Genomic DNA, 56,519 nt, shown 5'->3' on the forward strand with positions numbered 1-56,519 from the left:
CCATTGCTGGTTGGTGCCGTTGCCGTCGGCCCACTGGACGATCGCGCCGCCGTTGGCGGTGGAGAAGTTGTAGACGTCCAGGACCTTGCCGGAGTGGCGGGACTTGACGCGGTAGTAGCCGCCGCCGGAGTCGACGAACTGCCACTGCTGCTGGTTGCCGTTGTTGCGGGTCCATTGGGTGATGCGGCCGCCGTCGGCGGTCGAGAGGTTGTAGACGTCCAGGGCTTTGCCGCTGGTGCGGTTGACCAGGACGTACCAGGCGTTGGTGTCGACGGTGGCCGCGTTGGCGGACTGAATTTGAATGGCGACGAACAGGCTCGCCAGTAAGGTGGCCACCGTCGCGAGGACGGCCAGGGATCTGAATTTCACGATGTGCTCCGATTCATCCGACTCGGACGAGCTGCCACTGCTGGTTGCTGCCGTTCCAGTCGGAGTACTGGACGATGTTGGCTCCGTCTGCGGTGGAGGCCCCCTGGACTTCGAGCGCCTTGTTGCTGTTGCGGTTGATCAGGCGGAGGTAGCCGCCGGAGTCGGCCACCTTCCACTGCTGGTTGGTGCCGTTGCCGTCGGCCCACTGGACGATGGAGCCCCCGTCGGCGGTGGAGAAGTTGTAGACGTCCAGCACCTTGCCGGACAGTCGCGACTTCAGCCGGTACCAGCCGCTTTCTGAGCTGACGAACTGCCATTGCTGCTGGTTGCCGTTGTTGCGGGTCCATTGGGTGATGCGGGCGCCGTCGGCGGTGGACAGGTTGTAGACGTCCAGGGCTTTGCCGCTGTTGCGGTTGACCAGGACGTACCAGGCGTTGGTGTCGATCGGCGTCGGGTTGGAGGAGCCGCCGTTGAGGGCGTCGAGGGTGGTGGTGTAGGCGGCCTTCTTGTTGCCCGAGGAGTCGAACAGCAGGGGGTTCTCCCCGACTCGCCAGGAGTCGCTGTCCCGGATGCCCCAGACCGTGATGCCGGTGCAGCGGGAGACCGCCAGACAGGCGCGGGTCACTGTGGCGTAGCTGTTGGCCTGGTTGGAGCCGGAGGCGATGTCGAGTTCGGTGATCTGGACGTCGACGCCGAGGTCGGCGAAGCGTTGCAGATTGGCCTGGTAGTCGCTGGAGACGGAGTTGCCCAGGTGGGACTGGAAGCCGACGCAGTCGATCGGCACCCCGCGCGACTTGAAGTCGCGGACCATGTTGTAGATGCCGGTGCTCTTGGCGTTGATTCCGTCGGTGTTGTAGTCGTTGTAGCAGAGCTTGGCGCCCGGGTCGGCGGTGCGGGCGGCCCGGAAGGCGGCCTCGATCCAGTCGTTGCCGGTGCGCTGGAGGATCGAGTCGCGCCGCCCGCCGCTGCCGCCGTCGGCGAAGGCCTCGTTGACGACGTCCCAGGAGTGGATCTTGCCTCGGAAGTAGGTGGCGACCTGCGTGACGTGGTTGATCATGGCGCTGCGCAGGGTCGAGCCGGACAGGCTCTGCGCCCAGCCGGGCATCTGCGAGTGCCACAGCAGGGCGTGACCGCGGATCTTCATGCCGCGCCCGATCGCGTGGTTCACGATCCGGTTGGCGTTGGTGTAGTTGAAGGAGTTCCGGGACGGCTCGGTGGCGTCCCACTTCATCTCGTTCTCGGCGGTGACCGAGTTGAACTCCCGGTTCAGGATGTTCACGTACGTCGAGTCACCCAGCTTGCCGGCGGCCACGGCGGCGCCGAAGTAGCGGCCACCTCGCTCGGCTGCCGAGGCGCCCAGTGTCGAGGCGGCGTCGGCCGGCCCGGTGAGCGCCACCGAGAGGCCGATGGCGACCAGCCCGGTGGTGAGTACGGACAGGAGTCGTTTCATGAACGGTTGGTGCCTTTCTGCGTCGACGTGTTGTGCCGGTCGCCCGGTCCGGTCGTCGGCCACAACCGGACCGGGCAGGTGGCGCCGGTCAGGGGGTGGTGAGGTCGAAGCGGCGTACGGTCACCGCGCCGCCGAGGGACTGGGTGGCGTAGTTGAAGATCCCGAAGCGGTAGCCCATGAAGAACTGCCAGGCGTTGTTCAAGGTGAAGGCCGGGCCGAGGCTCACGAAATTGCTGCCGTCGGTGCTGTAGGAGAAGCGGGCCTGCCTACCGGAACCGGGCCGGATGTCGGCGTTGACCCGCAACCAGAGCCGGCCGCCCGAGATGTTCGCGCTCGCCGCCTCGGTACCGGTGCCGGTGGTCTGCCACGAACTGTTCATGGTCAGCCCGTTGGTCATCACGACCCGGTTGACGCCGTTGTCGCGTTTGACGCCGATCCAGGCCGACTGGTCGCGCAGCATGGCCAGCCCGGTGCGGTCGCCGTTGGCCATCTGCGAGTAGTCGAGCTCGATCGTCGCCGTCGACGACGGGCCCTGGATGCGGTGGGTCAGCGTGTTCCGGGCGTTGTAGAGGTCGCCCGTGACGGTCGCGGTCTGCAGGCGCAGGCCGTTGCCGGTGGAGAAGCGGCTGGTGTCGGGGTTGTGGTTCCACTCCCACCGATGGCCGAGGCTGCCCGAGGTGAAGGTGTCGGGGCCGATCATGGACGCCACGGTCCGGCTGGTCTGGATGTCCGGCTTCGGGTAGTTGACGCCCCACCCGCCGTTCACGGTCTGTACGGCCGGCCAGTCGTTGGTCCAGGTGATCGGCGCGAGTGCCGGGACGCGGCCGCCGGGGTAGGCGTCGACGAACGACATGTAGTACCAGGCGCCGTTCTGGGTCTGGACGAGCCCGCCCTGGTGGGGGACGCCGCCGCCGGAGATGGGGCCGGGCATGTCGAGCAGGACCTGGCGCATCTCGTACGGGCCCCACGGCGAGGTGGAGCGGAGCACGTACTGGCCGTTCGCGGGGCGGGTCAGCCAGATGTAGTAGTACCCGTTCCGCTTGTAGAAGCGGGCGCCCTCCAGGGTGCCGACACTGCTCGGGGTCTGGAACACCTGCTGGGCGCGCACCTGGCTGAGCCCGTCGGCCGAGAGCTGCGCCACGCTGATGGTGCCGTTGCCGTAGGCGACGTACATGGTGTCGTTGGTGTCGATCAGCAGGCCGGCGTCGTAGTAGCAGTTGTTGATCTGCGAGCGCTTGGTCCACGTGCCGTCGACGGCGGAGGCGGTGTAGACGTAGGAACGGTTGAACTCGACGCAGCCGATCCAGTAGTAGGTGCTGTTGCTGGGCCGGTGGTTCAGCGTCGAGGCCCAGATGCCCTTCACGTACGCCCGGCCGCCGTTGAGGTCGTAGGCGCCCGAGTTGAAGTCGAGCCTCGGGACCGAATGTCCGGCGTACTCCCAGTCGACCAGGTTGTAGGAGCGGAGGATCGGCGCGCCCGGAGAGTAGTGCATCGTCGAGGCCGAGTAATAGTAGGCGTCGCCGACCCGGATGATGTCGCCGTCGGCGAAGTCCTGCCAGACGACCGGGTTGGTGTAGTTGCCGCCCGGATTCGGGTCGCTGCCGACCGGGACGAGTTGCCATTGCTGGTTGTTGCCGCCCCAGTCGTCGTACTGGACGATGTTGGCGTTGTCGGCGGTGGAGGCGTTCTGGACTTCCAGGGCCTTGTTGCTGTTGCGGTTGATCAGCCGTACGTGGCCGTCCGCCGAGTCGGCGAGCCGCCATTGCTGGTTGGTGCCGTTGCCGTCGGCCCACTGGACGATCGCGCCGCCGTTGGCGGTGGAGAAGTTGTAGACGTCCAGGACCTTGCCGGAGTGGCGGGACTTGACGCGGTAGTAGCCGCCGCCGGAGTCGACGAACTGCCACTGCTGCTGGTTGCCGTTGTTGCGGGTCCATTGGGTGATGCGGCCGCCGTCGGCGGTCGAGAGGTTGTAGACGTCCAGGGCTTTGCCGCTGGTGCGGTTGACCAGGACGTACCACGCGTTGGTGTCGACCGTCGCGGCCGACGCCTGGGGCGTGAGGAGCACACCGACGAGAAGCAGCGATGAGAGAACCGCGAGCACGCGCCTCACAGGAACCTCCAGAGGTTGTCGTTCGTGCCGTTGTCGTCGGCGAGCACGACCTGCGCGCCCTGGGACGTGCCGCCGAGGCCGAGGACCCGGCCGCCGTTGGCGCACTGGATGCGGAAGGCGGCCCCCGACCCGTAGCGGAGCCGCCAGCGGTGGTCGTTGGTGCCGTTGTCGGCCCACTGCACGACGCGCGACCCGGAGGCGGTGCCCGCGTTCTCCACGCCCAGCACCTTCTGGCTGCTGGAGTTGCGCAGTCGCAGGTAGCCGCCGGTGTCGACGATCGCCGTCCACAGGTGGTCGGCGGTGCCGTTGTCGCCCCACTGGATGACGAGCGCGCCGTCGGCCGTGGACATGTCGGTGACGCCGAGCACCATCCCGGTGCCCACGTTCTGGATACGCCGCGCGCCGTTCGGCACGAACCGCCACTGGTTGTCCGCGCTGCCGTTGTCGGAATCCTGGACCGCCTGGGCGCCGTTGGCGGTCGAGCCGTTCTGGATGCCGAGCAGCTTGGAGCTGTGGACATTGCGGATCTTGACGGAGCCGTCGCCGACGTCGGTGATCGTCCAGCGGTGGTCGGCCGTGCCGGTGTCACCCCACTGGAGAACCCGGGCATTGTCGGTGGTCGACATGTTCTCGACGCCGAGCACCTTGCCGCTGTGCACGTTGCGGAACCGCAGGGCATTGCCGTCGACGACCGGGACCCAGTCGTGGTCGGCGGTGCCGTTGTCTGTCCACTGCAGAGCCAGGCCGCCGTCGGCGGTGGACATGTTCTGGATGCCGAGGGCCAGCCCGCCGGCCGCGTTGAGCAGCCGGAAGCTCGCCGCGCCGGTACCGCCCTGACCACCGGTGTTCCAGTAGACGACGTAGTTGTGGTTGTGGGCGTCGTAGAACGGCCCCAGATACACCGATGCCCCGTTGGCCGTGGCCGTGAAGGCCAGGGACGAGGTGCTGCTCCGGGTGATCGATGAGGGGGTCAGGGCCGGGGCCGACGACAGGTTGGTGTTGCCGTAGTCGCCCGACAACACGACCGGGCCGTAGGTGACGGCTTGCACGTTGGGGTTGTCGTTGGCGGCCTTCATGACCACCCGCATGGGCAGCCGCACGGTCACGGTGTCGCCCGACGTCCACGATCGGGTGAGGTCGGCGTAGGTGCCCGGGGTGGTGGCGATGGTCTGCTGGACCCCGTTGAGGCTGATCGTCGCGCCCTGGGTCCAGGCCGGGATGCGGATGCGCATCGTCCACGATCCGCTCACGTTGCCGGTGACCTGCAGCGACGTGGTCTCGCTGACCGGGTAGGAGGTCGTCTGGGTGACCGTGATGCCGCGTTGGCTCCAGTTGAGCGTGGAGGACGCGAACAGGTTCACGAACAGCGTGGTGCCGTTGTGGAAGTAGATCGAGTCCATCAGCTTGGTGTTGGCCTCGATGCCGGTGCCCTGGCAGCACCAGAAGGAGTTGTAGTCCGTGCTCCAGGTACCGCCGCCCCAGGCCGGGCCGACGCCCCGGCGTCCGCCGGGGTTGAGCGGGGTGAAGTAGGTGACGTGCCCGCGTGCGTCAGCCGGGTTCTGCTGCCCGATCAGATGGTTGAGCAGGGCGTTCTCGTAGTAGTCGAAATAGTCGGCCCGGGTCGGCGACAGCAGCCACAGTTCCCGGGTCAGCTTGAGCATGTTGTAGGTGTTGCACGCTTCGCCGGTGTCTCTGGTCAGGTGGGCGGCGATCGCGTTGGGGGCGCGGAAGTGCTCGGCCTGGCTGTTGGAGCCGTTCGCATACGTGTGCGCGCCGATGGTGATGGACCAGGCGTTGGCGGCGATGTCGCGGTAGCGGGTCGTGCCCGTCGCCTTGTACTCGCGGGCCGCCCCGATCCATTTGGGCACCTGCGTGTTGGCGTGCAACCCGTTGAGCTGGTCCTGGCCTGCGGCCAGCGGGTTGAACACGGCCGCGTGGTCGAACCGCTGGGCAGTGGTCAGCCAGCGGGAGTCGCCGGTCATCTGGTACAGGTCCGTCAGCACGGCGTTCATGCCGCCGAACTCGGTGCCGAGCATGGCCTGCATCTGGCTTGAGCTGAGTCGCGAAGTGCGGGTGTCCACCCATCCGGCCAGGGCCAGCAGCACGGTCCGGGCTTGAGTGGTGCCGATCAGCCGCCACACGTCCAGCAGCCCGGCCAGGGTCTTGTGGATGCAGTAGTAGGGCACGTTGCCGTTGGTCAGGGTGCGGTTCTCCACGGCGGTGATGTCGGACTCGGGGAAGCCGGACAGGTAACCGCTGGTGAACCCGGCGGCGCCGTTGTTGGCCTGGCACTTGGCCAGTTCGGCGACCATGTGGTTGGCCTTGTCCCGGCAGGTGGTGTCGCCGAGGACGGCATAGGCCTGTGCCCACGCCGTCAGGAAATGGCCCTGCATGTGGGACCGGAACGGGAAGCTGGGCGCGTCCCAGCCTCCGTTGGCCGACGCGCCGTTGGTGGACAGGCGGTGGTTGGCCCGAAAGACGTACAGCAGCCGGTCGACATCGACGACGCGCAGGTAGTTCAGGGTGCGGTTCTGGTTGTCCAGCCAGCGGCCGGAGGTCAGCCGCACCTGGCCGAGGTCGAACTCATAGGCCGAGACGCCGATGTCGGGTCTGACCCAGGGGAGTGCGGCCAGAGCCTGGGACGCGCCGACCACCTGGCCGGCTGCCGAGAGCGCGACGGTCGCGCCCGCGGCCTGAAAGAGCTGGCGACGGCTCAAGGACATGGGGAACTCCTCGGAGATGGATGTCCGTCTGCTGGGCGCTTGCGGTGGACCGGCCGGCCTTTCCGCTGTCTGGAGGTCAGTGTCGGCAGCAGGTGCTTCCCCAGATGGTGCGGGCGGTGTCCTCGGCATGGATGGCCTGGAGGTTGACGTCCATCGAGCCGTTGGCCGGGATGGAACCGTTGCGGCCTCGGACCAGCGAGCGGGCGTACCGTCTGTCGTGTGCAGTCGCCGGGGATGAGGGGGGACATCCAAGGCTCCTTGACTAGATCGAGGATGGCGGCCACGAAAGTTGTTAACGCTAACATTCGATCACGGCGGAACCGCATGGCCTACTCGGGTGAGTACGTTGTCGCGGAGTACATCCGACGGTCCGATCCGGCGTCAACGAGGAGCACCCCTTGCCGCCCTGGGTGTCGCGGGCGGAATGTTGCCCAGCCTGGACATTTGTCTGGATGGAGATCGCGTAGCGCTGCCCGCGCAGTTGAAAGTTTCACGGAAATTACCAGTTGGCGGCAGGGGATGTTGAGTCACATCGAGTTAACTTGCTGCCGCCATACCATGGCCATGCCGGTGTTGTGGTTGCTAGGGCGGCGAACGTTTCTGTCCGATACTCCAGGACGTGTCGGGCTGACATTCGCCATCCGGGCTGGACAGGCTGGGGCTACGGCATGGCGGAACCGAAGAAACCGCTCCAGTCGAAGACCGAAATGCACCTGGATACACTCCCGATATGACCTCGACCGGAGAACCCCCCATGGGCGAATCGGCTCCTTCGGTACCACTGACCCTGACTCAGCTAGCCGAACTGGCAGGAGTGTCCACCGCCACGGTCTCCAAGGTCATCAACGGTCGTTCGGAGGTCGGCCCAACGACCCGCGCACTCGTCGAGAGGCTCATCGAGGAACACGGTTATCGTCGGCAGCGCCGCCGCATCAAACCGGCAAGCCTCATCGAAGTCGTATTCCATGAGCTTGCGGGAGACTACCCGATAGAGATCGTCAAGGGAGTCCAGCGGGTCGCATGGACCCATGGCGTGAGCGTGGTGATCTCCGAGCTCGGTGGCCGGCACACTCCCGGGCCCAAATGGATCGGGGACCTGCTCACCCGCCGTCCTGCCGGGGTGATCACCGTGTTCTCGGAGCCGGCGGAGGATCAGCGCGTGCGACTGGCAACCCAGGAGATTCCCCTGGTGGCGCTGGATCCTGCGGGTAATCCGGGGCTCGGCATACCATCTGTGGCCGCCACGAACTGGAGCGGTGGCCTGGAGGCTACCCGTCACCTGCTCGAACTGGGGCACCGGCGTATAGCGATGATCACCGGACCTGCATTCGCGCTCTCCAGCCGGGCCAGGCTGGACGGTTACCGCGCTGCCCTTGACGCCGCAGGTGTGCCGGTCGACCCCGCTCTCATCCGCCAGGGAAACTTTCAGATCGAGGACGGGGTGGCCCATACTCATCAACTGATGAAACTATCCGAGCCGCCCACCGCGATTTTCGCCGCCAACGACGGGCAGGCCATCGGTGTTTACCATGCGGCTCATGAACTGCGGCTACACATACCCGACGACCTAAGCGTGATCGGCTTCGATGACATGCCGGTCTGGCGCTGGGCGCAACCGCCGCTCACCACCATCCACCAACCCCTGCGCGAGATGGGCGCCATGGCCGCGACCATGCTGATCAGCTTGGCTGAGGGGGAGCCGCTCCTGCAGAAGAGGGTGGAGTTGGGGACCGAGCTCGTAGTCCGCCAGAGTACGGCTGCTCTTCGAGAGTGACCGAAATCGGTCTTGATCTTGATTAAGTTTCTTCCCTGTGAACGGTTGACGAGCCGCAGTAGGGGCTTTAACTTCCAGCAGGAGATGTTAACGCGAACAAGCAGCACGCAGAGATGGGTTCCCTCTCGTCTGCGATGCCCGGTTCCCAAGGAGGGTTGCCCGTGTTTTTGAGCCCGGCAAGCCATCGCAAGGCCTGACTCGACGGGCGCGCCCGGGCCGATCTTCACCATCATCAGGGGCGCCGTTTACAGGACGCGAGCCCTTGACCATGCGTTAAGAAGAGGTCTCGACATCGACTCTCCGGGTCGACGAGCCGGGTTACAGGCGGAACGTCCACCGTGGATACGGCAGGGCCCATCCACGAAGAAGATCAACGGTTTGGGTGGACACCTCATGACACGCACCCACGGTTGAACGACCGCCACTGGACGGGCGGCGGATCAGCTCGGCTTGTCGCCGACCAGCATGGTGGTGAGCCCGTTCAGTGCGACCGGTTCCCGTACGGTGAACCCGGCCTCCGCCAGCCACCGGGTTCCCTCGGCGACGGTGTATTCAGAGGAGCCGCTGACCAGGGCCATGTTGAGGCTCATCAGCAGGTTGAAGGTAGCGCTGCTGCGGTCATCGTCGATCATGCTGTCGTAGATGATGAAGCTGCCACCGGGCGGAAGGTGGTCGAAGGCGCTGCGGATCAGATCGCGGCGCCGCTCCACCACCCAGTCATGCAGGACGTGGCCGGCGATGTAGACCTGAGTATCGGGCAGCGGGTCGGCGAAGAAGTCACCGGCCTGGAAACTGACCCGATCGCGAAGGTCGCCGTCGCCGACCAGCTCCTCGAAGAGCGGCTTGAGCGGGGGCAGGTCGAAGGTCACGCCGCGCAGGTGCGGATGGGCGGCGGCGATCCTCGTGGTGAGCATGCCGCGGCAGCCGCCCAGATCGGTGAAGGAATCGACGCCGGCCCAGTCGAACTTCTCCGCGAGCGGGCCACCCAGCAGCACCGCGTAGCCGTCCATTCCCTCGGCGAACGAGCGGGTCCGCGCCGAGTCGGAGTACAGCGAGGGCATCGGCGAGGACCCACCGGAGAGCTTCTGCACCACGCTCTCCCCTGATTTGAGGAACTCGGCCAGGTTTCCCCAGGCGGGGTAGAGACGTCGCTGGTTCAGCGACAGGAACCCGCCGATGTAGTCCGGTTTCGCCGGGTCGAGGTGGGAGGAGGCGATCGGGGTGGCGACGTAGCGCGAGCCGTCACGGGACAGCAGGCCCATCGACACCAGCGCGTCCAGATAGTCGAAGGTGATCGAGGGGTGCAGGCCGAGTTCGTCGCGCAGTTCGGAGGCTTCGGCAGGGGTCTCGGCGACCCTGCCGAAGAGCCCCAGCTCGATCCCGGCGAACAGCGCCTGCGCTTCGAAGAAGCGGGTCGCGGTCCGGACGAGTGACGGCACACTCTGGATAGCGGACATGGAGAGCCCTTCGGAAGAGGGTTGACGGCGGTCAGGGTGGGGTTTCTGTAGGTCTGGGTTCAGGTGGTGGACAACACGGCGAAGGTCTCGTAGGGGTGGCTTCTGTCCTTGTCCAGATAGGGGCGCAGTGGGCTGGTCTTGCGGTGGCTGCTGCTGCGCACCCACGCCTGCAGGTCGTCCTGGCTGCGCCACCGGCTGGTCACCATGATCACTCCGGGCTCGTCCTGCGAGCCCAGCAGCTCACTGCTCACCATGCCGGGCGTGCCGGCCAGCTGCTCGCCGATCTCGCTGTAGGTCGTCGTGAGCTGCCGCACATCCTCGTCGGGAACGCGGTACCAAAGGATGACGCGGACCTCCTCGCCGCTCATTCGGCGGCCCCCGTCCGCGGCACGTCGTGCACGGTGTGCATGGTGATCATCGATGCTCCTGTTCGGTAGGGTTCGAGTAACGCCCGGTTGCGGACGTGCTCCTGGCTGGTCTCGAACGCATGGAAGCTGTCGCGGTCCACCCAGTCGGTGAAGACGTAGTAGGCGTCGGCGGACAGCATCAGCCACTGGCCGCGGTTCGCCGGATGAGCGGCGATCCCGCGCGCCACCGCCAGCCACGCGCGCTCGAACTCCGGCCCCGCGCCGTGCCGTACGGTCATCCGCAGCACGACCCTGAACACCGGCTCGCTCCGCGTCACCACAACAGCACCCCCACGGCCACGGTGTTGGCCACGAACGCGGTGTTCGCCAGCACGGAGCGGGCCAGGTTCCAGCGCTCCCATACGTTCCGCGGGTCGAGCCGCTCCCAGTCGGCGGGAAGGCGGGCGGGGTCCAGGCCGAGGATCGACCGCTTCAGCGGTGCGCTGCGGGTGAGCGAGACCGCCATCGTCGCCACCAGCGCGGCGAGACCCACCAGCAGGGGAACCCGCGCCGACGCGGTCGTTCCCGACAGCAGGAGCGCGATGTCCGCGAGTACCGCGCCGATGACGCAGATGGGGCCCAGCGGGTCGAAGCGCGGCGACCAGAACTGGTGGAGCCGGACGTACTCCGGCGCGCTCAGCCTGCGCATCCAGGGCACGCCGCCGATCACCGACCACAGCAGCATCCCGGCCACCACGCCGTTGAGCAGCAACGCGGCTGGGAGAAACACTGCCATTTCAGCCACTTCCGGCGGCCTGCTCGACGATGCCCTTGATCCGCTCCATCTGGACGACGCTGTTGGCGTTGAGCCGCCGTTGCATGCCCTGGTCGTCCACGGGGGAGCCGATCATGACCTCGAAGTCCTGCACCCAGCGCATGCGCACACCCTGTGGCGTCTCCTCGAACTCCCAGAACAGGTTCATGTACTTGAACCAGCCTCGCTCGACCCGATGGGCGCGCACGGTGTACGTCGAGACCTCCGGGCTCCGTTCGGACACCCAGCTCCACTCGTTCCCCTGCTCGTCCGGGTGCATGGTCAGCCGGAACCGGATCGTCGCGCCGTCGCGCCGGAGCACCTCGGCCTTGGCGTACTCACTGAAGAGCTCCGGCCATGACTCCACGTCGTTGGTCATCCGCCAGACGTCCTCGATCGGGGCCTGGATGAGAATGCTGTTGTCGGTGTGTCCGGCCATATCGTGACTCCCTGAGCTGGTCGGTGGAGGGGGCGGTGCCCGTTACGCCCGCCACTGGTAGAAGGGCGTGGCCATCGCGTCCTTGGGCTCCCGCCAGTTCGGGTCGTAGGGCGAGATGAACTCGCCGAGCTTGTCGTTGACCTCGCGGTAGAGCGGGTGGTTCCGGGCCGCGGAGATGTTGCCGCCGATGTCCCGCTCCGCCTCGACGAGGTGGAAGTACAGACCCTGGAAGTGGAAGAGGGTACGGCCGGTGCCCCCGAGCATGGCGGGCAGTTCGCCGGCGTCCGACTCCGCGAAGATGTCGGCGACGGCCTGGGCGTCGTGCTCCTTCATCCGGGCGACGATCAACGTGCGATGCATGGGTGTCCCTTCTCGTTGCGCCAGGTTCTACAGCCGGATGCGGACGGCGAACCGGGATAGCCACTGGTTGACCTGCAGAACCAGCTCCATGTCGGTGAGGTCGATCCACGAGCGGGCCGGCACGACCGGGCCGTCGATCAGGCGCCGTGCCGCCTCCTCGTCCAGCAGCGCCCGCACCGGCGCGACCGGGTCGGCGAGCACGCGGGCGAGTTCCGCCCGCAGGATCGTGCCGGACGCCGGGTCGCGCCCCACGGGGAACTGACTGGGGGGCCGGTGCAGCACCGACTCCGGAAGCAGCCCGCTCACCGCGGACCGCAGGATGCTCTTGGACTCGCCGTCGAAGTCCTTCATCGACCACGGGACGTTGAACATGTAGTCGATCAGCCGGTGGTCGCAGAAGGGAAGACGCAACTCCACGCCCTCCGCCGAACTCCCCCCGTCGTCGAGGACACAGCTGAACTCCTGCAGTCCCTGGAGGTTGAGGTGGTAGATCTCCCGCATGCGGCGCTCGTGGCCGTCCTCGCCCGCGAGCCTCGGCACCCTCGCCAGGTCGGCCTGATACATGTCGGCGCAGTAGGCGGGCAGGTCCAGCTTGCCCAGCAGATCGGGGGCGAGCAGGCCGGTGCCGAGGCCCGCCGGGGGCAGCCGGGACTGCACGGAGGCGATCCACGGGTAGGTCTCCGCGGCCAGCACGGTCTGGTCGGTCATGCCCATGACGGAGCCGAAGACGATGTTGGCCCGGTTGCCGCCGACCACGACCCGGGTGTGCCGGGCGACCTTACGGCACAGCATTCGCAGCGAGGTGGGGAACTGGGTGGCCGCCACCGGCATGTCCTGCTGCGCCGCCACCGCCGTACCCCGGAGGACCGGGTCCATCAGGGTGCCGGTCTCGAGGTGGAAGTGCGTGTGCTCGGAGCGGAGGTACTCGGCGACCGCCGCCGCGTACGGCTCGTCGTCGGAGCCCCGCAACGGCCCGGGCAACGGTGGCCCGATGTCGGGGTAGCCCAGGGAGTAGGTGTGCAGTGGGCCCTGCCCGCGGCGGTCGAGTATCCCCGCGGCGAGCGCGGCCAGCGCCGAGGAGTCCAGACCTCCCGACAGGAGCATCCCGAAGGACGCCGTCCCGTCGATCTGCCGCTCCACGGAACTCTCCAGCAGTTCTCGCGCCGTGCGGATCGTGGTGGCCAGATCGTCGGTGTGCGGTGCCGCCGCCACCTGCCAGTAGCGTCGCTGCCGCAGGCCGTCCCGGTCCAGGCGCAACTGCCCGGCGGGCAGCACCGGCCGCAGACCGGCCACCACGCCCGCCCCCGGCGTGGTGGTGTAGGCGAGCAGTTCCCGCAGCCCGGTCAGGTCGATCTCCGCGACAGCCAGCGGATGGGCGAGGATCGCCTTGGGCTCGGAGCCGAACAGCACGCCGTCGGCCGTCGGATAGTAGTAGAGCGGTTTGACCCCGAGCCGGTCGCGGACCAGCGTGAGACGGTCGGCGCGGCCGTCCCAGACGGCCACCGCGCACATCCCGTCGAGCCGCTCCGCGAACCCCTCGCCCCACCGCAGGTAAGCCTGCTTGATCAGCTCCGCGTCCGCGCCGGCCGCCAGGCCGGGCACGCCCAGCTCGGCCCGGAGCTCCGCCGCGTTGAGCACCCGCCCGTCCACGACGACCGTGACGGCGTCGGCGTCTCCCTTCGCCATGCCGTGCTCGTCCACGTGACGGTGAGATCGGTGCCCGAGCACCGCGTGCGGGCTCGCCCACAGGCTCTCGCCGTCGGGGCCGCGGGCGGCGAGGGTGCCCAACTGGGTCAGTACCGTGCCACGCTCCTCGGTCAGATCACGCCTGAAGTCGATCCATCCCGCGATGCCGCCCATCTTCAGTCCCTTCCTTGCCGGTCAACGCCGTGACGTCGTTGACGAGAGGATGCTGTCAACCGCTGCTCCATGACCGTTGGAGGATGTGTCCAGAGCCGCGGCGGTCCCGCGCGGCACCCAGACGTCCTCCGCCGAGACCGCGGCGGCCGAGTACTTCCCGAGCGCGCTGATGAGCAGCCGCAGCTCGAACGCCAGGCAGCCGACGAGACGGACCAGGCCGTCGCGGGGATCCTCGTCAGCGGCCAGCAGTGCCGCCCGGCCGAGGCCCACCGCGCGGGCGCCGAGCGCGAGGCTCTTCACCGCCCTGGCCCCCTCCCACATCCTGCCGGTGACCAGCAGGCAGCCCTGCGGACGCCCGACCCGCGTCAGGCACTCGCCGAGCGGCAGGCCGACTTCGTCGAGCAGCGCGGTGGGCGCCCATCCGGTGCCTCCCTCGCCTCCGTCGACCGTCACCGCCTCCGCACCGGCCTGCCAGGCGGTCCCGGCCGCGAGCGCCACGTCGCGGCCGGGCGGCAGCTTCACCCACACGTGACAGCGCGGATAGTTGTTGCGGATGAGAAGGATCTGCCGGCGCAGGATCTCTTCGGTGAACGTGCCCGCGCTGCCGCATCGGAGCACCCGGTCACCGTCGAGGCGGTCCACGCGGTACTGCTCGCCGACCCGCCTGGCGGTGTCCTCGTCGAGCAGGGTCATGCCGCCCACGCCCGGCTTGGCCCCCTGACCCACCTTCAACTCGAACGCCAGACGGCCCGAGGCGAGCAGCGGCTGCATGGTGGGATCGGTGTAGACCGCGTTCCACACCTCGGCGTCGGCGTCCTCCGTGCCCTGTTGCACCACGATGCCGCCGGTGTCGTCGGGCAGATGCTCGGTGTAGTGGCGCACCCGCTCCAGCAGCGACCCGTGCGTGCCGCCGATCCTGCCGAGGCCGTTGACGGGGAAGACGTTCTCACCGATCACCATCGGGATGCCCAGCCGTCCCGCCTGGCGGCCGGCGGCGTGCCCCACGTCCGTCCCGGCGGCCCTCGTCGAGCCGAACGCGGGCAGGAAGGCGGGCAGCGGTGAACGCAGGCCACCGACCACGGTCGTCAGCTCCACGTCCTCCGGCTGGGGTTCCCTGCCCAGCTCGATCAGTTTCGCCAGGCGTTCCGGGGTGAAGACCGGCGGGACCAGCCGCACGTCGTCCAGCGGATCCGCGGCCGTTCTCATCCCGAACAGCGTGTGCCCGTAGGTTTCCAGCGCCGGGAACGCGGCCCGTCTCCCCTCGGTGGCGCGCCGCCGTACCTGTTCCTCGGGGAAGCCCGGCGCGCTGAGGGAGGTCACGGTGAAACCACCCCGGCCAGCTTCGGATAGGCGGCGGCCTGCCAGACCGAGGAGAGCCCGGCGACGTACCTCACGAGGCGTTCCACGCCGAGCCCGAAACCGGCGCTGGCGGGCAGGCCCTTACGCGCGAGCGCGAGGTACCAGCCGTACTTCTCCGGGTTCTCACCGGTTTCCCGCATCCGGGTCACCAGCCGGGCGTAGTCGTGCTCGCGCTCGCTGCCGCTGGAGATCTCGCCGTAGCCGCCCGGCGCGATCAGGTCGAAGTTGCGCAGCACGCCGGGTTCCTCCCGGCTCTCCCGGTCGTAGAACCCCCGTGAGCCCTTCTGATAGTCGGTGACGAAGAACGGGCGGTCGAACTGGGCGGAGAGGAGCTCCTCCGCCTGCCACCCGATCTCCGCGTCGGCGCTCTGTGGATGGCCGAGCCGGTGCAGGGCCTCGACCGCCTCCCGGTGGCTCAGCCGGTCGAACGGCAGGCCGGTCTCCTTGCGCAGGGCGCCGGGATCGCGGCCGAGGGTGGCCAATTCGGCGCCGGCCTGATCCGCGGCCTGCCCGGCGACGTGCGCGAGGAGGTTCTCCGCCACCCGCATGGCCTCGTCGCGGGACGCCCCGGCGATCTCGACGTCGAGCTGGTGGAACTCCACCAGGTGGCGTCCGGTCCCGGCGGTCTCCAGCGGCTCCATGCGCACGTTCGGCGAGACGTAAAATATCTTGTCGAAGGCCAGCAGCGATGCCTGCTTGTAGAGGATCGCGCTGGTCATGAGCTTGTAGCGGTGGCCGTAGTAGTCGATGTCGATTTGCTTGGCGCCGCGCACGCCCGGATCGGTGACCGGCCCGATGATCGGCGGCAGCAGTTCCACGAACCCCTGGGCGCCGAGGTGGTCGCGGGCCGAGTGCAGGAGGCGGTTCTGCAGCCGTAGTGCCGCCCGGGTCGCCGCGGTGGTCAGATGCTCGCCGAGCGGCGGCACGAGTGCGCCCGTGCTCCGGGCGGGCGCTTGCGTATCGCTCATCGAATGGTTCTCCCTTTCGTCGAAACTCAGGCAGGCGCGGCCTCGTCGTACTTCCGCCGCAGGTAGGAAAGGCCGTCGAGCAGCCCGGCGGCCGTCAGGGGCCGGCTCGTGCCGCCGCCCTCCGGTCTGATCGGCATCCGGCCGGTCGCCGCCCACCGCAGCCGGCCCGCGCCGTCCAGGAAGCTCGCCGACCGTCGGGCGTTGTCGGGGTGGAGGCAGTACGGCACATCCAGGCGGCCGAGACGGAATGCCTTCACCAGGGCACGTCCGAGATCGTCGTCGAGCTCGCAGACCCCCTCTACGAGGAGCCGTGCCTCCTCGTAGAGCCCCGTCTCGGCGGGCGGAGGGCCTGGATCGGCGGTGGCCGCCGCTCGCGCCGCGGTTTCGAGCGCGCGGACGTTCTCCGCGATCGTCGGGATGCGGTACGCCTCGGCCGTGGTCTTCACCACCAGCCGCGCCGCGCCCCCCGCGACGGCGAGCCGTGCCGCCTCCGCCAGCAGCGCCTCCGCGCCGGACCTGGTGCGGGGGAAAAGACCCATGTAGGAGTAGACGACGACATGCCAGTCGACGCCCCCGAGCCGTTCTTCCGCGAGCCGCCGCAGCACGGACAGCGCCTCGCGGTCCTGCTCCGCGTTGGTCTGCTGGGCATAGCTGAGGGACACGCTGCGCAGCCCGTGCCGGACGAAGAACATGCCTTCCAGCACGGAGAGGGCGATCAGCAGGCCGGGCGGGCAGAGCTGCCCCATCATGCAGCCGCCGAAGGTTTCCAGGTGCGGTTCCGCCCCGGCGCCCCGGAGCTCCGCCAGCCGTTCGGCGCACGCCGCCCAGTTGCGCACCGCGCACGCCAGATCGGTCCGCCCGTACGGCAGGCAGTAGGAGACCGGGCCGCCCTCGGTCGCGGTGAGCCCGGCGGCGATCATGCCTTCCACGATGTCGCGCGGGCACGCCGAGCCGTGCCGTACCTGGACGGGGAAGTCCTCGCCGAGGAGGCCCGTCAGGACCAGGCGGGTGGTGGCGGGATCATGGGTCGCGATCGGGTAGCCGTTGAGCGACTGGCCGGAGTGCAGGGCACGGCGGGCGGCGGCGAGGTCGCCGGTCCTGGTGTAGCTGTCGACGGTGATGGTGCCGGCCGTGATCGCCCTCGCCGCCCGGGTGGCCGCCAGCCCGGTGCGCATCACCACCGGGTCGCCGAACCCCATCCGCGGCTGGACCACGAGCCCGCCCGCCCGGTGTGCCCGCACGACGGTGGCGCCGAAACCTGGAGCCGGTCCGCTCACCCGCGCCAGCTCCCCGTTGTCGCGAGCCGGGAGGCGAGTGCGTCGACGAAGAAGCGGAACTCCGACAGGTCGGCGCCCGCGTCGAAGACGCCGTCGAAACCCGCGTCGAGCAGACGCCGCGTGCGGGCGGGGTCGGCGATGCCGTCGGTGCCCAGCCGTCCCCCGATGACCACCGGGAAACGGGGCAGCCGAGGGTGGTCCCGAAGCGCTCGGATGAGGTGGAGCCCGTCGTGGGCGCCGTGCCCGTTCACGGTGCTGACGACGACGAGATCGGGCGGCCGCGCCAGACACTCCGCCACCAGCGTCGCGTCGGGGACGCAGGCCCCCAGGTTGACCACCTGGTGGCCCATCTCCTCGATGACCAGCTGCAGGTGGAGGAGGTTCCAGGTGTGGGCGTCGGAGGCGACGCTGGTCACCAGCGTTCGCAGCGCGCGTCCGGCCCGCGGGTTCAGACCCACTGTCGGTGCTCCTTCTCGTGGCCCGGCGGACCGCCGGCATCGGGAATCCGCTCGGTTTCGCCCGGCGCCGCGTACGGCGACACGTACATCTCTCCCAGCGCGGCGAGCGTGCTGATGACGCGGCGCACCAGCCTCCGCGTGGTCTCCGTCACAGAAACGCCTCTCGGGCGGCGGCGACCGGGCGCGCCGCCATGCCCAACGCCGTGCACACGGCCGCCGCGAGGCGCTCGACGTGGCCGCCGCCCTGGTCGGGCGGGTCTCCTGCCGAGCGCCACGAGACCACGCCGTCCGGCCGTACCAGGACGGCTTCGCCGGGCCGCGTCCGGTAGCGCGAGGCCCAGCTTCCGGTGGGGTCGGCCACTTCGGGTCCGCCCACCGCGTACGCATCCAGCTCCAACGAGAGCTGCGTGCCCACCTGCCGCGCGGCGCGCAGCCATGCCTCGCCCGAGGCGTCGGTGAGCAGGGTGAAGCCCGCGCCGAACAGGTCCAGCACGGACATCTCCCGGTCGCCGAGAGTGACCGGCAGGTGTGGGGCTCGCGTGCCGGGCTGCCCGGCGAGGTCCGGCGGGGCGAGCGCCTCCTCTCCGGGGAAGCCGGCACCGGTCAGGACGTCGGAGCGGTATCGGCTGCCGAAGGTCAGCGCCAGGTCGCCGATCAAGCCGGGAACCTTCCCCGGGGGGCCGAAGCCGGTGCGGGTCGTCACGCGCAGGCGGCACTGCCGTACGGTCAGGGCGCCTACCGGGGCGCGCTCGGCCTGGTAGCTGTCCAGCAGGCCGGGCCCGGCGATACCACGTATCGTGTACGCCAGCTTCCAGGCCAGGTTGTGGGCGTCCTGGAGCCCGGTGCTCGCGCCGAAGCCGCTCACCGGTGGCATCACGTGGGCGGCGTCCCCGGCGAGGAAGACCCGGCCGGCGGCGTACGCCTCGGCGGTGAGCGCGGACAGCTCCCACGCCTCGGCCCCCAGCACCCGGATCGGCAGGCCGGGCGACCCGATGGCGGCTTCGACCAGCTTCGCGCAATGGTGCGCGGTGTATTTCGCGATGTCCTCCGCCGAGGAGCCGCACTCGACGTAGAGGGTGCCGCGCCGGAGGGTGTCGTCGTGGACGAGCAGTCCCCGGACCGCCGGGTTGTCGATCTGGCAGATGGCGAACCGCCTGCCCCGCAACGCCTCGGCCAGGTCGGCCTCGAAGAGGATGCTGAGCTGGTGGTTCAAGCCGCGCGTCCCGTCGACGCCGATCCCGAGGGCCCGCCTCACCATACTGTTCGCGCCGTCGGCCGCCACCAGATAGTGGGCCCGGATCCGCCGCTCCCCGTCGGCGCCCCGCACCACTCCCGTCACCCCGTCCGCGTCCTGGGTCAGGGAACGCAGCTCCTGACCGAAGCGAACCTCCGCCCCGAGCTTCTCGGCGCGGGCCCGGATCAGTGGCTCCAGCCGGTCCTGGCTGCACAGCGCCCAGGAGGAGGGGCTCAGCTCGCCGAGCGCCGCCGTCGGCAGGTCCGAGCGGGCGAACTCCGCGCCGGCCAGGCTTTCCAGCCTGGCCCGCATGGTGTGGTCGGCGAACCCCGCCGCGGCGGCACGCACCTCCTGCTCCATGCCGATGGACCTCAGCAGCTCGACGGCCCGGGGATTGAATCCCCTGGCCCGAGGGTGCAGCGCCGCCGACTTCCTGCGCTCCACCACCAGGCAGTCGACGCCGTGCCAGGCCAGGAACGCGGCGGTGGACAGGCCGACCAGCCCGCCGCCGGCCACCAGGACCGTCCGTGACTCCAGACCGGAGACCATGTTCCGCACCTCTCCCGCCTCTCGCCCGATCACCTCGGCTTGAGCCCGATGACCAGGGTGTTGTTGGACCCCAGCGGCACCTGGCGCAGCCCGTCGAAGCCCGCCTCCTTGAGCAGCGAGCGGCACTCCGACCTGGTGTACTCGGACCCGTGCGGGGTGACCATCAGCATGTTGAGGCTGGTCAGCAAGGCGTTGGGGGTTCCGCTGCGATCATCGTCGATCATCGGGTCGCAGATCAGCACCCTGCCGCCGGGAGGCAGCGACTCGAAGGCGTTGCGGAGCAGGGTGCGGCGCTCCTCCTGCCCCCAGTCGTGCAGCACGTGGCTGAAGACGAGAACGTCGGCCGCGGGGAGGCGGTCGTTGAAGAAGTCACCGCCCACGAAGGTCATCCGGTCGGCGAGACCCAGCATGCCGGCGTGCTCCTCGAAGACCGGCCGCACCGCGGGCAGGTCGAAGACCACCGCCCGCAGCGCCGGGTTGCGGCGCAGGATGGGGACGACCAGGTTCCCCCGGCCGCCGCCCACATCCGCCACGCTCACCGTCGACGACCAGTCGTAGGCCTCCGCGAGCCGTGGGCCGATCATCCCGTTGAGGTAGTCCATCCCGGCGTTGAAGTTTCGCCAGGCGTCGGTGGTGCGGTACTGCTCGGTGAACATCTTCGGCCCGGATCCCCACCGGTTCTGGGGCTCACCCGTGCGCAGAGCCTCGGCGAGCTGATCCCAGCGCTTGTCCGCCGAGGCGAGAAAGGCGCCGGCGTAGGAGGAACGACTCTGGTTGAGGTAGTGGTCGGAGACCGCGGTGTTGCGGTAGAGGGTGCCGTCGCGGTCGAGCATGCCCAGTGAGACCAGCGCGTCGAGGAAGTCCCGCAGCCCTCGCCCGTGCAGGCCGAGCGCCTTCCGTATGCTCTCCTCGTCGGCGGGACTGTCGGCCAGAACGGTGAAGACGCCCAGCTCGGCGGCCGTGATGACGACTTTGCGCCCGAAGTAGGCGGTGCCGAGACGCCACAGGGCCTCAGCGCTTACCGCATCGGTGGAGGACGCTGTTTCCATGGATTCTCCTTCGAGAAACGGGACGGGGGTCAGGCGGCGTCGCGCACGGGTTCGGTGCGGAGCCGTGCCGCGATGCCCTCGCGGCGGGTGTGGATCGTGATGGCGAGTGCGAGAGAGACGAGGACCAGGGCGAGGAAGTAGCCGGGCCTGGTGTCGCCGGGGGCGATGCCGAAGCGGGCGAGCTGGCCGCCGATCGCGGCGCCCATGGCCCCGGCCAGCCACCACAGCCCCATCATCCGGCCGGCTTGACCGTGTGGGGCGATCTGCGCCGTGACGCCCAGGGCGACGGTGCCCACCGCGAGTTCGGCATTGGCCTGCAGGAAGTAGACGGCGGCCAGCCACAGGGGGGAGACCGGCCCGGCGGTGGCGGCCAGGGCGGCCACCGTCATGACGACGAAGCTCGCCGACGCCACGGCCAGCCCGCCGGCGATCTTGGCGGGTGCGCTCCAGCCGGCTCCGTGCCCGGACCACAGCCTCGCGAACATCGGCGCGGCCACCAGGATGAACAGCGCGTGCAGCGCCTGGAACCAGCTCGCCGGCACCGTGAAGCCGCCGATCAGGCGGTCGGTGTGGGTGAGCGCGAAGTGGTTGAGCACCGAGTGGGCCTGCCCGAGCAGCAGGAAGAGCATCGCGGTGGCCGCGAACACCCAGCGGTACGCCAGGATGCGGTCACCGGCCGTGGCGATGACCCGGCGAAAGCAGTAGAAGGGCAGCGCCAGGGTGATGATTCCGAGGACGATGACCACGTGTTCGACCACCGCGCCGCCGGCATACGCGTCCACGCCGACCAGCAGGGCGGCGGCACCGGTCACCAGCGACGCACGCACCGCGAACAGGCTCAGCGCGCCGCGCGGCAGCGGGAGGGGCGCGGTCTTGCCGGTCTCCCCGAAGGCGGACATGCCACGCAAGTAGCCGAGCACGCCCACGGCCATTCCGACCGCCGCCGCGCCGAAGCCCAGATGCCAGTTGATCCCCTCGCCGAGGGTCCCCGTCACGAACGGGGCGATCATCGCGCTGATCTGGATGCTCATGAAGAACAGGGAGAACCCGGCCTCCCTGTCGGCGGTCGCCTCACGTGGATAGAAGGACGCGAGTAGGGCGGACAGATTGGGTTTCAGCAGCCCGGTGCCCATCGCGATCAGCAGGATGCCGAGGTAGAAGGTGACCTCGCCGGTGCCGGGTACGGCCATGCAGCAGTGCCCGGCGGCGATGGTGACCGCGCCCCAGAGAATGGCGCGCTGCTGGCCGAGCACCCGGTCGCCCAGCCAGCCGCCGGGGATGGCGGCGACGAAGGTCAGCGAGATGTAGACGCCCACCATGGCGCCGGCCGTACCGGTGGGCATGGACAGGCCGCCGCGCTCGACGGACTCGGTCGCGAACAGGAAGAGGATGGCCATCATCCCGAAGAAGCTGAACCGCTCCCAGATGTCGGTCAGGAACAGGGTGCGAAACCAGCGAGGCTGGCGATACATGGAGACCAGCGATGGCATTCGCATCTCCCTCTCGTTTCTCCGGTGTCTCGCATGGTGGCGGCGGCGCTTCGAGAGACCGTCTCGTGGCGTTGGAAGACGCCTGCCTCGAACATCGCTCCAACGCGATGCGAACGGGTCGCGGCACACTGCCGGTCGCAGTCGTCTCCCGTTCGGAGGATCTTGATGTCCTTAGATGAGCGTCCGCTGGCCTCGGCAGACCGGCAGGCCGGCAACGGTCCGCCACGCTTTCCGTTCCGCGCGGAGCGGCCCGGAGAGGCCGCCCCGGAGTTCGCCCGGTTGCGGGAGGAGTGCCCCGTCTCCCGCGTGACGCTGCCCACCGGCGACCAGGCATGGCTGGTTACGCTCTACGGGGACAACCGGACCCTGCTCACTGACACCCGGTTCAGCCGGGCGGCCACGGCGGTCGCCGGTGCGCCCCGGCTCCAGCCCATCCCGCCGGACCCGACCTCGATGCTCCAGATGGACCCGCCCGAGCACAGCCGCCTGCGCTCACTGGTGGCTCGGGGGTTCACCGCGCGCCGCACCGAGACGTTGCGCCCGGCCATACGCGCGCAGGTCGAGCTGCTGCTCGACGACATGGCCGCCACCGGCCCGCCGTACGACCTGGTGCTCGGGTTCGCCAGAGTGCTGCCCCTCACCGTCGTCTCCGAGTTGCTCGGGCTACCGGTGCGGGACAGAACGCGGATCGGTTCGTGGGTGGACATCCTGCTCAGCCTGACCACCTTCGCCCCGCACGAGGTCGGCCGGGCCAGGAAGGAGTTCAAGGACTATCTCGCCGGCCAGGTGGCGGAGAAACGGGCCCGGCCCGCAGACGACCTGCTCAGCCGCCTGGTCGCGATCCGTGACGAAGGCGACTCGCTCAGCGAGGAGGAACTCGTCATGCTCGGGGCCACCATCATCACCGGCGGTTTCCTCACCACGGCGGCCCAGATCGCGCTGTCCTGTCTCTGCCTGCTGCGCCATCCGGACCAGCTCGCCCTGCTTCGCGGGCGGCCGGAGCTGCTGCCGTCCGCGGTCGACGAACTGCTCAGGTACAACTCGCTGACCACAGGGGGCGGCCTGCTGCGCATCGCCACCGAGGACATCGAGGTGGGTGGCGTCACGATCCACGCAGGGGAGGCCGTGCTGCCCGCCCTCTCCTCGGCCAACCGCGACGCGTCCGTCTTCGCCGACCCGGAGACCTTCGACATCACCCGCCGCCCCAACCCGCACATCGCCTTCGGCCTGGGGGCGCATTTCTGTCTCGGGGCGCAGCTAGCCAAGATCGAACTGGAGGAGGCGTTGGACGGATTGTTCGGTCGATTCCCCACGCTGCGTCTGGAGGCGAGGGACCAGGACCTTCGGGTGAACCACGGCCACCTGGTGCGAGGGCTTCCCGAGTTGCCGGTGGCCTGGTAGCCGTCAGCGGCCCTGCCAGCGGGAGCGCACCAGGCCCGTCTCGTAGGCGTAGACGACGAGTTGTACCCGGTTGTTCGCGCCCAGCTTGACCATCGCCCGGCTGACATGGGTCTTCGCGGTGGCGGGACTGCAGTGGAGCCGGCGGGCGATGTCGTCGTTGGACAATCCCTTGGCCACCAGGAGCAGCACCTCGCGCTCCCGATCGGTCAGGTGGTCCAGGTCGGGGAGTACGGCGGGCGGCTCCTCCTCCCGGTCCACGAACTTCTCGATCAGCCGCCTGGTCACGCCGGGCGAGAGCAGGGCCTCGCCGGCGGCCACCACCCGGACCGCCTGCAGCAGGCTGGTCGGCTCGATGTCCTTGACCAGGAATCCGACGGCTCCGGCGCGCAGCCCGTTGAAGATGTACTCGTCGTTCTCGAACGTGGTCAGCAGGATGACCCTGGCGCCGCGAAGTTCGGGGTTCCCGACGATACGCCGGGTCGCCTCGATGCCGTCCATGCCCGGCATGCGAATGTCCATGAGGATCACGTGTGGTTCCACCCGGGCAGCCATCACGACGGCCGCGTCGCCTCGGCTGGCCTCGCCGACGACGCTCATGCCGGGTTCGGGTTCGAGCAACGCGCGGAGTCCGGTGCGGACCAGGGGCTGGTCATCCACGATCAGAACGCGGATCATTTTTTGGCGCTCTCCACGGGGAGTCGTGCCTCGACGACCAAGCCGCCGTGGCTCACCGGCGTAACGGAAAGGTCACCGTTGACCGCCGCCACCCGTTCCAGCATTCCCGTCATCCCCGTTCCGTACGTCTGCGGTGTCCGAGCTCCATCGCCGTCGTCCTCTATGCGCACCATCACCGCACCTGGACAGAAGCGTACGATCACCTCGGCTCTACTCGCTCCAGAGTGCCGGATGACATTGGTCAGCGCCTCCTGAACGATGCGGTAGGCGGCGAGATCCGTGGCGGCGGGCAGCGCGACCTGTTGCCCCTGCATGCGCAGCGTCACCCGCACCCCGCTGGCCGTGGCGTTGCGCACGAGATGGTCCACCCGTTCCAGCGACGGCGGGCCGTCCTCGTCGCCGCGCCGTAGCACGTCGAGGGTGGTCCGCAGTTCGGTCATCACGTCCCGGCTGGCCTGTTTGATCAGCATCACGGCTTCGGCGGCCTGGCGCGGATCGCTGTCGAGGAGATGCGCGGCGACACCGGCTTGGATATTGATCACCGCGACGTTGTGGGACAGGATGTCATGAAGATCACGCGCGATCCGTAGGCGTTCCTCGGCGGTCCGCCGCTGGGACTCCTCCTCCCGGGTGCGCTCGGCCTGGGCGGCATGCTCCTCGGACAGCGCCGTGAACGCGTTGCGGGCGCGTGCCATCTCGCCGCCCGCGACCGCCACGGCAAGCCAGATGACCAGCCAGACGCCGCCCTCCCTGCTCGGCGGCGAATCCCTCAGCAGGCCGACCAGGAACACCAGCGCGAGGTAGGCGCCCGCGCCGAGGAACCCGGTCATCCGCCGCCCGCTGCCGATGACGAAGTAGATCGCCACCGCGGGTGCGACCGTGAAGGCCCCGCTGGAGAAGCCGAGCGTGTAGTAGAGAAGCGAGGCCACGATGGCGCCGGCCATCACGCAGATTGGCGCCCGGCGCCGGAACGCCAGGAGCGTGGCGCTCAGCAGGAGCAACGCGTAACCGACCCCATGCGGGAGATGCTCGGCGTGGTCGCCGACGAGGGCACTCACGACAACGGTGGTGATGGCGATCGTCAACGCCAGAGTGGTGTCGACGGTGAGGCCATGCCTGACGCGCATCGATGTTCCGCCCACTGGCCCGCCGTCTTGGCTCTGTACGGTCCCTGTCATGTCCTGACTACCACGTCCGCATACTCCACCGGTAGTAGATGCGCGGTCCCGGCTGGCCGAACGGCGTAGTGAATAGAGGCCTCCGGCGGGACGACACCTGAACGGGCGTAGGCCAGAATGAATTGGTATCTCCATCTGCCCATAATTCAGCAAGGATGCGATGGACGCGCTTCTTTTCGGCCGCCTGCAATTTGCCACGACAAGCTCCGTGCATTTCCTTTTCGTCTCCCTGTCGCTCGGCCTTGTCGCCTTCCTGATAGCCATGCAAACGGCTTACGTCATCACGGGAAACGCCGTTTTCGAGCGCATGGTCAAATTCTGGGGACGACTGTACGTCATCAACTACGGAGTCGGCATCATCAGCGGCATAGTCATGGAATTTCAGTTCGGTTTGAACTGGAGCGGACTGACAGCGATGTTCGGCGACGTGTTCGGCGGCGCGCTGGCGCTGGAGACGTTGGTCGCCTTCTTCGTCGAGGCGACCCTGCTCGGAGCCTGGATCTTCGGCTGGGGCGTGCTGGGCAGGAAGACGCATCTCGCGCTGCTGTGGCTGATCGGGATCACCGCCTACATCTCGGCGTTCTGGATCCTGACCGCCAACGCCTTTCTCCAGCATCCCGTCGGTCACGAGGTCAGCGGCGGGCGGGGACGACTCGTCGACTTCGGCGCGCTGCTGAACAACCCGAACCTGTGGGACGCCTTCTCGCACGTGGTCTTCGTCTCGCTGATCGTCGGCTCGATGTTCGTCGCGGGCGTGAGCGCCTGGCACTTCATCCGGCGCACCGAACACGTCCAGGTGTTCGGCAAGTCGCTGCGGATGGCACTCGCGGTGCTGCCCTTCGCGGTGTTCGGCACGATCCACTTCGGCATGCTGCAGGTGGTGGTCATCGGCGACACACAGCCGTTGAAGCGCGCCGTCATCGATGCGGACACGGCGGGGGCCGCCGACCTGCAGGCGCAGATGGTCGCCAGGTTCGGTCCCGGCGACTACATCCCGCCGGACTGGGTCGGCACGCTGTTCGAGGTGATGCTGAACGGCGGATTCGGGCTCATGCTCCTGTCCATGCTCCTGGCCGTGCTGCTGATCCGCAGCTGGGTGATCCGGCTCCGCGTGCCTCTTTATCTGCTGGTCGCGCTGATCCCGCTGCCCTTCGCGCTGGTCGTGGCGGGATGGCTGGTGCGTGAGGTCGGCCGTCAGCCGTGGACCGTCTACCAGCTGCTCACCACCGAACAGGCGATGTCCGACCTCCCGCCGGCAGCCGTCCTCGGGTCGTTCGTGGCCTTCACCACGGTGCTGCTCGTGCTCGCCGCGGTGAACTACACCCTGATCGCGCGCTTCGCGGGACGCGGTCCACAGGACGACGCCTTCGGCACATCGCTCGACGCGGTGGCACCCGCCGCCACGACCGTCTGAGACGTTCCACGATCCAGGAGTTGAATGGTGAACCACAGCTGGTATCTCCTTCTGGGGCTGCTCCTGGGCGGGTACCTCCTCCTCGACGGCTTCGTCATCGGCTCGTCGATCCTGCTCCGCCACGTGGGCCCGGGCGAACGGGGACGACGAGCGACGATCACCGCTTTCGGCCCGTTCTTCCTGGGCAACGAGGTATGGCTGGTGGTGACGGCGGCGACCCTGCTGGCGGTCTTCCCGCTGCTGGAGGGCCCGTTGTTCCACGCCCACTACCCGCTGCTGGTCGCCCTGCTGGTGGCCTGGTTGATCAGGGACGGCGCCGTGTGGTTGCGAAGCCGCCTCGGCGGAGCGGGCTGGCGTGGCGGCTGGGACCATGTCCTCACGGTCGCGAGCGTGGCGTTCGGCCTGCTGTGGGGGCTCCTCCTCGGCAACCTGGCCAGTGGCGGAGTCGGCCGGGACACGGTGTGGCTGCCCTTCGGGTGGTACCCCCTGCTCTGGGCCGTCACGGTGGCGTCCGTCTTCGCCGTCCACGGTGCGGTGTTCCTGGCCGTACGGCTGCCGCCGGACCTGTCCGGCGCCCCCTCCAGGTGGGTCGTCCGCCTGGCGGCCCCGATCGCGGCGCTCTACGCCGTCGTCATCGTCGTCGGCGTGGCGACACAGGCCCTCCCGCACGGTGACGGCCTGCCGGTCTGGGCGGGGGTCACCGGCCTGCTCGCCGTCCTCGGCCTGCTCGCCGCCGGTCGCCTGGTGACCGTACGGCCGAAGGCCGCGCTCGCGTGCACGGCCGTGGCGGTGAGCGCCCCCGTCATCCTCGTCGGGGCGAGGCTCTGGCCCGTCGCCGAGCACGCCCTGGCAGGAGCATCCTCGCTGAGCGTTCTCGGACGCTTCCTGGTCGTGGTCATCCCGGTCGTCCTTCTGATCCAGGGCTGGACATGGATGGTCTTCCTGCGCCGGATGGACGGCCGCACCACGGTCTTCTTCTGAGCCGGGCGGCGGAACCCGCCGCGACGTGGACAGGGCCGCGGCCCTGTCCACGTTTCAGCCGCGTTATGAGACGTACGTCAGCAAGGGGCTCGGCTCGGGGGCCTCCCCGGCGAGGATCTTGCGCTGCAGGTCGCGTACTTCCAGGGACAGGTCCACACCCAGCTCGTCCTGCAGGATCCGCCGGAGGTTCATGCACGCCGCGAGCGCCTCTCCACGACGGCCCACGGCGTAGAACGCCCGGATGAGGAGGCCGTGCAGGGACTCGTTGAGGGGATGGGCGATGACCAGCGCCCTGAGTTCGCCGATCACATCGTGATAGCGGTGCAGCGCCATGTCGGCATGGATCCGCAGCGCCAGGGCGCGTATTCGCTCCTCGGCCAGCAAGGTGAGATGCGCCTGGAGAAGCGGTCCCTGCGGCACCTCGGGGATGGGCGCGGATCCCCGCCACATGGATTCCGCCCGGCGAAACTGCTCCACGCCGGCCTCTATGTCGCCCCGTTCGATCAGCGCGCGCCCCTGTGCCGTCAGGCGGGTGAACGTGTGCAGGTCGAGCTGGCCCTCGCGCAGCTTCAGAAGATAGCCGAGGGGGCGGGTGACGAGTTCGACGCCCTCGTGACCTTGTCTGTCGTGCCCGTGCAGGATCTTGCGAAGCTGGTAGGCATAGGTCTGCGTGGTGGTGACCGCGCTCGCCGGCGGGCTGTCGCCCCACAGTTCTTCAATGAGCTGGCTAACGGGAACGACGTGGTTAGCCCTGAGCAGCAGAAGTGCGAGAGTCTGCTGCGGCTTTGACGCTGTGGGCGTGCAGATGTGTCCGGCCCGGACTACTTCAAGTGGACCGAGTATTCGAAAAATCAATGGGACCCCTCGTGCAGTATTGGTGACAGCCTGTCAGGCCAATGATCCGGCACGATACTGACGAGTCCGCGAACAGGGGTTCGCTACGTTATTCGCTCGTCCCGAACGGCCGTCATGCATTATCGCAGGATGATGTTTGATTACCCTGGGTGTCGACCGGCCCCCGTAGCCAGCCTCCTTGTTACTTAGCGAACCTATCAAAACTATAAGCATTAAACGGAACATATAGAAGGCTTCTCGTACTCCTTTTGTGATACTTTTCGGACGGATGGACATGATGGTTTCGCTCTGCCGTTATCCGGCGGACGTGGGCTTCTGCCCGCCGGAGGGGTGAGACCGGCCGAGCGGGCCGGTGAGCAAGATCGGCACGACGGCGGCGGGCGTCAGCAGATCGCTTACAAGGACTACGCTCCAGTGATGACGGCCGCAGCCACTCCGGTCCCTAGAGTGATCCTGTGAGGACCTTCCGGTTCGCGAAATGGGACATGCTGGTCGCCGTGCTGGCAGTGCCCCTGTATCTCCTGGGGACCCACTTCGCATCGCTGACCAGGGTCCCGCCCTATCGGGCGCTGGACGGGCTGGCCTACGCCATGCTGATCATCGCGGGCGCCGCCCTCGGGCTGCGCTCCACCCACCCCGGCCTCGTCTACGCCGTCACGCTCGCCTGCTGCGCGATCGTACTGGGCCGCCACCACGCCTACGGACCGATCTTCCTGTCGGTCTGCCTGGCCCTGTCCACCATCGTCACCAGGTACGGCCTGCGCCCGGGGCTCGCGGCGGTCGGCCTGACGGGCACCGTCCTGTTGGTGAGCGACATCGTCGGCGGCACCGGGCGGTCAGGGGACGACATGCTGATCTGGCTCGCCTGGTACACCCTGGCCCTGCTGCCCTTCGGGGTGGGTGCGGTGATCCGGGTGGAGCGTGACAGACGCGCGGCCGAGGCGAAGGCCGACGACGAGCGGCATCTCCTGCGCGCCCAGGAGGAACGCCTGGCCATCGCCAGGGAGATCCACGACGTTCTCGGGCACAGTCTCAGTGTGATCAGCATGCGCGCGGGAGTGGCCCTGCACGTCGCCGACCGCACGCCCGCCGAGGCCATCGACGCCCTGCAGGCGATCCGGCGGATCAGCAAGCAGTCCCTGGACGAGCTGCGGGGGGCCCTCGACATCATCCGGGAGCGCCGCCCGACACCGGGGGAGGAGGACATCCACCGGCTGGTGGCCTCACTCAGGGCGGCGGGCCAGGAGGTGACGCTGGTCACGACGGGAAACTCCAGCGGGATCTCGGCGACCACCGAACACGCCGTCTATCGGATCGTCCAGGAGTCCCTGACCAACGTCGTACGGCACGCCGGGCACGCGAGGGCGCAGGTGAGGGTCGGCTACTCCGCTGAGGAGGTCACCGTCTCGGTTGTCGACGACGGCGGCGGCGGCACGGTGCGAAAGGTCGGCTACGGAATTACAGGCATGCGCGAGCGGGCCAGAGCGGTGCACGGCACACTGGCCCTCGGCCCACGGGCTGGGGGAGGCTTCGAGGTCACCGCGAGACTGCCCGCACGCGCGGAGCGCAAGACGGCACGGGACGACGATCCGATCGACCTGGCCCGGCAAGATTCTGCGGAGATGGGCGGACATGATCCGGGTGCTGATCGCTGACGACCAATCCCTCATCCGTATCGGGCTACAGGTGCTGCTCGCGAGCGACGACACGCTGGAGGTGGTGGGTGAGGCGGCCGACGGCGAGCAGGCCGTCCGCATGGCAGCCGTTCTCCGTCCCGACGTGGTGCTCATGGACATCCGGATGCCCAGGAAGGACGGGCTGGCCGCGCTGCGCGACATCACCGCCAACCCGGCCCTGCGGGCCACCCGCGTCATCATGCTGACCACCTTCGAGATCGACGAGTACATCTTCGAGGCACTCCGCGACGGAGCGAGCGGTTTTCTGATCAAGGACAGCGAGCCCGCCGAGCTGTTGCGCGCGATCTCCGTGGTGGTGAGCGGCGGGTCGCTGCTGTCGCCCTCGGTGACCCGGCGATTGATCACCGAGTTCGCCTCCCGGCCCGGCGCGGCCAAGCCGCATCCCCGGCTGTCGGAGCTGACGGACCGTGAGCGGCAGATCGTGGCACTGGTCGGCGGCGGGCTGTCCAACGACGAGATCGCCGCCCGGCTGGTGGTCAGCCCCGCCACCGTCCGCACCCATGTGAGCCGGGCCATGAGCAAGCTGGACGCCCGTGACAGGGCCCAGGTCGCCGTCATCGCCCACCAGTCCGGGCTCGTCCGGTGACGCCCGCGCCTCGTACGCTGTGCGTTGCGTCGCCGTCCGTCGATTCACGTAGTGAAGAGACCTTCAGGCGCTGACGACACCGCGGGGTCGCCTTGGCGACCCTTATGGACATGCGCTTACTCACCGGCCGTCGAACCAAGTACCTCGTCCTGCTGTTATGGCTGGCGATCACGCTGCCGCTCGCCTCGCAGGCACGCAACATCAGCGACGCCATGGAGAACAACTTCAGCCAGTTCACTCCCGCGAACGCGGAGTCCTCCGAGGTTCGCGACCTGCTCGCGGCCGAATCCGGCAGCCAGGACCTGCCCGCCGTCGTGATCTACGCCCGAGAGGCCGGGCTCACCGAGGCGGACCGGGCCATCGCGCGGGAGGACATCCCCGGCAGGCAGCTGATCCCGTCCGACGACGGCTCCGCCCTGATGGTGGTGGTGCCGATCGACGCCACCGACGAGGACGCCGCCTACCAGACGGTCAAGGACCTCCGTGAGCGTGTCCACCGCGACCTGCCACCGGGGCTCGACGCGTCCGTCACCGGCCCCGCCGGCCACTATGTCGACAGCGCTGACGCCTTCGTCGAGGCCGATCTCACGCTGCTGCTGGTGACACTCGGTGTCGTCGCGGTGTTCCTGCTGCTCATCTACCGCAGCCCGGTGCTCTGGCTGCTGCCCCTGCTGGCCGTCGTGCTGGCGGCGGGCACGTCCCAGGGCGTCGTCTACCTCCTGGCGATGAACACGGACCTGGTGGTCACCGGCATGGGATCGGGCATCCTGACCGCCCTGGTCTTCGGTGCCGGGACCGACTACGCGCTGCTCCTGATCGCGCGCTACCGGGAGGAACTCCGCCGCCAGGCCGATCGGCACGCCGCGATGTCCACCGCGCTACGCGCCTCACTGCCGGCCATGGCCGCCTCCGCCGCCACGGTGATGTTCGGGGTGATGTGCCTCGTCGCGGCGGACATGCGGTCGAGTGCGAGCCTGGGACCGGTAGCCGCCATCGGCATCCTGTGCGCTTTCCTGGCGATGGCCGTGCTCCTGCCCATTCTGCTGCTCATCTTCGGCCGCTGGATCTTCTGGCCGCGCATTCCCCGGCCCGGCGACGTGGGGAAGGCCGGCGTGTGGGGAAAGGTCGGCGACCGGGTGGCGCGGCGTCCCCGGATGGTGTGGATCATCACCGTCCTGGCGTTCGCGGCCCTCGGCATGGGACTGACGACGGCGCAGGTGGGCATCCCGGGTTCGGAGGCGTACACCTCGCCACCCGAGTCGATCACCGGGCAGCGACTGCTCTCCGCCCACTTCCCCAGCGGCGCCTCCGCGCCCGCCGACGTGATCACGACTGTGGCGAACCGCGACGGGGTGGCCGCGATCATCTCCGCGACCGACGGCGTGTCCGGCATCCGGCCGGGCAACTCCCTGACGGACCGCGTCCACCTGCGCGTGACCCTCTCCGACCCTCCCGAGTCGGCCGAGGCCGAGCAGACGATCGAACGGCTGCGCGCCGCCCTGGGTGCCCGGCCGGGCACGCTGGTGGGAGGGCTCACCGCGACCCAGGTGGACACCACGTCCGCGCACGTGCACGACCTCTGGCTGGTGATCCCCCTCGTCCTCCTGGTGATCTTCATCGTGCTCGCCCTGCTTCTCCGCTCGCTGGTGGCGCCGCTGATGCTGATCGGCACGGTGGTGCTGTCGTTCTGCGCCGTACTCGGCCTGGGGTGGCTGATCTTCGACGGGCTGCTGGGCTTCGGCGCGCTGGGCTACGACGCGATCCTGCTGGGATTCGTCTTCCTGGTGGCGCTGGGGGTCGATTACAACATCTTCCTCGTCAGCCGGATCCGGGAGGAGACGAAGGCGACCGGCGAGCACCGGACCGGCGTGCTACGCGGCCTGGCGCTGACCGGCTCCGTCATCACCGGCGCGGGGCTCGTGCTGGCCGCGACCTTCTCCGCGCTGACAGTCCTGCCCCTGGTCTGGGCGGTGCAGTTCGGTGTGATCGTGGCCATGGGCGTGCTCCTGGACACCTTCGTCGTCCGCTCGGTCATGGTGCCGGCCCTGCTGCTCGACCTCGGCCCTCGCACCTGGTGGCCCGGTGTCCGGGCCATGAGGAAGACCGCTCCGGAAACGCCGAGCTTGCAGAAGAGCCTCAGCGGCTCGCACGATCGGCGATGATCACATGCAGCGGCAGCCCTGGCAGCGCGTGGAACACCGGATCGACGAATCCGCTCTTGCCGAGCATCTCGGTGTATTCCTGCTCGGAGTGCACCTCCCCATCGGAGGTCCACGAGAGCATCAGCACGGAGAAGAGATAGGGGGGCGGGTCCTGCGCGGGCGGCTGGTCGCCGATCACGAAACCCACGATGACCAGCTTGCCGTCCGGGGCGAGAGACTCGTGCACCCGGCCCAGCAGTTCAGCCGCCCGCTGCGCGGAGAAGTGGTGCAGCACATTGGTGACAAGCGCCAGGTCGTACGGCCCGCCGAGCGGCGTGGTGAACATGTCGCCCTCGATGAAGGAACACTGGTCGCGCACTCCCATCTTCTCCGCGTTGCGCTCGGCGATGGGCAGCACGTTGGCCCAGTCCAGGCTGTTCACCCGGATGCGTGGCTCCTTCTGGGCGATCGTGTAGCCGTAGAGGCCGTGCCCGCACGCCACGTCCAGCAGCTCCACCCCGTTGCGGGCGGACATCCAGGGAGCCAGCACGTCGGCGATGAGCGCCGCGGTCGGGCCGGTGGCCGGGGTCGCGTGGGTGGCGAAGTCCTCCCAGTAGGAGAAGTTCGGCGTTTCCGCGTGGACGTCCACAACGGCACCGCCCCGCCGTACGGCGTCGGCGAGCACCTTGAGCGCATCCCATTCCCAGTCGCTGGCGAAGATGCGCACCATCTGGCCGAGGTAGCCCGGCGAGTCCTGGACGAGGTGCCGACGGACGTCCGCCGGGAGGTCGAAGCGCCTGCCGTCCGCCTTCAGCAGGCCGATCGCCGCGAGGGCGTTCAACAGGATGCGGAGGGCACGCGGGTCGGTGTTCAGTCGCTCGGCGAGGTCGGCGGCGGTGTGTGCCCCGCTCGCGATGCCGTCGAAGACGCCGAGCTCGACTCCCGCCCGCAGCAAGCTCGTCTGCCGATACGCCTGCATCATCGCCACGATGTCTTGCCGGGTGGCCGGTGTCACTGTGGTCATTCTGTCCACGCCCCTTCGCCTGCTGAGACTGTCAACGTGCCGGTCGAGCCGACCTTCCGGAAGCGGGCCCGGCGGTCCTGGACCAGCCGGTCACCTGACCAGGTGGCCGGTTCGGGGAGCGCCGGCTCCACCGCGTCGCCGATCGAGGAGATCGGGTCGGCGGCGGACGGCCGGCCCGCGGGTTCTGCGATGACGACCGTCGTCCGGAGCGGTTCGGGCCGGGCCCGGGACGCGGTCGTCATGCCGCGCTCCCCGCCGTGTCTTCCGCGAGACGCCTGTTGATGTAGGCGAGGGTGGTGCGCGGGGTGACCATCTCCTGCACCGCTTCGTCGGGGATCGAGGTGCCGAACTCACGCTCGACGCGACTGACCGTCTCCAGCATCGCCAGCGAGTCGTAGCCGATCTCGGCGAAGAGCAGGTCCGCTATGTCTCCGTCGAGGTCGACCGACTCGTCCTGGCCGGCGCAATCACGCAGGATACGTCGAAGATCGTCCAGGGTTACTTCCGCCATGTCGCCTCTCCTTGGTCGTCGTGTGCGGTGAGCTGTCTGCCGATGACGAGGGCCGCGTTGAATCCGCCGTGTCCACGGGCCAGGACCATCGCGTGCCGGAGCCTGTCCTGGCGCGGATACGCGCCGACCAGGTCGATGCGGTTGCGCGGGGCCGGCGAGTAGACGCCCGTCGTCGGCGGGATGACCTGGTCACGCAACGCCAGCAGGGCCGTCGCGACATCGAGGGTGGCGCCGCCCGCGTACATGCGCCCGGTCATCGTCTTGGGGGCGGTCACCGGCACGCCGTACGGGCCGAATATCTTGGTGATCGCCGTCGCCTCGGCGTGATCGAGTGCCGGATCGCCCACGGCGTCGGCGAACACGACGTCGATCTCATCGGGCCGCAGCCCGGCGTCGGCGAGCGCGCCGGCGGCGGCGGATTCCAGGGTGGGTGGGCGGCCGGATCCCGGCCGGGGGTCGAAGGTGGCGTGGTAGCCGAGGATCGTCCCGTAGTGCTGATCGACCCCTCGCGCCCGCATCGACTCGGCGGTTTCCAGGATCAGCGTCGCTCCTCCCTCACCGGGCACGTATCCGCTGGCGTCGGCGTCGAAGGGGAGGTACGCCCGGGCGTTGTCGCCGCAGGTGGTCAGCCGGCCGTGGGCGATCTGCGCCACCAGCCCGTAGGGGCACAGGGAGGCGTCGGTGCCGCCGGCGACCACCAGTCGCGACCCGGAGCGGAGCAGCCTGCGAGCCTGCCCGAGAATGTCCAGCCCGCCCGACTGCTCGGTGCAGATGACCCCGCACGGCCCGCGCATGCCGTGCCGGATGGAGATCTGGCCGGTGGTCGCGGCATAGAACCAGGCGATCGACTGGTAGGCGCCGACATGCTGCGGTCCGTCGCGCCACAGCCGCTCGATTTCGCGCTGGCCGAACTCGGTGCCACCGGAGGAGCCGGCCGTGACGACGGCCATCTGGTACTCGGGCAGATCCGACGTCACGACCTTGGCGTCGTCGAGCGCGTCCTGCGCCGTAGCCAGTCCCAGGTGCGTCCAGTGGTCGGTCTGCGGGATCAGCCGTCCGGGGAGTCGGTCACGGGCCACGAAATCCGGCACCTCACCGGCGAGGCGCGTCGGGTAGCCCGAGGCGTCGAAGCGGGTGATCGGGCCGATCGCGCTCCGGCCCGCCAGGATGGCCGACCAGTGTGTTTCGACGCCGATCCCGGTCGGGGCCGCGACACCGAGCCCGGTCACCACGATCGCCGTCATCCGGCCCGCCCGCCGGCCGCCCGCGCCAGCACCATGGCGGTCTGGAACCCGCCGAAACCGCTTCCCACGGTGAGCACCCCGTCGAGCCGTCGTTCGCGCGCGTGTAACGGCGTGTAGTCGAGGTCGCACTCCGGATCGGGCACGTGCATGTTCGCGGTGGGCGGCACCACCTGGTGTTTGAGAGCCAGCGCGCAGGCCGCGACCTCGATCGACCCGATGGCGCCCAGGGAGTGCCCGACCATCGACTTGATGGAGCTCACCGGCACCTCGTAGGCGTGTGCGCCCAGGCTCTCCTTGAACGCGGCGGTTTCGTGCCGGTCGTTCTGCTTGGTTCCCGAGCCATGCGCGTTGACGTAGTCGATGTCCTCGGGGTTGAACCGCGCCTGGGCCATCGCGCACCGGATCGCCTCGGCCATCTCCCTGCCGTCCGGCCTGAGCCCTGTCATGTGGAAGGCGTTGCTGCGGCTGGCGAATCCGACGATCTCGCCGTAGATTTGCGCGCCGCGGCGGCGCGCGTGCTCCGCGTCCTCCAACACCAGCATCGCCGAGCCCTCCCCGAGCACGAACCCGTCGCGTCCGAGGTCGAAGGGACGTGAGGCGTGCGCCGGGTCACTGTTGTTGGGCGAGGTCGCCTTGATGGCGTCGAAGCAGGCGACGGTGATCGGTGAGATCGGTGCGTCCGTGGCGCCGACCACGGCCACGTCGGCGCCGCCCTCCTTGATCACCTCGACGCCGTGGCCGATGGCGTCCAACCCCGAGGTGCACCCCGTGGAGATCAGGGCGACCGGCCCTTCGGCTCCCACCTCCCAGGCCACCTCCGTGGCCAGGGTGCTCGGCACCATGTACCCGTACAGGTGCGGAACCGCATAAGAGTGGTCCACGAGCCATTTCCGCCCGGCGTCACTGAGTACGACGTACTCCTGCTCAAGCCCCATCGTGCAGCCCACCGCGCTGCCGACGCTGACCGTCAGGCGGGCGGGCGGCAGTTCCGCCATGTCCAGCCCGCTGTCCGCGACCGCCTCGCGCGCTGACACGACAGCGAACTGCGCGGCTCTGTCCATCCGCCTGATCTGCTGGGCGCTGAGGCCGTTCGCCTGCGGATCGAAGTCACACTCGGCGGCGATCCTGGACCGGAACCCGGTGGCGTCGAACAGCGAGATCGCCCGGGTCGCGGTGGTACCCGAGGCAAGGAGTTCCCAGAACGCCTTGGCCCCGATCCCGCCCGGCGCCACGACGCCGATGCCGGTCACCACCACCCTCCTTTCCGGCATCAGCGGTCACCGACTTGTAACTGCTGGGACCGGGGGTCGTCCACCGGTTCGGTGTCCACGTGGCCCAGTTCCGGGCTGGGCGCCAGCGGGCTGAGCTGGAACACGGCGTGCACGGGCTGGTCGCCGTTGTTCTCCGCACGATGGCGGACGCCCACGGGCACCATGATCGCCTCGTCGGCCGACACGGCGATCGGGACGCCCTCGACGACCATGGTCAGGTGGCCACGAGTGACGTAGAGAAACTCCTCCGAGTACGGGTGGTAGTGCTCGGTGATGAACTCTCCCGGAGCGAGGGTGAGTGCCCCCATGAACCCGGATGTGGCCGAGACCGTCTTGGGGCTCAGTAACACACGGATGTCGCCGCCGCGTCGTCGGTTGGCCGACACGTCGGCACAACTGATCGTGGATGGAAGATGCTTCGACACAGTCACACTCCTGGTAGTGCCGTCCGATCAAATCCCGGCTGAGATCACCTGGAGATTCACCCCTGAAGGTGCCAAGGCGACATGGAGGATCGTTCGAACCACGTTGGAACTGATGGCCGCCGGTACCGGCGAGGTGCCCCCACTCGCGATGCTCTCTCGGCGAATCGCTCAGCGCTGTGCGCTCGCGCCGCCGAGTGTCAGCGGGACGTAGCCGATACGGACGCACTCGGTCGTTGCGCCCGCGGTAGGGCGGTGAAACGTCGGGTCGAGGCGGCGACGAGGACCCCGAGTGCGGCGTAGGCCGCGCCGAGCAGGCTGGCGGCCGACCATCCCGCGGCGCTGTAGGCCCAGGTGGTGGTGATCGCACCGAGCGCGGAGCCGAGGGAGTAGCAGGCCATGTAGGCGCCGATGACGCTGCTGCTCTGGTCGGGGCGGGCGGTGGTGAGCAGGTGCTGGCTGCTGACGTGAACGGCTTGCACGGCGAAGTCCAGGACGATGACGCCGACGATCAACAGCCACAGCGATGACCCCGCTTGAGCGATCAGCAGCCACGAGGCTGTGAGCAGGGCCAGCGACCAGCCGGTGACCGAGGGCGCCAGGCCCCGGTCGGCCCATCGGCCGGCTCGGGCCGCGCCCAGCGCCCCGGTGAGACCGGCGAGTCCGAACAGTCCGATCTCGGTGCTGCCGAAGTGCCACGGCGCGTCGCCGAGCGGGAGCGCCAGTCCGCTCCACAGCGTGCCGAAGGAGGCGAACAGGAAGAACGCGACCAGTCCGCGACTGAGGAAGAGCCGGTCGCCGACGACCAGACGACCCAGCGATGACAGCAGCTGTCCGTACCGGGCTCGGGGGCGGCGGACGTCGGCCTCGAGGGTGAATCGGGCGGCGAGCGCGAGCATCACGCAAAGCCCGGCGATGACGAGGTAGACCATGCGCCAGTCGGTCAGCTCGCCCAGTGCGCCCGCGACCACCCGCACGCCGAGGATCCCGATGACCACGCCCGAGGTGACCGCTCCGATGTTGCGGCCGCGCTCGCCGGTCGGTGAGACGGCGGCGACGTAGGCCACCGTGATCTGGACGACCACGGCGAACAGTCCGGCCAGGGCCAGGCCCGCGATCGCGATGCCACCGCTGGGTGCGGCGGCGGCCACCCCCGCACCTACTGCTGTGAGCAGCAGGTGCACCGTGATGAGTCTGCGGCGGTCGAACAGGTCGCCGAGCGGGACCAGCAGCACCAGCCCCGCGAGATAGCCGATCTGGCCGGCGGCGACCAGCCACCCCAGTGCTCCTTCCCCCAGCCCGAGGTCCTCGCCCGCGGCCTCGAGGACCGGCTGGATGCCGTAGACGGTCGACACCGCCACCGCGCACACCAGCGCGAGCACGGCCCGCTGCCTCCCGGTCAATCCTGGCGACATCTCACCCTCCAATAAGTTGCAAAATGCAACCTATCTGAAGTTAGGGCATAATGGTTTCAGATTGCAACTCATCACGGAGGGGGCCCGTGGACGTCACACTCGCCGCAGGAGGCGCTTGGACCGACCCGGCCTGTCCGGTCGCACGGACCGTCGACCTGATAGGCGACCGGTGGAGCCTGCTGATCATCCGCGACGCGATGGACGGGGCGACGACCTTCACCGAGTTCCATCAGCGGCTGGGGATCGCCCGCAACATCCTCACCGACCGGCTCCGCAAACTCGTCGAGTACGGCATCCTTGACAAGAGCGCCGCCACCGACGGCAGACGACACACGTACCGGCTCACCGAAGCCGGGCAGGACCTCTTCACGGCCGTCGTCGCCCTCCGCCAATGGGGCGAGCGCCACGCCTTCGCCCCAGACGAGCCGCACTCCATCCTCGTCGACGACCAAGGGCGGGAGCTTCCCGAACTCCACCCGCTCGGCCAAGACGGCGCGCCGCTCTCCGCCGAGGCGTCGCACGTCCGGAAAACTGCCTGAGCCCGACCGCGCCGGAACCCGTCCCATCGGGCCCTGCGATCGATGCCCCTCTACACTGACTCGCGCTCGAGTAGGCGTCTCACCATGTTTGGCCGCCGGCACGAACCAGCATCTCTCGCCGAGCTGCCTTCGTGAGCTGATCCTGAGCTTGGCGAAGATCTTACGGAGGTGCCACTCGACCGTGCGCGGGCTCAGGAAGAGACGAGCGATCCTCTCGCCCGAACTGCGGCCGCCCGGCCCTGAATCGGCGATGACCCAGAGGTTCGGCCGGGAAGACAACCGGCGTTCCGCCGCTGGGTGGAGTGACCTCAGGGCAGTTGGTCAGGGGTCGCCGTCAGGCCGTAGTAGATGCGCGGCGCGCCGTCCAGCCGGATCTTGACCTTGCCGTCGCGGGCGGTGAGCCGCCGTTCCCTACCAAGGCAGTCGAGCTCCCTCACCGAGCTCCCGGCGGCGGCCACCTTCAGCTCCGTCTTGGTCGGCCAGCCGTCCACCCACGGTTCCGGCGCGGCGAACCACGTGGAGCCCGGCGCGTGGTCGGTGTTGAGCAGGTAACCGTCCTTCCTGCTCCACAGGATCGAGACGGGTCCTTCCTGCGTGCTGAACAGCAGTCCTTTCAGATTGGAGTCGGCCGGCTTCAACCAGCGCACGAACGTCGCCCGGTCCAGCACCTGCGCAGCCGTGGCGTAGGCGAGCATGGACGGCTTGGCGCTGGTGTCGCGGTTCATGAGCCCGTAGTGGTACTCGGGGTTGGCAGGGTCGGCCATCTGCGGCTTGCCAAGGACGCTGTCGTGCAACTGGTACCAGTTCACGCAGCGCACCCCCTCGGCCTTGGCCAGCGCCAGGGTGAGCAGGACGTTCTCTGCGGCCTGCCGGTAAGTGTCGTGCCACCAGCTGTTCGGCTTCGTGCAGGCGTAGGCCTCGGTCAGCCACAACTCCTTATGCCCGTACTCCGCGATCATCTCGCGGGCCTTGCGCAGACCGCCTAGGAAGTTCCAGTAGGAGCCGTTGGCGCCCTGCGTCCACTCTTCAGGAGACGGCGCGTAGTCCGGCGTGAAGTTGCCCCTGCCCGGGTGGAAGGCGAACCCATCGATGAGGTCCCAGCCGCCGGCGTCATGGAAGTTCCTGGTCCAGACGTGATCCATGCCGGCCAGGCCGGCGTTGAGCACCTTGGTGGGCGCTCCCGCGGCGGTCAGCCGGTCGCGTACCGGGCGTAATCCGTCCCGCACGTAGGCGGCGGCGGTCTCGCCGCTCATCCATGGCTTGTTCACCTCGTTGGCGACCTCGAAGTAGTCGGCACCCGACCCGATCGCCTTCTGCGTGTTCGTGTCGGCCCAGGCGGTGACCTCGGCGGCCGTTCCGCCCAGGGGGATCCCGGCGAGCTCGATGTTGTGACTGATCCCCGCCGCGTTGAGGGTGGCGGGCGGGAGGCCCGGTCCGCCGTCGTAGGAGATGCGGACGCACTGGATGCCCAGGCGTTTCATCAGTCCCACGACAGCGGCGGCGTCGGGCTTGAGCAGCCAGGGGTAGTTGGCGATGCCGAACATGCTGTCGGCGCCGGCTTGATAGGTGTGCGGTGGCAGGACGGCGAGGTTGGTGCGGGCGAACGCGCTGTCGGTGCCCGCGGTGGCGCTCACCTCGGTGAACACGATCCCGCGGGGTGGCGAGGTGATGGTGAAGGTCTGTCCCCATGAGGCTCCCGCCGCGACCGTGCCGGTCACGCTGCCGCTGCCCAGCGTCCTGCCGTCGAAGTCGCGGGCCCACCACGAAAGCTTCACACTGCGGGCGGTGCGTCCCCCGTTGGCGACCTCCGTGTGCAGGGCCATGGGCTGGCCGGCGGCGTCCCAGAGGGAGAAGGGCTGGTCGGTCCAGACCTCTACGCCGAGTGGAAGGCCCGCGCCCATGGTGCCGCCCGCAGCCGGTCGCATCGAGCCGAGCACCAGGTCGGCCTCCGTCACCGCCGCGCCGGCGGTTCCGGTGCCCGGCGCGTGGATCCAGGTGGCGTTGGTCCAGGCAGGGGTGGTGGTGGCCAGCCGGAAGTAGGCGCGGGTGTCGGCCCAGGTCTCCTGGTAGACGACCCCGGCATTGCTTTCGTACGGCACACCTCCTCCAGCGTCGCGGTTCCATGTCGTCAGCGCGGCAAAGGACTCGGGCACCGAGGGTGAGACAACGGTGCGGCCGAGCATGAAACCGGCCGGGACCAGCGTGGTCGAGCCGCCGACCTCCCAGCGGAGCGAGGCTCGGTGCGGCGCGACGCGGAAGACGCCGCGGACGGTGATTCCCCCGGCCGTGCTGGGGAGCGTGTAGTCGACCTGGATGGCCTGCGTGCCGTCCTGGAGCGTGACGAGCGACGGCGTTCCGCCGGTGGTGCGCTGGATGCCGGTGACGGAGTCCTTGGCCATGAACCCGGTGAGCCTGACCCGTTCGACGCCGCCGCCGTCGCGGACGGTGATGCCGCCGTCGGTGGCGGCGGTCAGCGTGATGCCGTCGGCGGAGATCGAAGGGGTGTCGGCCTGGGCCTGCGCCGCGGGAAGCAATGCCCCTGCGAGTCCGGCCGCCACGGCTCCACCGAGGAAGCGGCGTCGGGGGATGTCAGACATGAAGATCTCTTCCCTGTCGACCTAATGCGGATTAGGGAGATGTGTACTCCGGCCGGAACGGGAGTGTCAAGGGTGAGTTGTGCGCCTCACGTAATCTGCTGGTAACGCCTTGACACCTTCATCTAATGCGGATTAGATGCCGTCTAATCCGCATTAACCCAGAGGAGTGACCATGGATGCACCAGCCTCCAGAAGGTGGATGGCGGGGGCGCTCGTGCTCGCCGCCGCGACGGCGGGCTGCTCGTCCGGCTCGTCGGGTGAGGACTCGGGTAAGACCGTGATCACTGTGGCGGGCATGCCTCCCACGACCGCCGCGAAGACCCGCACGCAGTTCCTCGACGCGATCGCCGCGTTCGAGAAGGCCAACCCCACCATCAAGATCAAGCCGACCGACACCCAGTGGGACGCCAGGACGTTCGCGACCAGGCTGGCCGGCGGAAACGCGGAGACGGTGCTGACCGTGCCGCTCACCGAGCCGCCGGGGCTCATCGCCCGGCGCCAGGTCGCCGACCTCAGTAACGAGATCAAGAGCCTGCCGCACGCGGGAGACTTCGACCCGCGCGCGCTGGCTCCTGCTACCGGCGCGGACGGCAAGGTCTACGGCCTGCCCGTCACCGAGTACGCGCTGGGCCTGGTCTACAACCGCGCCCTGTTCACGAAGGCGGGCCTCGACCCGGATCAGCCGCCGGCCACGTGGGACGAGGTCAGAGCGGCGGCAAAGAAGATCGCCGGGACGGGTGTGGCCGGGTACACGCAGATGACGGTCAAGAACACCGGCGGCTGGATCCTGACCGCGATGACCTACTCCTTCGGCGGGCGGATGGAGAAGCAGGAGGGCGACAAGTACGTGTCCTCGCTCCTGGACGGCCCGGCGGAGCAGGCGCTGCGGCACCTGTCCGCGATGCGGTGGCAGGACGACTCCGTGGGCGCCAACCAACTGCGCACCCAGCAGGACACGGAGCGCGACTTCGCCGCCGGCAAGATCGGCATGCTGATCGGCGCCGTGAACAGCTACAACCGCTACACCACCCTGTACTCCGGCAAGCCGGACGACTTCGGCATCGCGGCGTTGCCGCAGCAGGGCAGCGGCAAGGCGACGCTGCTGGGCGGGCTGGTGGCGGCCGTCAACGCCAAGGCCACAGCCGCGCAGCGAACCGCCGCGGTGAAGTGGATCGACTTCTACTACCTCAAGCCCAACTACGACCCGGCGGCCGCCGAGCAACTGGCCGTGGCCAATGCCGCGGACAAGCTCGCCGTCGGCCTGCCCACGCTGCCGTTCTACGGCCCGTCGGTGTCAGGCCCGGTGAACGCCGCGATCGCCAAGCACACCAACATCCCGGTGTCGAACTTCGCGCCCTACGTGAAGGAAACCGACAAGCTGGAGTACGTCGTCGAGCCTCCTGTCGCCGCCCAAGACCTGTACGGCGCGCTCGACACCGCCGTACAGGCCGTACTGACCCGCAAGGACGCCGACCCCCGCGACGAGCTGGACAAGGCGGCGGCGCGATTCGCGCCGCTGCTCGAGAAAGCACAGTGACCCGGGGCAGAGGCGTCGCGGCCGCGCTGTTCCTCATCCCGACGGTGTTGGTCTTCGGCCTGTTCTCGTGGTGGCCGATCATCCGCAGCGTGGTGCTCGGCTTCCAGCAGACCAACCTGGTCGATGCGGCGACGTTCGCGGGCCTGGACAACTTCCGCACCTTGCTCGCCGACCCCCTGCTGGGCACGGCGGTGCGCAACACGCTGCTGTTCACCGGCCTGGCCCTGCTGATCGGCTTTCCTCTGCCGATCTTCCTGGCGGTGCTGATGTCGGAGCTGCGGCGCGGCTCCGGGCTGATGCGGGTGCTGGTCTACCTGCCGGTGGTGGTGCCGCCGGTGGTGGCCGTGCTGATGTGGAAGTGGTTCTACGACCCGGACTCCGGCCTGTTCAACCAACTGCTCGGGTTGGTCGGGCTGGGACCGTACCCCTGGTTGCAGTCCACGGGCATGGCGATGCCGAGCCTGGTCCTGGAGGCGACCTGGGCGGGCGCCGGCGGCGCCGTGCTCATCTACCTGGCCGCGCTGTCCAGCGTTCCCACCGAGCTGTACGAGGCGGCTGAGCTGGACGGGGCGTCGGTGTGGCGCAGGTTGTGGCACGTGACGCTGCCGCAACTGCGGTCCATCCTGCTGATCATGCTGCTGCTCCAGGTGATCAACACCTTCCAGGTGTTCACCGAGCCGTTCGTGCTGACCGACGGCGGGCCGGAGGACTCGACGGTCACGGTGCTGCTACTGATCTACAGGTACGCGTTCGTCAACGGCGACTACGGCACGGCAGCGGCGTTGAGCGTGAGCCTGGCCGTGGTGCTGGCGGTGCTGTCCGCCGTGTACCTGCGGCTCACCAGGACTTGGGGGACGAAGTGAGGGGAGTGATCTCCGACACCGAACGGCGTGGGCGCGGGATGCGCCTTGGACTGGGCACCACCCAGGTGCTGCTCATCGTGGCCCTGGTCCTGCAGGGTGCCGGGCCGATCTATTGGATCTTCAAGGGCGCGATCTCCTCCACCCAGGAGTCACTGCGCCATCCGCTGGCCCTGTGGCCGGCGGACGTGCAATGGTCGAATCTGGTGGAGGCGTGGACGACCCTCGAGGTCGGCCACTACCTGATGAACACCGGCGTACTCGTCGGCGGCTCCTGGTTCACGCAGCTGTTCGTCGCGACGACAGGCGCCTACGCGTTGTCGGTCCTGCGGCCCTCCTATGGCAAGTACGTCTACGGAGCGGTCCTGGCGACACTGTTCCTGCCCGGCACGGTCTCGATGGTCTCGCTGTACCTGACGGTCCTGGACCTGTCCATCGCCAACACCCCGCTGTCGGTGTGGTTGCCCGCTGGGGCGCACGCCTTCAACGTCCTTCTGGTCAAACAGTTCTTCGACGGCATTCCCAAGGAGCTGTTCGAGGCAGCGCGCCTCGACGGCGCCGGGCCGTGGCGGATCTTCACCCGGGTGGTGCTGCCCATGTCACGTCCGATCTTGGCCGTGGTATCACTGCTGGCTGTCATGAACGCGTGGAAGGACTTCCTCTGGCCCATGATCGCCATCACCGACACCGAGAGCCAGCCCCTGGCGGTGGCCCTGCCCCGGCTGGCGGACACCTCGGACCAGGCCCTGCTCATCGCCGGGATGCTGATCGCGATCATCCCTCCCGTCGTGGTGTTCCTGCTGTTCCAGCGGCAGATCATCCGGGGCATCGCCTTCACGGGGCTGAAGGGATGAGGGTCCTGGTCACCGGTGCGGCAGGCCGCCTCGGCTCCGCCGTACTGGCAGAACTCGCATCGCGGGACATCGCCGTGACCGCGCTCGTCGCGCAGGATCCCGGCCCGCTGACGGCGGAGCGGGTCATCGTGGGCGACGCCCGCGACCCGGCCGCCGTCCGCGCGGCCCTCGAAGGGGCCGACGCCGTCGTTCACACGGCGGCGCTGGCCTCGCCCGAGGTGGCGGCGCCCGAGGTGGTGTTCTCGGCCAACACGCAGGCGACGTTCGTGGTGCTGAACGAGGCGGGAGAGCAGGGGGTACGGCGGGCCGTGATCGCCAGCAGCCTGTCGGTCACCGGCCTGCCGTTCGCCAGGTCGCGCCCGAGCCCGCCATACCTGCCGCTGGACGAGCGGGTGCCGTTGCAGATCGAGGACCCGTACGCGCTGTCCAAGCAGACGGACGAGGCCACGGCCGCGATGATGCACCGGCGTCACGGCATGACCGTCGTCGCGCTGCGCTTCCCCTTCCTCGGCGACCAGGCCCGGCTCGCCGCGCACGCGGAGCGGCTTGCCGGGGATCCCGCGGCCGGGGCCGCGGAGGTGTGGAGCTACCTCGACCTTCGTGACGCCGCGCGCGCGTGCCTGATCGGGCTGACGGTCCCGTTGTACGGCGCGCCGGTCATCTTCGTCGCCGCGCCCGAGACGCTCGTGGCGACCCCCACCGAGGAGTTGCTCGCGACGCACCACCCCGGCGTGCCGCGCCGTACGGCATTGCCCGGCAGGACCGTGGCCATCGATCTCGAGCCGGCCAGGAGACTGCTTGGATTCACTGCTCGGCATCCGTTCCCAGAGGAGCGACAATCATGATCATGTCGGAGACGCAGGCGCCGTGGCAGGCCAGGGACGGGCTGCGCATCACCGGTGTGCGCACGATCGTCACCGCTCCGGGCGGGGTCCCGCTCGTCCTCGTGCGGATCGACACCTCGGAACCCGGGCTGTACGGCCTGGGCTGTGCCACCTTCACCCAGCGCTTCCACGCCGTGGTCGCCGCGATCGAGCGGCACATCGCTCCCATGGTCATCGGCCGGCATCCGGCCGATATCGAGGACATCGGCCGGATGCTGCACTACTCCTCGTACTGGCGAGGCGGGCCTGTGCACAACAATGCGCTGTCCGGCATCGACCAGGCGTTGTGGGACATCGCGGGCAAACGTTTCGGCGTGCCGGTGTACGAGCTGCTGGGCGGGCGGGTCAGGGCGGCTGCCGCCGTCTACACCGGGGCTCGCGGTGGCGGGGTCGAGGAGTCGATCGAGCGGGCCGCCGCGCTGGCCGAGCAGGGCTACCGCTACGTGCGGCTGCAGGCGGGCGGGCCTGGGCTCGGCACGTACGGCGGCGTCGGCACGCCCGGCGGGTATCCGGGCAGCCCCCATCCCGACGGCTGGGACGTCGGCCACTACCTGCGCAGCACGCCGAAGTTGTTCGAGCGCGCCCGCGAGGTCCTCGGTGAGGAACTCGGCCTGCTGCACGATGCGCACAACCGGCTCACGCCGAAGGAGGCTGTGGTGCTTGCGCGGTCGCTGGAGCCGTACCGGCTGTTCTTCCTGGAGGACCCGCTTGCACCCGAGCACTTCGACAGGCTGCCCGAGGTGCGGGCGGCGGCGCCGATGCCGATCGCCTCCGGCGAGCTGGTCTCCTCGGTGACCGACGCGGCGCGTCTCATCACCTCCGGCGGCGTCGACTACCTGCGCCTGCACGTCTCAGCCGTCGGCGGGCTCACACCCGTGCGCAAGCTTGCCGCGCTGTGCGAGCTGACCGGGGTGCGGACGGCCTGGCACGGGCCGCCGGACGTGTCGCCGGTGGGCGCGGCGGCCAACGTCACGCTCGACGTCACCAGCCCTGCGTTCGGGATTCAGGAGGCGCATGTCTACCCGGAGACCGTGCACGAGGTGTTCCCCGGAACGTTGAGGACGGTGAACGGCTACATCACCCCCTCTGACCGGCCCGGCTGGGGCATCGACCTCGATGAGAACGCCGCCAAGCGATACCAGCCGGAAACGCACCTGCACGAGCGGTGGGCCGCGCGGGTGCGCAGGCCCGACGGCGGGATCGAGGCTCCGTGATCTACTACTTCTTTGGGGGTATGCCATGAGACCGAGCGGTCGCCCTCGTCAGGCGGACATCGCCCGACTGGCCGGCGTCTCACAGCCGACCGTGTCCTTGATCCTCGGCGGCACCGCCGCTGCCCTGGGCATCGCCGAGGAGACCCAGCGCAAGGTCATGGAGGCAGCCGAGCGACTCGGGTACATGCCCGACCCGATCGCCACCCGCTTGGCGGCCGGGCAGAACAACCTGCTCGGCCTCTACACCTTCACCTCGACCTTCCCCACTGAGATGTCCCACGCCTACTACCCGTTCCTGGTGGGCATCGAGGAGGAGACGGCGGCGCAGGGCTACGACCTGCTGATGTTCATCGCCTCCAGCGTCACGGGGGAGCGCCCGCACGCCCAGGTGCTCAACCGGGTACGGCTGGCCGACGGCTGCCTGTTCCTGGGCAGGCACCTGCCCGTGCCCGAGATGGGCCGCCTGCTGGCCACCGATCTGCCCGTCGTCTACATAGGGCGGCACGACGAATTCGGCGACCGCCTGCCGTACATCGGCGCCGACTACGTGTCCGCCGGCGCCGCCGTGGTGCGGCACCTGGCAGGGCTGGGCCACGAGCGCATCCTGTACGTGCGCGAAGCCGACGAGGCGATCACCTCCATCGACAGGGAGGCGGGCTTCAGAGGCGGCATGGACGAATGCGGGCTGGCCGCCGTGGTGGTGCGCACCGACGGCACCGACCTGACCCCCGACCGGCTGCGCGCCTGGCGCGACCAGGGCGTCACTGCGGTGGTCACCGAGGCCACCGACACCGACGCCGCCCATCGCGCCCTCCTGGCGGCTGCCGAGCGCGCGGGTCTCCGCTTCCCCGACGACCTCTCCCTGGCCACGCTCGGCGACCCCCGCGACCGCCCGAAAGGTCTCACCGGCTTCGCCGTACCTCGTCGCGAGATGGGGGCCGCGGCCGTCCGACTGCTGACGAAACTCATCGCGGGAGACCGTACGGTCCCCAGGCACCAGCTCATGACCTGCGAGCTGGAGCCAGGCGAGACCGCGGCACCTCCCCGCTAGCCCTCTCGAAAGGCACCACCCATGACCGACATCCTCATCGTCGGCGGTGGGCTCGGCGGTGTCGCCGCAGCCCTGGCCGCCTGCCGCGCGGGCCACGACGTCGTCCTCACCGAGGAGACGGACTGGATCGGCGGCCAGCTCACCGCGCAGGCCGTACCTCCTGACGAGCACCCGTGGATCGAGAGTTACGGAGCCACCGCCACCTATCGTGACGTGCGCGGCTCCATCCGCGACTACTACCGGCACTGGTACCCCATGACCGGCGGCGCGCAGCGCTGGCGCGAACTGAACCCCGGCGCCGGATATGTCAGCAAGTTGTGCCACGAACCACGCGTCTCCCTGGCGATCCTGCAGGCCATGCTGGCTCCCCACGTGGCCGCCGGGCGCCTGCGCATCCTCCTCGAACACCGCCCCGTCGAGGTCGAGGTGGACCGTGACCGCGTCAGAGCCGTCACACTGCTGGACATCCGCTCCGGCGACTCGCACACCATCGCCGCCGCCTATGTCCTCGACGCGACAGAGACCGGCGAGTTGCTGCCGCTGGCGAAGACGGAGTACGTCACGGGCGCGGAGGCCCGCAGCGAGCACGACGAGCCGCACGCGCCGGACGAGTACCAGCCGCTGAACATGCAGGGCATCACCTACTGCTTCGCCGTCTCCCACCACGAGGGTGAGAACCACGTCGTCGACCGGCCTTCGGACTACGGATTCTGGCGCGATTACCGGCCCGACTTCTGGCCTGGGCCGCTGCTCGGCTTCAGCGCACCGGACCCACGCACCCTGGAGCCCGAAGCCCGCTGGTTCGACCCCAACCCGCCCGGTGACCCCCGTGGGGTGCTGGCCGACCAGAGCGCTCAATCAGGGGACAAGGACCTGTGGATGTTCCGCAGGATCCTCGCCCGCGACCTGTTCGAGCCCGGCTTCGCCGCTTCCGACGTCACTTTGGTCAACTGGCCGCTGAACGACTACTGGCTGCGCCCGATCATCGAGGCGGACGCTGACACGGCGGCGCTGGCGCACAGCGAGGCCAAGCAACTGTCGCTGTCGTTGCTGTACTGGCTCCAGACCGAAGCGCCCCGCCCTGACGGCGGCACCGGCTTTCCCGGACTCCGGCTCCGCCACGACGTGGTCGGCACCGCCGACGGGCTGGCGAAGTCCGCCTATGTCAGGGAGTCAAGGCGCGTCCGCGCGGTCACCACCGTCACTGAGCACCACGTCTCCAGGGCCATCCTCGGCGACCGCGGCACGCTGCGGCACCATGACTCCGTCGGGGTCGGCGCGTATCGCATCGACCTGCACCCGTCGACCGGTGGGGACAACTACATCGACATCGCCAGCGTGCCCTTCGAGATCCCGCTCGGCGCGCTGCTGCCCGTCAGGATGCGCAACCTGCTGCCCGCGGGGAAGAACATCGGCACCACGCACATCTCCAACGGGTGTTTTCGCCTGCATCCTGTGGAATGGAATGTGGGTGAGGTCGCGGGCCATCTGGCGGCGTACTGCCTGCGCCGTGGGGTGGAACCGCAGGAGGTCAGAGAGAAGGAGACGTTGCTGGAGGAGTTCACCGGGGAACTGGACAAGATCGGGGTCGAGCGCCACTGGCCGGCACCGGCGGGCTACTGATCCTTTGCCCGCCGGCGTACGGCCGACGATCTCGGCCACCAGGGTGAGATCGAAGGCGCAGACCCACACTGAGGGCGCCGCGCTCACTGGGTGGTGAAGGGCGGGCAGATCTCGAAGGTCACTGATCGCTGCACCTGCCGCGGAGTCAGCAGCTTGAAGACGATCTGGTTCCGGCTCGGTGAGTCCAACCCCTGGGGCAGGTAGTGCTTCTGCGTCGAGTTCAGCGGAAGCGCAGGGCTGCGCCCCTTGTCGACGCCGTTGATGATCCACCGGTAGGTGTAGTCGACGGACCCGCCGGTGGGCTTGAGTACGGCGTAGACGGTCGTGCCGCTGCTCCAGCATCCCTGACTCAGCTCGGCGCCCTGCATGTGGATCGACACGCCGACTCCGCCGCCGGTCCTGGGTTTTGACGTGGTCTGCGTGGGCTTGGGGGTGGTCGATGTCTGGGTTGTGGGCTTCGTTGCCGGCTTGGGCTCAGCGGTCGGGGTCGGCTTCGCTGTGGAGGCGGGGCTCGGTTTCTTGGTCTTCTTCCTTGTCGGCGTGGGAGTCGGCGTGGGAGTCGGGGTCGGGGACGAGCTCGGGGGAGGGGATGAGATCGGCTGAGTTGTGATGGTTTGTGCCGTCGATGGCGGCCACCACCACACCACCGCCGCGGTGGCCAGGGCCGTGACCGTGGCGCCCCCGACGATCGGCAGCACCGGCAGTCGCTTGCCGCCCCGCCGTACGGGCTGAGTCGTGTTCCGCCGCCCCGGGCGCGTGGGTGGCGCGCCGCCCAGCAGGCGGAGCAGGACCTCCTCCATGTCGGGCCGGTCGGCCGGGTCCTTGGCCAGGCAGTCGAGCACGATCTCGCGCAGCGGCGGGGCCAGGTCGCCCACGTACGGCTCGTCGTTCAGGACACGCTTGATCACTGCCGGCATGGCGTCGATGCCGAACGGCGGCGTGCCCGTCGTGGCGAAGATGATCACCCCGGCCCAGGCGAACACGTCGGCCGGTGTCCCCACCGGCTCACCGGCGAGCTGCTCCGGCGCCATGTAGGCGGGGGTGCCGACGATGCTGCTGGTGACGGTGAGCGCGGCGTCGGTGGCACGGGCGATGCCGAAGTCGATCACACGCGGGCCGCCCGGGCCGAGCAGCACGTTGCCGGGCTTGAAGTCCCGGTGTGCCACGCCGGCGCGGTGGATGGCGGCCAGCGCGGTGGCCGTGGCCACCGCCAGCCGCTGCAGGTCGGCGCCCTGGTGGCGGCCCGCCTCCTGGAGCGAGGGGCCCTGGATGTATTCGGTGACGATGTACGGCACGCCGCCGAGCGAGGCGTCCAGCACCTGGGCGATGCAGAACGGCTCGACCCGGCGGGCGGCGGCGATCTCCTTGGCCAGCCGCTCGTCCCCGTTCCGCAGCACCTTGACCGCCACCCGCCGTCCCTCCGGGGCCTGGCCCAGGTAGACCACGCCCTGGCCGCCCTCGCCCAGCCGGGACAGGAGCCGATACCGGCCCACGAATTCCGGATCTCCCGGAGCCAGGGGATCCATCAGCTGTCGTCGTCGCAGTTCTCGAAGGTGGCGCTGCGCTGGATGCTGATGGGCGAGGTGATCCTCAGCACGACCTGGTGCGTCCCGAGTTCCATGATGGGGCCGTATTGCGGCAGCTGCGTGGCGCTTTCACGGGTGGCCCACTGGGAGGTCGCCACGACCTTGCCGTCCAAGACCCAGGAGTACTTGAAGTCGATGCCCGGCGGCCCCTCCACCATGGCCTTGATCAACGTGGCGCCGTAGAGGCAGTCGGAGGGCGGGTGCTTGTTCCCCATCGGCTCCACCGACAGGATCCGGATGTTCGGCTTGGCCGCGGGCTTGGGCGTGGTTCTCACGGTCGGCCGGCTGGTCGGCCGTTGCGTGGTGGGCCTCTCCGACGGTCGTTGCGTGGTGGGTTTCTCGGTCGGTCGTTGCGTCGTGGGCTTCTTGGCCGGCCGTTGCGTAGCGGGCTTCCTGGTCGCGGGTTTCGTCGTGGAGGGTTTCTCGGCCTCGGGTTTCGTGGTGACCGGCTGGGCCAGGGCGGACGGGGTCGGGCTTGGGTCGCCGGAGGACATCGCGAGCGTCGCGGTGGTGGCGATTGCGGCGATGGCGACCGCCCCGGCCGCGGCCGCCATCGCCTTGCGCCGGCCCCGCGCGGGTCGCCGGTGGCGTGAGGCGGTCGCCGGCCCCGATTCCCCGGTCGCCGCCGCCCCGCCGCCCAGCAGGCGCAACATCACATCCTGCATCGTCGGCCGATCGGCGGGATTCTTGGCCAGGCACTGCAAGGCGATGCCGCGCAGCGGTTGCGGGAGGGCGGCGAGCTGGGGTTCGTTGTGCAGGATGCGGTTGATCACCGCGGGCAGCGAGTCTTCGCCGAACGGCGGCGAACCCGTGGCGGCGAAGGCGATCACCGAGGCCCAGGCGAACACGTCGGCTGCCGGGCCCACCAGCTCACCGGCGAGTTGCTCGGGCGCCATGTAGGCAGGGGTGCCGACGATGCTGCTGGTGGCCGTGCGGGCCTGGTCCATCGCGCGGGCGATGCCGAAGTCGATGACCCGCGGGCCGTCCGGGGCGAGCAGCACGTTGCCGGGCTTGAAGTCCCGGTGGACGATGCCCGCCTGGTGGATGGCGGCCAGCGCGGTGGCCGTGGCCACCGCCAGCCGCTGCAGGTCGGCGCCCTGGTGGCGGCCCGCCTCCTGGAGCGAGGGGCCCTGGATGTATTCGGTGACGATGTACGGCACGCCGTCCAGCGAGGCGTCCAGCACCTGGGCGATGCAGAACGGCTCGACCCGGCGGGCGGCGTCGATCTCCTTGGCCAGCCGCTCGTCCCCGGTCCGCAGCACCTTGACCGCCACCGGCCTGCCGTCACCTGCTTGGCCGAGGTAGACGATACCCTGCCCGCCCTCGCCCAGCCGGCCGATCAGACGGTACACGCCGACCGCCGGTGGGTCGCCCTGCCGGAGCGGTTCGACGTTCGGCATGACGAGAGTGGCTCCAGGGACGAGTGCGACGGACCTCAGCACTTTAGCGACCAGAACCGATTTGCCCGGCTATATCGAGAAATCTTGCGCTACAAACTCATGCACCCCCTCCGTGGACGCAACCCCGGTTCTCGCGGGGGTGGACCGTCACGCGCGTCCCCACATGCTCCGCCGCGAGCGCGGTGGTGCCGGATAACCCGTCAGCGAGTCACCCGGCATGGCCGCCCACCGACCGGCCGGAGCGGACCCTATGGAGGATCTGACCCGGCCCACCGCCCAGCCAGCCGATCGCGGGCTGGGCCAGGTTGATTTCAGGACGGTTTCGGAGGCTTGACAACGGCAGAGCCGTGGTCGCATATTTTCACCACTAACTTTATTGCCGAAGAAAGCCTGGTCTCTCCTTATGGCAGGCACTGACCGCGGCGATCTGACCAGGACGGCGATCCTTGCCCTCCTGGGCACGCTCGGACCGCTCAGCCGTACCGATATCGCCCGAGAGCTGGACATCAGCCCGGCCACCGTCACGCAGCTCACCCGCGACCTGCTCGGCGCGGGCATGATGGAGGAGCTTGACCTCAAGCCCTCGCGCGGCGGGCGTCCCGCCCAGTTGCTCGGCCTCATCGGCGGCGCGGGCCGCGCCGTCGGCGTCAAGGTCACCGCTGACCACCTGGTGCTGGTCGACGTCCGTCTCGACGGAGTCGTCCTCGGCTCCTGGGAACGGCCCTTCGACCCGGCCTCGCCGCATTCGCTCGACGAGCTGGCCGCCGCGGTGGAGGTGACGCTCGACTCGCTGAGCGAGGGCCCCGTGTTGCTCGGCGTCGGCGTCGGGGTGCCGGGCGCCGTCGACGACCAGGCGGTCGGTACCGTCAACGCTCCGACGCTGGGCTGGCAGGGCATGCCGGTCGGTGAGCGGCTGCGCCGCAGGCTCAAGCTGCCGGTGCTGGTCGAGAACGACGTCAACGCGCTGGCGGCGGCCGAGCGCCTGTACGGGCGGGGCCGTACTCACCGCGACTTTCTCGTGTTCACCATCGGGCGCGGCGTCGGCGCCGCGATCGTCGCCGACGGCCGGGTGTACCGAGGCGCCCGGGGCGGCGCGGGCGAGTTCGGCCACGTGCCGGTGGCCGAGGACGGCCCGCCGTGCGGGTGCGGGTCGTACGGCTGCCTGGAGGCGTTCGTGGGCGCGGCGGGCCTGCTGGCGGCAGCGGCGGCCGGCGACCTCGGCACGCCGGGGCCCGCGTCGGTGGACGAGCTGGGCCGGGCTGCCACCCGGGGCTCGCGCGTGGCGCTGGACGTCTTCGCCGAGGCGGGTGCCATCTTGGGCAGGGCCGTCGCCGGGTTGATCAACGTGGTCGACCCCGAGGTGGTGGTCGTGCTCGGCGAGGGGGTCGCGCACTGGCCGTTCTGGCAGCCCGGCTTCGACCGTGCCGTCCGCGCGCAGCTCATGCCGGGGCGCCGCGACATCTCCATCGAGGTGGAGGGCTGGGACGAGACGAGCTGGGCGCAGGGCGCCGCCGCGCTGGTGCTGGCCACGCCGTTCGACGCCGCCGGGGCCGCCGGCGAGCAGGGCCGGCTGGTCCGCGCCCGGCTGATCGGGGCCCAGCCATGAGCCTGACCACGCAGGCGCCGCCACCGGTCAAGCGGCACGCCGCGCCGCCGCGCCGTACGGCAGGGCAGCGCTGGCGCTACGCGGGCACCGTCGCGATCTTCCTGCTGCCCAGCCTGGTCCCGCTCACCCTCTTCACCCTGATCCCGATGGCGGGCTCGCTCTGGGTCAGCCTGCACGAGTGGGATCTGCTGCAGCCGATGCGCTGGGTGGGCCTGGCCAACTACCTCGAACTGCTCGGCGAGGAGGAGACCAGAGCGGCCTTCCTGCACACGCTGTACTTCATCGCCGGCTACCTGCCCCTGGTCTACGCGGGCGGGCTCGGGCTGGCGATGCTGCTCAACCGGGCGATGAAGGGGCGCAACCTGTTCCGCGCCATCTACTTCCTGCCGGTGATCACCAGCTGGGTGGTCGTGGCGCTGATGTGGAAGTGGCTGCTCAACCCGGCCAGCGGCATCGTCAACTGGGCGCTCGGCGTGATCGGTGTCGAAGGGCCCGGCTGGTGGACCGATCCGCACTGGGCGATGCCGTCGATCATCCTCGCCTCGGCCTGGAAAGACCTCGGCTTCGTCATGATCATCCTGCTGGCGGGCCTGCAGGCCATCCCCGGCGAGTACCACGAGGCGGCCAGGGTCGACGGCGCCTCGGCCTGGCAACGGTTCCGGAGCATCACGCTGCCGCTGCTGTCGCCCTCGACCTTCTTCGTCGTCGTGATCTCCCTCATCAACGGCTTCCAGGTCTTCGACCAGGTGCACGTCATGACCGGCGGGGGCCCCGGCGGCGCCACCCAGGTCGCGGTGGAGCAGGTCTACAAGATGACCTTCGAGTACGGCAGAGCCGGCGCCGCCTCGGCGCTGTCGTGGCTGCTGTTCGCGGTCGTGCTGATGGTCACCCTGATCCAGGTCCGCGGCCAGCGCAAGTGGGTGAACTATGGGTAAGGCGCTGAGATACCTGCTGGTGACCACGGGCGCGCTGGTGATGTTGTTCCCGTTCGCCTGGGCGGTGATCACCTCGCTGACGCCCGACGGGGCGGTGCTCGCCTCCCCTCCGGACTTCACCCCGGAAGGGGCGGGGCTGGCGGCCTACGCGCGGCTGCTGGAGGCGCTGCCCTTCTGGCGCATCCTGGCCAACAGCGTCTGGATCGGCGTCGTGTCGACGGCGCTGCAGCTGATCACGAGCGCCATGGCCGCATACGCCTTCGCCCGCCTGCCGTTCCCGGGGCGCGGCGCGCTGTTCGCCGTCTACCTGGCCACGCTGATGGTGCCGCTGCAGGTGCTGATCGTGCCGTTGTTCATCGAGATGCGCACCTTCGACCTGACCGACACCTACTTCGCCGTGCTGGCGCCCACGATCGCCTCGGCCTTCGGGGTATTCCTGCTGCGGCAGGCCATTCAGCAGGTGCCCAGGGAGTTCGACGAGGCCGCGGTCCTGGACGGCGCCGGTCATCTGCGGATCTTCGTCTTCGTCGTCCTGCCGCTGATCCGGCCGGCGCTGGCCACCTTCGCCATCTTCGGCTTCATGGCCAGCTGGAACAGCTACCTGTGGCCGCTGGTGATCCTGCGCTCGCCGGAGTTCTTCACGCTGCCGCTCGGCCTGGCCGAGCTGCACGGCCGCTTCACCACCGAGTGGAACGTCGTCATGGCCGGATCCGTGGTCAGCGTCGTGCCGATCCTCATCCTCTACCTCTTCGCCCAGAAGCACGTCATCGCCTCAGTCGCCCAGTCCGGGCTCAAGTAAGGACCCCCCGTGAAGAAGACCATCGCCCTCCTGGCGCTCGCCGCGCTGGCCACCGCCTGCTCGCAGGGCTCGGCTACCAAGGACACCGCCACGGCCGAGGGCGGCAAGGTGACGTTGCGCTACTTCACCTTC

General features: G+C 69.2%; 51 protein-coding genes and 1 pseudogene (1 of these 52 running past the window's edge). 19 read left to right on the top strand and 33 right to left on the bottom strand.

The window, feature by feature from the left end; all coding sequences use genetic code 11:
* From MBA17_RS36970 to MBA17_RS36985, 4 genes are all read right to left on the bottom strand, one after another.
* Positions 1-369: RICIN domain-containing protein (locus tag MBA17_RS36970; RefSeq protein WP_238502206.1), on the bottom strand; the 369-nt coding region annotated here is incomplete at its 3' end.
* A gap of 13 nt (positions 370-382) precedes the next feature.
* Positions 383-1,819: a glycoside hydrolase family 10 protein gene (locus MBA17_RS36975; protein ID WP_238502207.1), complete on the bottom strand. Its 1,437-nt coding sequence runs from the start codon at positions 1,817-1,819 to the stop codon at positions 383-385.
* A gap of 88 nt (positions 1,820-1,907) precedes the next feature.
* The gene (locus tag MBA17_RS36980; RefSeq protein WP_238502208.1) at positions 1,908-3,929 is read right to left on the bottom strand and encodes a family 43 glycosylhydrolase; all 2,022 of its coding nucleotides are present in this window, start codon (positions 3,927-3,929) and stop codon (positions 1,908-1,910) included.
* Positions 3,926-6,652 (bottom strand): beta-L-arabinofuranosidase domain-containing protein, encoded by a 2,727-nt coding sequence (locus tag MBA17_RS36985; RefSeq protein ID WP_238502209.1) that lies wholly within the window; start codon positions 6,650-6,652, stop codon positions 3,926-3,928. The genes MBA17_RS36980 and MBA17_RS36985 overlap by 4 nt, the downstream gene beginning before the upstream one ends.
* 730 nt (positions 6,653-7,382) lie before the next feature.
* Here MBA17_RS36985 and MBA17_RS36990 point away from each other — a divergent pair.
* Positions 7,383-8,426, top strand: a complete 1,044-nt coding sequence (locus MBA17_RS36990) for a LacI family DNA-binding transcriptional regulator (protein ID WP_238502210.1) — start codon at positions 7,383-7,385, stop codon at positions 8,424-8,426.
* A 440-nt stretch (positions 8,427-8,866) separates the two neighbouring features.
* Here MBA17_RS36990 and MBA17_RS36995 read toward each other — a convergent pair whose 3' ends face one another.
* The 15 genes from MBA17_RS36995 to MBA17_RS37065 are packed head-to-tail and all read right to left on the bottom strand — an operon-like array spanning position 8,867 to position 22,093.
* Positions 8,867-9,883, bottom strand: a complete 1,017-nt coding sequence (locus tag MBA17_RS36995) for a methyltransferase (protein ID WP_238502211.1) — start codon at positions 9,881-9,883, stop codon at positions 8,867-8,869.
* Positions 9,884-9,942: 59 nt separating this feature from the next.
* The gene (locus MBA17_RS37000; RefSeq protein WP_238502212.1) at positions 9,943-10,251 is read right to left on the bottom strand and encodes an antibiotic biosynthesis monooxygenase family protein; all 309 of its coding nucleotides are present in this window, start codon (positions 10,249-10,251) and stop codon (positions 9,943-9,945) included.
* Complete coding sequence (locus MBA17_RS37005; RefSeq protein ID WP_238502213.1) at positions 10,248-10,568, bottom strand: antibiotic biosynthesis monooxygenase family protein; 321 nt, start codon at positions 10,566-10,568, stop codon at positions 10,248-10,250. Before MBA17_RS37005 ends, MBA17_RS37000 begins: the two co-directional genes overlap by 4 nt.
* Positions 10,565-11,026 (bottom strand): anthrone oxygenase family protein, encoded by a 462-nt coding sequence (locus MBA17_RS37010; protein WP_238502214.1) that lies wholly within the window; start codon positions 11,024-11,026, stop codon positions 10,565-10,567. The genes MBA17_RS37005 and MBA17_RS37010 overlap by 4 nt, the downstream gene beginning before the upstream one ends.
* A 1-nt stretch (position 11,027) precedes the next feature.
* Positions 11,028-11,483 (bottom strand): SRPBCC family protein, encoded by a 456-nt coding sequence (locus MBA17_RS37015; protein WP_238502216.1) that lies wholly within the window; start codon positions 11,481-11,483, stop codon positions 11,028-11,030.
* A 42-nt stretch (positions 11,484-11,525) separates the two neighbouring features.
* Positions 11,526-11,843, bottom strand: coding sequence for a TcmI family type II polyketide cyclase (locus tag MBA17_RS37020; RefSeq protein ID WP_238502217.1), 318 nt, complete (start codon positions 11,841-11,843; stop codon positions 11,526-11,528).
* Between the two features lie 27 nt (positions 11,844-11,870).
* Entirely contained in the window at positions 11,871-13,703 is a 1,833-nt protein-coding gene (gene asnB / locus MBA17_RS37025; protein WP_238502218.1) for an asparagine synthase (glutamine-hydrolyzing), read from the bottom strand.
* 21 nt (positions 13,704-13,724) lie between these two features.
* On the bottom strand, positions 13,725-15,023 hold the full coding sequence (locus MBA17_RS50695; RefSeq protein WP_238502219.1) for a glutamate synthase-related protein: 1,299 nt from the start codon (positions 15,021-15,023) through the stop codon (positions 13,725-13,727).
* Entirely contained in the window at positions 15,020-16,030 is a 1,011-nt protein-coding gene (locus MBA17_RS37035) for an asparagine synthetase A (protein ID WP_238502220.1), read from the bottom strand. The genes MBA17_RS50695 and MBA17_RS37035 overlap by 4 nt, the downstream gene beginning before the upstream one ends.
* Positions 16,031-16,056: 26 nt before the next feature.
* On the bottom strand, positions 16,057-17,307 hold the full coding sequence (locus MBA17_RS37040; protein ID WP_238502221.1) for a methylaspartate mutase: 1,251 nt from the start codon (positions 17,305-17,307) through the stop codon (positions 16,057-16,059).
* Positions 17,304-17,765 carry a cobalamin B12-binding domain-containing protein gene (locus MBA17_RS37045; RefSeq protein WP_238502222.1) on the bottom strand — a complete coding sequence of 154 codons (462 nt, stop codon included), beginning with the start codon at positions 17,763-17,765 and terminating at the stop codon, positions 17,304-17,306. Before MBA17_RS37045 ends, MBA17_RS37040 begins: the two co-directional genes overlap by 4 nt.
* Entirely contained in the window at positions 17,756-17,917 is a 162-nt protein-coding gene (locus MBA17_RS37050; protein ID WP_238502223.1) for a hypothetical protein, read from the bottom strand. Before MBA17_RS37050 ends, MBA17_RS37045 begins: the two co-directional genes overlap by 10 nt.
* Entirely contained in the window at positions 17,914-19,548 is a 1,635-nt protein-coding gene (locus tag MBA17_RS37055; protein ID WP_238502224.1) for an FAD-dependent monooxygenase, read from the bottom strand. Before MBA17_RS37055 ends, MBA17_RS37050 begins: the two co-directional genes overlap by 4 nt.
* A 29-nt stretch (positions 19,549-19,577) precedes the next feature.
* The gene (locus MBA17_RS37060) at positions 19,578-20,597 is read right to left on the bottom strand and encodes a methyltransferase (RefSeq protein ID WP_238502225.1); all 1,020 of its coding nucleotides are present in this window, start codon (positions 20,595-20,597) and stop codon (positions 19,578-19,580) included.
* A gap of 29 nt (positions 20,598-20,626) precedes the next feature.
* Positions 20,627-22,093, bottom strand: coding sequence for a peptide MFS transporter (locus tag MBA17_RS37065; RefSeq protein ID WP_238502226.1), 1,467 nt, complete (start codon positions 22,091-22,093; stop codon positions 20,627-20,629).
* 159 nt (positions 22,094-22,252) lie between these two features.
* On the opposite strand from MBA17_RS37065, the gene MBA17_RS37070 reads away from it, so the two are divergent.
* Entirely contained in the window at positions 22,253-23,488 is a 1,236-nt protein-coding gene (locus tag MBA17_RS37070) for a cytochrome P450 (RefSeq protein WP_238502227.1), read from the top strand.
* 3 nt (positions 23,489-23,491) lie between these two features.
* Here the strand turns inward: MBA17_RS37070 and MBA17_RS37075 are convergent, their stop codons facing one another.
* Positions 23,492-24,163 (bottom strand): response regulator, encoded by a 672-nt coding sequence (locus MBA17_RS37075; RefSeq protein WP_238502228.1) that lies wholly within the window; start codon positions 24,161-24,163, stop codon positions 23,492-23,494.
* A complete protein-coding gene (locus MBA17_RS37080; RefSeq protein WP_238502229.1) occupies positions 24,160-25,290 on the bottom strand; it encodes a sensor histidine kinase in 1,131 nt (376 codons plus the stop codon). The genes MBA17_RS37075 and MBA17_RS37080 overlap by 4 nt, the downstream gene beginning before the upstream one ends.
* A 211-nt stretch (positions 25,291-25,501) precedes the next feature.
* On the opposite strand from MBA17_RS37080, the gene MBA17_RS37085 reads away from it, so the two are divergent.
* Both MBA17_RS37085 and MBA17_RS37090 read left to right on the top strand, forming a co-directional pair.
* The gene (locus MBA17_RS37085; RefSeq protein WP_274386547.1) at positions 25,502-26,755 is read left to right on the top strand and encodes a cytochrome ubiquinol oxidase subunit I; all 1,254 of its coding nucleotides are present in this window, start codon (positions 25,502-25,504) and stop codon (positions 26,753-26,755) included.
* 24 nt (positions 26,756-26,779) lie between these two features.
* Positions 26,780-27,736, top strand: coding sequence for a cytochrome d ubiquinol oxidase subunit II (locus tag MBA17_RS37090; RefSeq protein ID WP_238502231.1), 957 nt, complete (start codon positions 26,780-26,782; stop codon positions 27,734-27,736).
* 63 nt (positions 27,737-27,799) lie between these two features.
* On the opposite strand, the gene MBA17_RS37095 is transcribed toward MBA17_RS37090, so the two are convergent.
* The gene (locus MBA17_RS37095) at positions 27,800-28,591 is read right to left on the bottom strand and encodes an AfsR/SARP family transcriptional regulator (RefSeq protein ID WP_238502232.1); all 792 of its coding nucleotides are present in this window, start codon (positions 28,589-28,591) and stop codon (positions 27,800-27,802) included.
* Between the two features lie 455 nt (positions 28,592-29,046).
* Between MBA17_RS37095 and MBA17_RS37100 the strand changes: the two genes are divergently transcribed.
* The 3 genes from MBA17_RS37100 to MBA17_RS37110 all read left to right on the top strand — a co-directional run bounded on the left by MBA17_RS37100 (position 29,047) and on the right by MBA17_RS37110 (position 33,036).
* Positions 29,047-30,246 carry a sensor histidine kinase gene (locus tag MBA17_RS37100; protein WP_238502233.1) on the top strand — a complete coding sequence of 400 codons (1,200 nt, stop codon included), beginning with the start codon at positions 29,047-29,049 and terminating at the stop codon, positions 30,244-30,246.
* The gene (locus tag MBA17_RS37105; RefSeq protein WP_238502234.1) at positions 30,224-30,874 is read left to right on the top strand and encodes a response regulator; all 651 of its coding nucleotides are present in this window, start codon (positions 30,224-30,226) and stop codon (positions 30,872-30,874) included. The genes MBA17_RS37100 and MBA17_RS37105 overlap by 23 nt, the downstream gene beginning before the upstream one ends.
* Positions 30,875-30,984: 110 nt before the next feature.
* A complete protein-coding gene (locus tag MBA17_RS37110) occupies positions 30,985-33,036 on the top strand; it encodes an MMPL family transporter (protein ID WP_238502235.1) in 2,052 nt (683 codons plus the stop codon).
* On the opposite strand, the gene MBA17_RS37115 is transcribed toward MBA17_RS37110, so the two are convergent.
* The 7 genes from MBA17_RS37115 to MBA17_RS37145 all read right to left on the bottom strand — a co-directional run bounded on the left by MBA17_RS37115 (position 33,011) and on the right by MBA17_RS37145 (position 38,902).
* Positions 33,011-34,039: a class I SAM-dependent methyltransferase gene (locus MBA17_RS37115; protein ID WP_238502236.1), complete on the bottom strand. Its 1,029-nt coding sequence runs from the start codon at positions 34,037-34,039 to the stop codon at positions 33,011-33,013. The genes MBA17_RS37110 and MBA17_RS37115 overlap by 26 nt on opposite strands.
* On the bottom strand, positions 34,036-34,281 hold the full coding sequence (locus tag MBA17_RS37120; protein ID WP_238502237.1) for a hypothetical protein: 246 nt from the start codon (positions 34,279-34,281) through the stop codon (positions 34,036-34,038). Before MBA17_RS37120 ends, MBA17_RS37115 begins: the two co-directional genes overlap by 4 nt.
* Entirely contained in the window at positions 34,278-34,550 is a 273-nt protein-coding gene (locus tag MBA17_RS37125; protein WP_238502238.1) for an acyl carrier protein, read from the bottom strand. The genes MBA17_RS37120 and MBA17_RS37125 overlap by 4 nt, the downstream gene beginning before the upstream one ends.
* Positions 34,538-35,794, bottom strand: coding sequence for a ketosynthase chain-length factor (locus MBA17_RS37130; protein ID WP_238502239.1), 1,257 nt, complete (start codon positions 35,792-35,794; stop codon positions 34,538-34,540). The genes MBA17_RS37125 and MBA17_RS37130 overlap by 13 nt, the downstream gene beginning before the upstream one ends.
* Complete coding sequence (locus MBA17_RS37135) at positions 35,791-37,065, bottom strand: beta-ketoacyl-[acyl-carrier-protein] synthase family protein (protein WP_238502240.1); 1,275 nt, start codon at positions 37,063-37,065, stop codon at positions 35,791-35,793. The genes MBA17_RS37130 and MBA17_RS37135 overlap by 4 nt, the downstream gene beginning before the upstream one ends.
* Positions 37,065-37,490: a cupin domain-containing protein gene (locus MBA17_RS37140; protein WP_238502241.1), complete on the bottom strand. Its 426-nt coding sequence runs from the start codon at positions 37,488-37,490 to the stop codon at positions 37,065-37,067. Before MBA17_RS37140 ends, MBA17_RS37135 begins: the two co-directional genes overlap by 1 nt.
* A gap of 197 nt (positions 37,491-37,687) precedes the next feature.
* A complete protein-coding gene (locus MBA17_RS37145) occupies positions 37,688-38,902 on the bottom strand; it encodes an MFS transporter (RefSeq protein ID WP_238502242.1) in 1,215 nt (404 codons plus the stop codon).
* An 86-nt stretch (positions 38,903-38,988) separates the two neighbouring features.
* On the opposite strand from MBA17_RS37145, the gene MBA17_RS37150 reads away from it, so the two are divergent.
* Positions 38,989-39,441, top strand: coding sequence for a winged helix-turn-helix transcriptional regulator (locus MBA17_RS37150; RefSeq protein ID WP_238502243.1), 453 nt, complete (start codon positions 38,989-38,991; stop codon positions 39,439-39,441).
* A gap of 132 nt (positions 39,442-39,573) precedes the next feature.
* On the opposite strand, the pseudogene MBA17_RS37155 reads toward MBA17_RS37150, so the two are convergent.
* A pseudogene (locus MBA17_RS37155) lies at positions 39,574-39,720 on the bottom strand (helix-turn-helix transcriptional regulator); the annotation flags it as partial.
* Positions 39,721-39,749: 29 nt separating this feature from the next.
* Positions 39,750-42,038, bottom strand: a complete 2,289-nt coding sequence (locus MBA17_RS37160; protein WP_238502244.1) for a glycoside hydrolase — start codon at positions 42,036-42,038, stop codon at positions 39,750-39,752.
* Positions 42,039-42,210: 172 nt separating this feature from the next.
* On the opposite strand from MBA17_RS37160, the gene MBA17_RS37165 reads away from it, so the two are divergent.
* The 7 genes from MBA17_RS37165 to MBA17_RS37195 are packed head-to-tail and all read left to right on the top strand — an operon-like array spanning position 42,211 to position 50,061.
* On the top strand, positions 42,211-43,575 hold the full coding sequence (locus MBA17_RS37165) for an extracellular solute-binding protein (RefSeq protein ID WP_238502245.1): 1,365 nt from the start codon (positions 42,211-42,213) through the stop codon (positions 43,573-43,575).
* On the top strand, positions 43,572-44,438 hold the full coding sequence (locus tag MBA17_RS37170; protein WP_238502246.1) for a carbohydrate ABC transporter permease: 867 nt from the start codon (positions 43,572-43,574) through the stop codon (positions 44,436-44,438). The genes MBA17_RS37165 and MBA17_RS37170 overlap by 4 nt, the downstream gene beginning before the upstream one ends.
* A gap of 5 nt (positions 44,439-44,443) precedes the next feature.
* Entirely contained in the window at positions 44,444-45,289 is an 846-nt protein-coding gene (locus MBA17_RS37175) for a carbohydrate ABC transporter permease (RefSeq protein ID WP_238502247.1), read from the top strand.
* Positions 45,286-46,134, top strand: a complete 849-nt coding sequence (locus tag MBA17_RS37180; RefSeq protein WP_238502248.1) for an NAD-dependent epimerase/dehydratase family protein — start codon at positions 45,286-45,288, stop codon at positions 46,132-46,134. Before MBA17_RS37175 ends, MBA17_RS37180 begins: the two co-directional genes overlap by 4 nt.
* Before the next feature lie 2 nt (positions 46,135-46,136).
* Positions 46,137-47,387, top strand: coding sequence for an enolase C-terminal domain-like protein (locus tag MBA17_RS37185; RefSeq protein WP_238502249.1), 1,251 nt, complete (start codon positions 46,137-46,139; stop codon positions 47,385-47,387).
* Between the two features lie 25 nt (positions 47,388-47,412).
* Entirely contained in the window at positions 47,413-48,438 is a 1,026-nt protein-coding gene (locus MBA17_RS37190; protein WP_238502250.1) for a LacI family DNA-binding transcriptional regulator, read from the top strand.
* Between the two features lie 21 nt (positions 48,439-48,459).
* Positions 48,460-50,061, top strand: coding sequence for an FAD-dependent oxidoreductase (locus MBA17_RS37195; protein ID WP_238502251.1), 1,602 nt, complete (start codon positions 48,460-48,462; stop codon positions 50,059-50,061).
* Between the two features lie 83 nt (positions 50,062-50,144).
* Here MBA17_RS37195 and MBA17_RS37200 read toward each other — a convergent pair whose 3' ends face one another.
* Both MBA17_RS37200 and MBA17_RS37205 read right to left on the bottom strand, forming a co-directional pair.
* Positions 50,145-51,587 carry a serine/threonine protein kinase gene (locus MBA17_RS37200; protein ID WP_238502253.1) on the bottom strand — a complete coding sequence of 481 codons (1,443 nt, stop codon included), beginning with the start codon at positions 51,585-51,587 and terminating at the stop codon, positions 50,145-50,147.
* Positions 51,587-53,047, bottom strand: coding sequence for a serine/threonine-protein kinase (locus tag MBA17_RS37205; RefSeq protein ID WP_238502255.1), 1,461 nt, complete (start codon positions 53,045-53,047; stop codon positions 51,587-51,589). The genes MBA17_RS37200 and MBA17_RS37205 overlap by 1 nt, the downstream gene beginning before the upstream one ends.
* 403 nt (positions 53,048-53,450) lie before the next feature.
* On the opposite strand from MBA17_RS37205, the gene MBA17_RS37210 reads away from it, so the two are divergent.
* The 4 genes in view from MBA17_RS37210 to MBA17_RS37225 are tightly spaced (at most 9 nt apart) and all read left to right on the top strand, a layout consistent with a single transcriptional unit that may run on beyond the window.
* A complete protein-coding gene (locus MBA17_RS37210) occupies positions 53,451-54,653 on the top strand; it encodes an ROK family protein (protein WP_238502256.1) in 1,203 nt (400 codons plus the stop codon).
* Complete coding sequence (locus tag MBA17_RS37215) at positions 54,650-55,588, top strand: carbohydrate ABC transporter permease (protein WP_238502257.1); 939 nt, start codon at positions 54,650-54,652, stop codon at positions 55,586-55,588. Before MBA17_RS37210 ends, MBA17_RS37215 begins: the two co-directional genes overlap by 4 nt.
* Positions 55,581-56,387 carry a carbohydrate ABC transporter permease gene (locus MBA17_RS37220; RefSeq protein ID WP_238502258.1) on the top strand — a complete coding sequence of 269 codons (807 nt, stop codon included), beginning with the start codon at positions 55,581-55,583 and terminating at the stop codon, positions 56,385-56,387. The genes MBA17_RS37215 and MBA17_RS37220 overlap by 8 nt, the downstream gene beginning before the upstream one ends.
* Before the next feature lie 9 nt (positions 56,388-56,396).
* Positions 56,397-56,519, top strand: partial view of an ABC transporter substrate-binding protein gene (locus tag MBA17_RS37225; protein ID WP_238502259.1) — the start only. 1,131 nt of this gene lie beyond the right edge of the window; only the first 123 of its 1,254 coding nucleotides appear in the window; it begins with the start codon at positions 56,397-56,399; its stop codon lies beyond the right edge, outside the window.

Origin of the sequence: Dolomitihabitans soli, assembly GCF_022213955.1 — a bacterium.
GTDB classification, from domain to species: Bacteria; Actinomycetota; Actinomycetes; order Streptosporangiales; family Streptosporangiaceae; genus Streptosporangium_A; species Streptosporangium_A soli.

Excerpts from the sequence above, each read along its gene's own strand:
- MBA17_RS37220 (WP_238502258.1), top strand. The coding sequence starts at position 55,581 with ATGGGTAAGGCGCTGAGATACCTGCTGGTGACCACGGGCGCGCTGGTG.
- MBA17_RS37060 (WP_238502225.1), bottom strand. The coding sequence starts at position 20,597 with ATGGAAACAGCGTCCTCCACCGATGCGGTAAGCGCTGAGGCCCTGTGG.
- MBA17_RS37145 (WP_238502242.1), bottom strand. The coding sequence starts at position 38,902 with ATGTCGCCAGGATTGACCGGGAGGCAGCGGGCCGTGCTCGCGCTGGTG.
- MBA17_RS37165 (WP_238502245.1), top strand. The coding sequence starts at position 42,211 with ATGGATGCACCAGCCTCCAGAAGGTGGATGGCGGGGGCGCTCGTGCTC.
- MBA17_RS37190 (WP_238502250.1), top strand. The coding sequence starts at position 47,413 with ATGAGACCGAGCGGTCGCCCTCGTCAGGCGGACATCGCCCGACTGGCC.
- MBA17_RS37195 (WP_238502251.1), top strand. The coding sequence starts at position 48,460 with ATGACCGACATCCTCATCGTCGGCGGTGGGCTCGGCGGTGTCGCCGCA.
- MBA17_RS37125 (WP_238502238.1), bottom strand. The coding sequence starts at position 34,550 with ATGGCGGAAGTAACCCTGGACGATCTTCGACGTATCCTGCGTGATTGC.
- MBA17_RS37035 (WP_238502220.1), bottom strand. The coding sequence starts at position 16,030 with ATGAGCGATACGCAAGCGCCCGCCCGGAGCACGGGCGCACTCGTGCCG.
- MBA17_RS37130 (WP_238502239.1), bottom strand. The coding sequence starts at position 35,794 with ATGACGGCGATCGTGGTGACCGGGCTCGGTGTCGCGGCCCCGACCGGG.
- MBA17_RS37090 (WP_238502231.1), top strand. The coding sequence starts at position 26,780 with ATGGTGAACCACAGCTGGTATCTCCTTCTGGGGCTGCTCCTGGGCGGG.
- MBA17_RS37135 (WP_238502240.1), bottom strand. The coding sequence starts at position 37,065 with ATGCCGGAAAGGAGGGTGGTGGTGACCGGCATCGGCGTCGTGGCGCCG.
- MBA17_RS37075 (WP_238502228.1), bottom strand. The coding sequence starts at position 24,163 with ATGATCCGCGTTCTGATCGTGGATGACCAGCCCCTGGTCCGCACCGGA.
- MBA17_RS37080 (WP_238502229.1), bottom strand. The coding sequence starts at position 25,290 with ATGCGCGTCAGGCATGGCCTCACCGTCGACACCACTCTGGCGTTGACG.
- MBA17_RS37085 (WP_274386547.1), top strand. The coding sequence starts at position 25,502 with ATGGACGCGCTTCTTTTCGGCCGCCTGCAATTTGCCACGACAAGCTCC.
- MBA17_RS37185 (WP_238502249.1), top strand. The coding sequence starts at position 46,137 with ATGTCGGAGACGCAGGCGCCGTGGCAGGCCAGGGACGGGCTGCGCATC.
- MBA17_RS37000 (WP_238502212.1), bottom strand. The coding sequence starts at position 10,251 with ATGAGCGGCGAGGAGGTCCGCGTCATCCTTTGGTACCGCGTTCCCGAC.
- MBA17_RS37120 (WP_238502237.1), bottom strand. The coding sequence starts at position 34,281 with ATGACGACCGCGTCCCGGGCCCGGCCCGAACCGCTCCGGACGACGGTC.
- MBA17_RS37010 (WP_238502214.1), bottom strand. The coding sequence starts at position 11,026 with ATGGCAGTGTTTCTCCCAGCCGCGTTGCTGCTCAACGGCGTGGTGGCC.
- MBA17_RS37205 (WP_238502255.1), bottom strand. The coding sequence starts at position 53,047 with ATGCCGAACGTCGAACCGCTCCGGCAGGGCGACCCACCGGCGGTCGGC.
- asnB (WP_238502218.1), bottom strand. The coding sequence starts at position 13,703 with ATGGGCGGCATCGCGGGATGGATCGACTTCAGGCGTGATCTGACCGAG.
- MBA17_RS37065 (WP_238502226.1), bottom strand. The coding sequence starts at position 22,093 with ATGCGAATGCCATCGCTGGTCTCCATGTATCGCCAGCCTCGCTGGTTT.
- MBA17_RS37105 (WP_238502234.1), top strand. The coding sequence starts at position 30,224 with ATGATCCGGGTGCTGATCGCTGACGACCAATCCCTCATCCGTATCGGG.
- MBA17_RS37015 (WP_238502216.1), bottom strand. The coding sequence starts at position 11,483 with ATGGCCGGACACACCGACAACAGCATTCTCATCCAGGCCCCGATCGAG.
- MBA17_RS37055 (WP_238502224.1), bottom strand. The coding sequence starts at position 19,548 with ATGGTCTCCGGTCTGGAGTCACGGACGGTCCTGGTGGCCGGCGGCGGG.
- MBA17_RS37115 (WP_238502236.1), bottom strand. The coding sequence starts at position 34,039 with ATGACCACAGTGACACCGGCCACCCGGCAAGACATCGTGGCGATGATG.
- MBA17_RS37215 (WP_238502257.1), top strand. The coding sequence starts at position 54,650 with ATGAGCCTGACCACGCAGGCGCCGCCACCGGTCAAGCGGCACGCCGCG.
- MBA17_RS37070 (WP_238502227.1), top strand. The coding sequence starts at position 22,253 with ATGTCCTTAGATGAGCGTCCGCTGGCCTCGGCAGACCGGCAGGCCGGC.
- MBA17_RS37210 (WP_238502256.1), top strand. The coding sequence starts at position 53,451 with ATGGCAGGCACTGACCGCGGCGATCTGACCAGGACGGCGATCCTTGCC.
- MBA17_RS37110 (WP_238502235.1), top strand. The coding sequence starts at position 30,985 with ATGCGCTTACTCACCGGCCGTCGAACCAAGTACCTCGTCCTGCTGTTA.
- MBA17_RS36990 (WP_238502210.1), top strand. The coding sequence starts at position 7,383 with ATGACCTCGACCGGAGAACCCCCCATGGGCGAATCGGCTCCTTCGGTA.
- MBA17_RS37020 (WP_238502217.1), bottom strand. The coding sequence starts at position 11,843 with ATGCATCGCACGTTGATCGTCGCCCGGATGAAGGAGCACGACGCCCAG.
- MBA17_RS36985 (WP_238502209.1), bottom strand. The coding sequence starts at position 6,652 with ATGTCCTTGAGCCGTCGCCAGCTCTTTCAGGCCGCGGGCGCGACCGTC.
- MBA17_RS36975 (WP_238502207.1), bottom strand. The coding sequence starts at position 1,819 with ATGAAACGACTCCTGTCCGTACTCACCACCGGGCTGGTCGCCATCGGC.
- MBA17_RS37180 (WP_238502248.1), top strand. The coding sequence starts at position 45,286 with ATGAGGGTCCTGGTCACCGGTGCGGCAGGCCGCCTCGGCTCCGCCGTA.
- MBA17_RS36995 (WP_238502211.1), bottom strand. The coding sequence starts at position 9,883 with ATGTCCGCTATCCAGAGTGTGCCGTCACTCGTCCGGACCGCGACCCGC.
- MBA17_RS37160 (WP_238502244.1), bottom strand. The coding sequence starts at position 42,038 with ATGTCTGACATCCCCCGACGCCGCTTCCTCGGTGGAGCCGTGGCGGCC.
- MBA17_RS37200 (WP_238502253.1), bottom strand. The coding sequence starts at position 51,587 with ATGGATCCCCTGGCTCCGGGAGATCCGGAATTCGTGGGCCGGTATCGG.